This window comes from Serratia sp. CY84636, assembly GCF_052166245.1.
Lineage (GTDB): Bacteria > Pseudomonadota > Gammaproteobacteria > Enterobacterales > Enterobacteriaceae > Serratia > Serratia nevei.
Genome location: NZ_JBJNOX010000001.1, coordinates 725,378 through 783,048, shown reverse-complemented (window position 1 = coordinate 783,048; position 57,671 = coordinate 725,378). Strand labels below are relative to the sequence as shown.

The window sequence follows — 57,671 nt, the reverse complement described above, 5'->3', positions numbered from 1 at the left end:
CTCCGATAGGAAAAACTCTTTATCATCAACGCTAACTTTTGCTGTCCCACTCACGACCACCCAATGTTCAGCGCGGTGAAGATGTCTCTGAACAGAAAGTCCTTCCCCCGGCCGTACAATAATCTTCTTCACCTGGAAGTGCGTGCCGCTGTCAATGTCGCAAATCTTTCCCCAAGGGCGGTAGGCGGTAGAATGCTGGCGAAAATGATGAAGATTACGCTTTTTAAGCTCATCGACGATTTTCTTAACATCCTGCACTTTATCTTTGTGAGCGATTAGCAGCGCATCATTGGTATTAACCACGATAAGGTTTTCCAATCCAATGGTTGCGACCAACGCAGACTCAGACGCAATGTAGTTGTCACTGGAGTCGATCGAGATAACCTCACCCACGTTGACATTGCCCAACCGATCTTTTTCAGAAACTTCCCACAAGGAGGACCAGGAACCGACGTCGCTCCAGCCCGCATCAATAGGGATCACAACGGCATCATGTGTCTTCTCCATCACCGCATAATCGATGGAATCACTTGGGCAATGTTTGAAGATGTCTTGTTCAACCCGGATAAAATTCATGTCGCGTTGACTTTTAGCCACAGACTGCTGAGTTGTGCTGAAGATATCGGGGCTGAACTGCCGCAGTTCCTGTAAGAACTTGGCTGTCTTAAACATGAACATACCGCTGTTCCAGCTATAATCACCGCTGGCAAGGTATTCGACCGCTTTCTCCAAACGCGGCTTCTCAACGAACGAATCAACTTTGAAACACGCATTGGACAGGTGGCCGCCACGTTTGATGTAACCGTATCCTGTTTCCGGATGCTCAGGAATGATGCCAAACGTGACCAGCTGGTTGTTGTCTGCAAACGACACTGCCGTCTGAATCGCTGCGTGGAAATTGTCCACTTTCGTGATCAGATGATCGGCAGCCAGCACCAAAAGCATGCTGTCTTCGTCTTCTTCAGCAGCAAGATGAGCGGCTAACGCCACTGCTGGCGCAGTATTCCGTCCTACGGGCTCTAAAATAATATTGGTCGCTAATTGCCCAATTTCACGTAATTGCTCCGCAACCAAGAAACGGTGTTCCTCGTTGCAAATGACCAGAGGAGAGGCAACTTCGATGCCAGACAGACCGGTCAAACGCTGTAACGTCTGTTGCAGCAGGCTCATACCACTATCATCAATAGACAAAAACTGTTTAGGGAACGATTCTCGCGACATCGGCCACAGACGACTCCCAGTGCCGCCGGCCATAACCACAGGAATTAGTTTGGACATTATCTACCCTTTACTCCGCCATATTTCCTAAACGAAGACGCCACATTTCACTGACATCATCATTCTAAAATTCATACGATCATCAACCAATCGCTACGTTTTTGCTAAAAGTATAAATTCCTCTAACCTACCGCCCTTTAACAGGAATTATGTTCAGAAATAAACCCGGCGAGTAAAAACACAGGAGGAACAACCAGTCGATAACATAACGTATTAACGAAAAAAAGAGCAGCTTGGCGCTGCTCTTTCAGATTAATGCTTATAGTGAAAATCCACTAGCGATTGCGGGCAAAATACTGCGCCACGCGCAGCACATCCTTCTCATCCAACGTGCCGGAGTCGCTCAGCAGGGTAATCCAGGACTTGATGTAGGTGTACTTGGCAGAGGCCAGATCGCGCTGGGCGCTATAGAGCTGCTGTTCGGCGTTGAGCACATCGACGTTGACGCGCTGCCCTGCCAAAACGCTCTGCCGGGTCGCCGTCACCTGCGTGGTCGCCGACTTCACCGCCAGCTCGTAGGCCGCCAGCTTGGCTCGGCTGCTGATGCACAGATTGAACTGTTTGCGCAGATCGTTCAGCGTCGAGCCAACCTGCGTGTCCATCTCAGCCATCGCCTGGCCGTAACGTGCCGCCGCCTGCCGCGTTGAGGCCGCCACACCGCCGCCGGAATAAATCGGCAAACTCACCTGCACCCCGATACTGTCGGTACGGTATTTCTGATTAACCGTGTTGTCGCTGCTGGAATCGTTCTCCGAATGCGAAGCATAGAGTTGCACACTCGGCATAAAGCCGGCGCGGTTTCTCTCTACCTCGTATTTTGCCGCATCGACGCCGTGGCGCGAGGCGGCCAGCACCGGGTTATTCTCCAGGGCGATCTTTTGCCACTCTTCAAACTTCGACGGGATCAGCGGAGCCACCTGGAACTTGCCCGGCCGTAAGACCTGCAGCTCATCCAGTTGATTCAACGGCACGCCGATGATCACCTCCAGCTCGCGCTGTGCGGCATCCAGCGCGTCGCGCGCCTCGATCACCTGTGCCTCTGCCAGGCTGTAGCGCGCCTGCGTTTCGGAAACGTCGGTCAACGTCCCCTCACCCGCGCTCATCAGCCGATCGTTCAACGCCAGCTGCTCTTTATAGGCTGTTTTTTGCGCCTCGGCCAGGGCGATTTGATCTTTGGAATAGGCCACTTCGACGTAGGCGCTGATCACCCTCACCGCCAGATCGAGCAGTTTACCGCGGTAGCGTTCATCCGACATCATCGTCTGCGCCACGCCGCCTTTGTAACGCGCATAGGCCTCATAATCGAACAGCGGCTGCGTCAACGTCACCGAGCTGGAGTAGCTGCGGTACTGCTGACGCCGCGTCGCTTCCGTAATGTTGCCAAAGAAATCGCTTTGCGGGTACTTCTGCGTTTGCCAGTTGCGCGGCGAATTCTGGTAGTTCAGCGATACCTTCGGCAGCAGCCCCGCCCTGCCGATATTTTCGTTCTCATCTCCCGCTTCTTTTTCTTTTATAGCCGCCCGGAAGGTCGGGTCCTTTTCTAATGCCAGCGAATATGCGTCTAAAATCCCTATCGAATAAACCGGCGCAGACATCGCAAACAAAAGGGTGCCGATAACCAGACCGGCAGCCTGTCGTTTTGAATGAATCAAAATTATTCCTCGGTTAATGAAGTATGAGCGCGATCCAAAATAGGTTTAAACAGATAGCTCAGCAGCGAGCGTGACCCCGTTTTCACGAACACTTCCACCGGCATCCCCGGCTTGATGTCCTCGCCACTGAGCATTTTCATGCCCTCCGGCGAGACCGTGACCTGCATCTGGTAGTAAGGTTCGCCATTGGTTTTGTCGACCAGACGATCGGCGGAAACCAGCGTGACCGTTCCCGGAATTTTCGGGGTTTTGTTTTGGTTGAAGGCGGTAAACATCAGATCCACCGGCAACCCGTTGTACACCTTATCGATCAGGTCGACTTTGAGGCGAGAATCCACCACCAATGTCGCCTGGCTGGGTACCACGTCCATCAGGTGGTCACCCGCTCCCACGACGCCCCCCTGAGTGAAGATATTCAATCCGACCACGGTGCCGTCCACCGGTGAGGTGATGGCGGTGTTGCCCAGATCGAAATCGGCCATTTGCAGCTTGTTGCGGAACTCGCTGGCGTCCATTTGGGTTTGCGCCAGCTGCGTTCTGACCTCGCGCTGATAGTCGGCGAAGCGCTGATCGATGCGTTGCTGAGATTCCTGCAGCTGCTTTTGCAGTTGGCCAATCCGCCCGACGGTTTCATCGATGCTGCTGTTCACCTCGGCGAACTGGCGCTGAATTTCCAGATAGCGGTTGCGCGGCAGGTAACCGTCCGCCGCCAGCTGTTTCATGCTGTTCATCTGCTCACGCAGGCTGGAGAGTTGGATCTGTTTGTTGGCGCGTGAGTCCTGCAGGCCTTTCAATTGGAAACGGATCCCGTCCATCGACTGCTTATAACCGTCAATTTCACTTTGCAGCCCTTGGCGACGGGAGGCGAACAGCTGCGTCTGCAGCGCAATGATCTCCGCGACACGTGGCTGATCCTTAACCTGAGCGAAAACAGGGGAAAAAGTGACCTTGCTCAGACCGTCCCGTTCAGCCAGCAAGCGCCCTTCGGTCGCCAGCGTGGTGTAATACTGATCGCGCAGCGAATCGACCTGCGCCTGTGCCTGCACCTGGCTCAACTGCACCAGGACTTCGCCGGCTTTCACCTTGTCGCCGTCTTTCACCACGATATTTTTGATGATGCCGCTGGCCGGTGCCTGCACCGTTTTACGGTTGCCGGAAACGGTTACCGATCCCGGCGACGCGACCCCTTTGTCCAAAGGTGCAAACGCCGCCCAGGCCAAGAAACCGAACACGCCCACACCCAGCGCCAACCACCCGAGACGGGTATAACGGCGCTCATCCAGCGGGATCTGTTCTGAGTACGAGTCATTCGGCTCGCCAATATGCGTAGACATACCAACTCCTTTGACTGCCGGCGACGCAACGGCGCCGCCAGGCCAGTTCACGGCTTAATTAATTTGAGTTTTAGGAACATCGCCTTCATCCGGCTCGGAGTTCACCGCACGCACCGCCTGCGTAGGCACCTGCGCTTTTTGCGCATTCGCCAAGGCCTGCAGCACCTGCTGCGTTGGGCCAAACGCATTGACGTTCCCGTTAACCAGCAGCAACAGCTTGTTGGTCATCGCCAGCAGATTGGTGCGGTGCGTAATCAGGATCACCGTCTTATTCCGCTGTTTAAGGAACGTAATGGCCTGGTTCAACGCCCGCTCGCCGGCATCGTCCAGATTGGAGTTGGGTTCATCCAGCACGATAAGAGAAGGATCGCCATACAGCGCGCGCGCCAAACCGATACGCTGTTTCTGACCGCCGGAAAGCCCGGCGCCCCCGCTGCCAATAACCGAATCATAGCCATTGGGGAAGCGCAGAATCAGCTCATGCACCCCGGCCAACTTGGCGGCCTCGATCACTTTCTCCGAGTCCAGCTCGTTGAAGCGGGCGATGTTCTCCGCGATGCTGCCGGCGAACAGCTCAATATCCTGCGGCAGATAGCCGATGTAAGGCCCCAGCTCGTCCTTGTTCCACTGGTAGATGTCGGCGTTGTCCAGGCGCACGATGCCTTCGCTGACCGGCCAGATGCCGACCAGCAGACGCGCCAACGTCGACTTGCCGGAGGCGCTTGGCCCGATAATCCCCAGCACGTCTCCCGGCTGAATGGCGAAGCTGACGTTATGCAACACCGCGCTCCCCTTCGAGCCGGGCGGCGTCGCGGTCACCCCTTCAACGGAAATCACCCCTTCCGGGCGCGGTAGCGACATGGCGGTACCACGCGGCGGATGCTGCTCCAACAAGCGTACCAGGCGCTGGTAAGCCAGTTTGGCGGAGCTCCAGCTTTTCCAAACGTTAATCACCTGCTCGATAGGCGCCAACGTGCGCCCCATCAAAATGGAACCGGCGATCATCATGCCCGGCGTGATGTGCCCATCGATCGCCAGCCAGCCCCCCAGGCCCAAAACCAGCGACTGAAGCGACAGACGCACAAACTTCGTGATCGACGTGACCCGTGATGCCCGTTCGCTGGCGATGCGTTGGCTGTTCAGGAAGCGCTGATGCAAACTGAACCAGCGCCCCTTCAGGTTGGGTAACATCCCCAACGCTTCAATCACTTCGGCATTGCGCAAGTTGGTGCTGGCCAGATTGCCCGACATGATTGAAAGCCGGCTGGCATCCGCCAACGGTTTCTTCGACACCACTTCGTTGATCACCGCCAGGGCGATCAACAGCAAGGAGCCCACCAGCGCGAACAACCCCAGCCAAGGGTTAAACAGGAAAATCACCAGCAGATAAATAGGGAACCACGGCGCATCGAAGAAGGCGAACAGCGCACTGCCGGTCAGGAATTGACGCACGTTGGTCAGATCGCTCAACATCTGGCCAGCATCGGAAGAGCCGTTCTTTAAATTCGCCTCGTAAGCCGCCGTATAGATACGCGTATTGAGACGCATATCCAGCTGGCTGCCGATGCGGATCACCACCATGCTGCGCACGTATTCCAGCAAGGACATCATGCCGAACATACCCAGCATGATCAGCGTCAGCATTAACAGCGTGATTTCATTGCGAGAAGGAAGCACCCGGTCGTAAACCTGGAGCATGTAAATGGAAGGCACCAGCATTAACAGGTTAATAAACGCAGTGAATATACCAACGGTCCAGAAGACTTTACTGCGCGTCCGTATAACATCCGCAATTTCGTTGCGCGGGATAAATTGATTCACGTTCTGCCCTTACATCATGTGCACTGTCAGTCCAATCCGCATTGACCTCTTCCCTAAAGAAATTCCTAAAAAAGAATTATCCCGAGAAGACTCACCCCAAAGAAATGCCCGAGACTGCAGATACTTTTGTTAACTATAGGTAGAGAAAGTGAAAACCGGCAAGGTAGGGTATAAAAAAAAAGCCGGTCATCACGCCTTAAAAAGGCATGATAAAACAGAATGATACGGGAAAATGAAAAAGCAACGGGAAGATAACGAAATGGAATAACTTAGAGAGGATGATGCTGCTCACAAATTTAAACATGCGGGGGAATAACCTCCCCCGCATTATTTAAAACTCAATAGTTCCACAGGGAATTATTGGCTGTTGTGGTTTTACTCTTAAGCGTAGTGCAGAGTATCCACCAATTGCTGGTGGTTCTGGCCAGTCAGGTAAATGACGGTATCGTTAGCATCCAGCGTGTGGTTATTGTTATTGTCAATAATCACATAGGAGTCAGCATTGTTACCTGTACCACTGAACACCACCGAGGCCACGCCCACCTTCGCCGTCAGCGAGTTAGGATTGCTCAGGCCCAGGATGCCGCCCAACAGACCGACAACGCCGGTAGTCAGACCGCCAACCAGTGAACCTAACAGCGCATCCAACGTATCTGAAGCGCGAGTACCGTAATCCGCCACCGCGGTACCGGTGTTGGACAGGGTCAGGCCGGAAGCCGCATCCACGATTTTGTCTTTCGCAGTGCTGAAGTCGGTGATGGTGACCCCCGCCTGCGAAGTACTGGATTTCAGATCGTAGATATTCGCCCCGGTGCCCCCGGTCAACGTGGTGTTACCCAGTACGTTGAAGCTGTCGGCCGTGGACGTCCCTTCTACCGTCAGTTGGTAACCGTTCAGACCCAGCGTGTTCAGCAGCGGGGTCAGCAATGCGGTGGTAACCGCACTCAGTGGCAACGCGTTCAACAGCTGCACGATAATACCGTCACCGGTACCCGCATGGCTTGAATCCAGGTTCAAACCGCCGGTATTGGTAGAAGCGTTAACGTCACGAACGTTGCTGAAGCCGCTACCCAACGTCAAGTTCAGCGCATGGTCACCGGTCACGTTGACAGTCTGAACCTGCGCATTGGTGCCTGCCAGGGACAGAATGTTGTTGAACGAACCGGTACCGCCGGAAGCCACGTTCACCGTCGTCAGCGCGGTGCCCAACAGCGCACTGCTGCTGCTGTTCAGGCTGATGGCGCCGGCATTCACGTTCGCCGAGCTCACTGCATCAAAGTTGATGTTAAAGTGGTCGGTGGCGTTTTGGACGAAGGTGAAGTTCAGCGTACTGGCTGAGGTCGCATCGCCTTTCACTTCCAGCTGTGCGGCGTTACCGCCGGCAGCGTTGATGACGTTGACGTTAGCCAGGCCGGAGATCACGAACCCTTGCGCCCCCAGGTTGGTCGCCGCTGCGTTCTGGGTGACCGTACCGCCCGTAGTACCTTCTACCGTAGACGTGCCGTTGGTCAGGCCAAAGTCGAAGGTGTTGGTTGGCGTAGTGACGCTGGTGGTGGTCGGTGAACCAATCAGCGGTGTCGTAATCAGCGTACCGACAGACTTACCGATATAACCGGTCAGATCAATCTGCTCAAAGTTCGAGAAGTTGTTGGCGTTGCTGGTCACGGTGCTGGTGCGAACGCCCAGGGCGTTCTGGTTGGTCACGACGGTTTTGGTGATGAAGTTGGCAGAGATGGAATCCGTGCCGGTACCGCCGTCAGCCTTGACGGTATTGGCAACGGTGTTCGCACCGCCGGAGACCGCGTTACCCGCCCAGTGCAGGCTGTCGTTGCCGGCGCCGAGGTTAAACTGTGCGGTCCCGGTCGCGATGTTAGCCGTCGAAGTCACGACCACGTTGTCTGAACCGGAGCTGGCGTTCAGAATGACGTTGCCGTTGTTGACAGTCACCGCCACGCCAGGGTTGACGCCGTTATCAGACAGGTTCACCGTCGCTGCGCTGGTGCCGTTGATGGTCAGGTTAGCCAGATGATCGGCGAACTTCAGGTTGACCGTCGCAGCCGCACCGGCATTAAGAACGGCCGTAGTCAACACTGCCGTCTCCGCATTACTCAGCACATGACTGGTTCCCGTATTCACGGTACCTGTCGCGTTGCCGCCTGCAGCGGTGACAGAAAGATTCGCAACCGTTTTATACAACAGGCTTGAACCGATATCGAATTCAAAGGCATGCTGCTGCGTTACCGTGGTGGCATCCGTCGCCACGGAATTACGCAAGTCGTTAATAATTGCCTGCGTGATCACACCACGGTCAGAACTCAGAGCACTGTAGTTGGCAATCTGAGCCGCCGTGGCGGCAACACCATGCACAGCCGTAAAGACGCTCTGAATGTAAGAGTCGGTGGTCATCCCAGCAACTTTCTTAACGAATTCAGTGGAATTCAGCAGCGATGAGATCAGCGAGCTGTAAGAGGTGCCGGAAGCCAGCGCCTTGCTCCAAGTATCCAGCGCACTGGAGTCAATCAGACGGTCAGGAATGGCCAGGTAGATTGCAGAGGTTTGCTCCTGATACGACAGCGCAGGCAATTGCCCGACTGCGTAAACCGTCGTCCCAGCCTGGAAATGCTGCTGTGCAACCAAATCACCAGCAGCCACGGTACCTTTCAGCGTATTGATGATATTAAGCACGACCTGAGCGCGGCTGGTGCCCCCGCTCAGTTCGGCTAGATAAGTTGCACTTTCCGCTGAGGTTGGCGCACGTTCATAACCGAACTGGAATAGGCGAGCGACGAAGTCTGTATCGCTCAGGCTGGAGATGTAGCTACGATCGTTGATGGTAACTTGCGCAGCCGTCAATGCGCTCAACGATCCGTTATTAATATGCGAACCCCAGTAGTTAATGGCATTTGCATCCTTGGTCGTCCCCAGTACCTGGCAGATAGCCAGATAATCGGCCGCACCGGTTCCTGATGCCGCCGCAGTGATAACCGACGGGAATAGCGCTCCCTTGACCGTATTATCAAATGCACTTGCTTGCGTCACCGTCGTTGCGTCGCTGCCGGTATAGTTCAGCAAATCGCTGACAATAGAGTTGATCATTTGCGGGACAGTCTGCCCCGAACCCAGCAATGTAGAAAGCTGTGCCGGCGTTGGCGCCACCCCGTGAACGTTGGTGTAAATAGTTTGGATGATTTCGCTGGTCGTTTTACCGGAAAATCTGGCCTGACCATCGGCGCCGTTGAGTAAGCTAGTTGCAAAGGCATCCGCAGTCAGAGTATTGGTCATGAACTGCTGACCGTAGTAATCCAAAGCCGAAGCCACCGCGCTCTTACCCAAAATCGCGTATGTGATTGATGCTACTTTATATTGCGCTGCTAGAGAAGCCATACATAAACTCCAAATTATTATATAAATAACATGGGAATACCCCCCGCAAATTCAAAAAGAAAGCGGGAAATGTAATTAAAAGCTTAATTTTCAAACGCTAAACAAAGACTGTTCGCCAACCCCACCCCTACGTCGGTTTCTGGTAAAAATAAGTAAAGTACCCATACACAATTTAATCAAGGTACTAGGATAATTTTTATATGGAAGCGTATCAGCATGTAAAGATAGACCACACAAAAAGAGCCAGTAAGGACGGGCATTACTAAATAAATAATAATTCCATCCACAAGAATAACCTTCACTTCGACAATAAAAAAATAAAACCCTTTGTTTTCATCGTGATAGGTGAAAATAATTACTATCAAAAAAAATAATCACACATGAAATAGTTTTATATCTAAAATCATTGACGATCAAATAAAAAGGTAAAGATCATCGTTCTTAAAAGATAGATATAAAAAAACGATATAAGAATTTTATTAGGTTAGAAAAGAGAACAAGGACATTGGGGGGGTGAAAATGAGAATAGATAGGATTTCAATCGGGAAGGATGGCTTAGAGCGGAAAAAGAAGGGACGTAACGGATGATGACAACCGGACCCGCAGGCCCGGTCAACACAACAGATGTCAGATAGTTCGCTTCAAGAGGGGGAGCTTACTGCAGACAAAAGCACATCCTAAAGAGAGGCAGAAGACAACGATAGTCGCTAAAGGAATAGTGATCAGAGGTAAGTAGGATACCGGTTTCAGCCCCAGTGCGTTTGAAACATCCAAGAGAATCGGGTGAATCAAGTAGACACCAAGTGTCAGACTAGCCACCGTTTTAAGCTGGTGGTCACTGAGGAGGGGTATATTGATAACCTTTAACAGCTGGAAAGCTGAAATCGACATAATAATCACAGTGATCGAAAGATATGTATATGGGTATAGCCCAGGCACATTACCTAAGTTAACCGCGCAGTAATAATACCACAAAGCCGTTACTGCAATCGAAACAACGAATAAACACAACCAGACAATGGAAGGGAATATCCTTTCATCTTTCAAAAGATAGCCCAGGATAAAGTAAGGAATGTAAGGTATAAACCATACAATAAAAACAGAGTTAATAACCATGTCATGTGGGTTGCTGAAATACGAGTTTAAACAGGATATTGCCAGCAATGTCAGACAGAGCAACCATAACGCTTTCCGATCAGATGCAGCAACGACCTGTCTGATAAAGGGTGTTACAAAATAGAGCCCCAGAATCATAAAGAGGAACCACATATGAAAATAGGGTTTTCCCGAAAGCAAAGCAAAAAAAATCTCCTGAATAGATTTAGGATCACCTTTTAACATGTTTCTTGAAAAATCCCAAAGCATGTAGAAAAGTGACCAAAAAACCAGAGGGGAAAGGATTCGGGATGCACGTTTTTTATAAAAGACACCTAAAGGCTCTGCTTTCTCTGGTGCCAGCAAAAGAGCACCTGAAATCATCACAAAGACAGGGACACACCAGCGCACCAGAGAGTCGTAGAGATTAGCATACCACCAATCGTTTGAACCAAGCTCACTCCACGTTATGACACGCGAGGATACATGCAATAAAACAACAGCAAGTATGGCGATGATCCTTGCATTATTGAGCCAACGCATTCTTATGTCTCTCCATTAAAAAACGTTCTAAACGCAAAACTTGCAAGTCAGATACAAATAAGGCCGCATTATGCGGCCATTTTTATTAATATGCAGATTTATTAACGAACCCTTTGAATATTGTCATAAAAATTATCTTTATATCTAACCACAGGGTCCAGTTATGGATGTACTCTAAATCAAACTCAACACGCTTTTCCATTTTTTCCAGCGTATCGGTTTCGCCACGCCAACCGTTTATCTGAGCCCAGCCGGTAATGCCCGGCTTCATTTTGTGCCGAAGCATGTAACCGCTGATCATCTTCCGATATTGCTCATTATGGACAACCGCATGGGGCCTTGGACCAACAATCGACATATCACCCTTCAATACGTTGATAAATTGCGGCAATTCATCAAGGGAGGTACGTCGTAAAAAACCGCCTAAGCTTGTAACGCGCGCATCGCCTTTCTTCGCCTGAACCACTTTATCATCGTTCTCCATCACCACCATAGAGCGAAACTTCCATACTGCAATGCCCTTCCCATCGATGCCGTACCTCTTTTGTTTAAAAATCACGGGACCAGGCGAACTTAATTTTACGAAAATAGAGATCAGGATCAATACGGGGGAAATAAATGCCAAAATAAGAATAGAAAGGATAATATCTTCTAAACGTTTAATGACTTTGTTAACGCCGCTCATTGGCGTATCGAAAAGCGAAACGACTGGAACGCCATTTATTTCTTCACTGCGGGAATGCAAAAGGTTAAAGGTGAAGATATCCGGGATAAGCATGACGGAACAAGTCGAGTCAGACAACTCAGCCACAACTTCCTTGATAAGTTTCTCCTGTGACATAGGCAAAGCGATATATACCCGATCAATTTTGCCCTCCTTTGCATCAGCAATCATTTTTTTCAGATCGCCACATTTATTGATGCTGGAGCCAACAGGCATGACATTATCATCGTAAATCCCCAACACGCGGAACCCCATCCAATGCGCATCTCGCAGTGTTTCTGCCAACCTGATACCAACAGGAACTGCGCCCATGATAGCCACATTTCGGGTATTGAAACCAAGATTTCGAAGATAACCAATTGCCAAGCGAATAATTAATCGTGAGATTATAAACCCTATGCTAACAATAACAAACCAGCGAACATATAGAGTCACATCATTATCAGAAATGTTAATTACCGATAACACCCCCAAGGTGAAGAGAACGCTTAACGTCCAGTTTTGCAAGATAACACGCAATTCTACACCAATGCGGACACCTCGCCATGAACGATAAAAGTCCGTTATTCCACCAATCATCTGGAACATGACGATAGAAGTCAAAACAATAATTAAATCTTGTGACTGAAACGTTTCATGAAAGAAAATCCGCGCAATATAAAGACCAGAAAATATAATAAATATATCTGAAAATCTTTGTATCATTGAAGTGACAGAGGCGTTGGATTGCAATGTCCCCCGACGAAAACTCATCATATTCTTTTGCCTTTCTGCGATCATAAGCCAGCTACCTCTGATAATAGTTAAGCTTATTCATCAAGCCATTAATATTAAAAAAAAGCATAATAGTTTCTGTGCGCATAGACAGTATTAATAGGTGTATCTATCCTCGCCAGCAACATCAGAATCGCTACATCAACTCATTATATAGCCGATTTATTTCTTTCAGCATTATTTTTGAAGTGAATTTATCGCTATAATAATCAATACAACTTTGATGCATTGATTTCCAATCGTTTTTAGTTTTGGAGTTTAGAATCGAGATTATCTCATCAACATTTTCAGTTTCAAACAAAAATCCAGTTCTCCCTTCGTCGACGACCTCGGGTAAAGAACTGCAACGAGAAGCGACTACAGGCAGTCCGAAACTTTGAGCCTCCACCGCAACTAACCCAAAAGACTCCCAACGACTCGGCATTAACAGCAATGTTGAGTTGTTAAAGTGTGGAACAATTAAACGATAATCAAGCCAGCCCAGATAGGAGATATTCTCATGCGGTGGTGGAGATTCATCAGCATGAACAACATCACCAATAGCGGTGATATGCATGCCTGCAGGAAGACGATTGGCAACCTGAAGCAAAACATCAAATCCTTTTTGATAGTCAAACCGCCCAACATAAAGGATTTTTATCTCGTCCTCACACAATGCCTCATGCGTCTCGCTATCACTCGCTTTGGGGGCCGGTATACCGTTATAGACAACCTTGCACTTGCTTTCTTTGATTCCCCACTTTATAGCTTCATTCATCTCATAGCGGCTTGTGCAAACCACTCGGTCAGTAAAAGTAAGCAAGGTACGTTCAATCAATGAATATATCTTCTTCTTCTTTTCTGAGACATTCATAATAAAAGAGAATGCATGTGGGCAATAAACAACTTTAGGCCTATACCAAAAATAGACAAATGGCAAGACACTGCGACAAACAACCCCAGCAAATGAACTGTGTATATGAATGATCTCTGGACGGTGTTGTTTTATGAATCGAATGTAGTTAACGAGCAAGGATAAAAGAGATTTAACATCTCTTCCAGACCGTTTGAAGAAAAGCGCATTCTCATTATCAAACTCGTGCAACTCTTTACGATGAGCGTCAGGAACCAGACAGTATAACTCTCTCTCTTCTGACCTGTCAGATAATAACTGACGCAAAACAGTGGCCACGCCACCCTTTATTGTTTCTGCAACATGCAGTACTTTCAAAATATCCCCTTCCCTATCAATTCATTTTAACATAATCAGTTAATCACTGCCGGTTTATTATTAGAGTAAATAATTGTTGGCGTTGATGACGCCTGTGGCGTAGAACTGTCTATACCTGGGTCGTTTAAAAAATTAACTTTATCACTGCTGTCTTTCGCACTAAAGCTTTGCATTAGCTTTTGAATGCCATTTTTGTTCGCAGCAGGTTTATCTTCTTTCCAATAAATTGTGGCAAATTTGTTTTCACCTTTGTCCTTTAAGGTGACAATATTTGTACCGTCAGTGGATTTCTTAACACTTTGAATAGAATAATTTTTTGTCAGTTGCGTAATTTTTTCTATCGCTGAGACCGACTCTTTAGGTGATTCAGTACGAGTAAAGAAGCCAAAGTTATGCTCTTTGTTATCCGTCGAAGTTCCGTCGTCGATGAGATCGTACCACCAAACGCCTTTTATATAACTCCTGGCTTGTGCCAAGAGAGTATATTTCATCACGTACTGAGCGACCTTATCAGCTCGTAGGCCGTCCTTGCCATTGTAAGTCGGGAAGCCTAACTCTGTAATATATAACGGTACATTTTTACCGGTTTTTTGCGCGACATGTTTTTCATATGCATCAATGAGTTGTAGATTGCCTTCTGCTGTCCTGATTTCACCCGAAGACCCTGAAGGAGTGTATGCATGCAATGAAATACCATCAATATAGTTTAATACGCCAGCATCAATGACCTTGTCAAACCAAGCGACATCTCTGGTAGAAAACGGACTGAACGATCCGGTAATGATAATTGCATCTGGATTGGCCTTTTTGACCGCTTTAGCAGTCGCAATAACCAATTTTGCATACACCTCAGGAGGCGGAGGGACGGCCCCTCTCACCTGAATGCCGGTTTTATACAGCCATTCATTCCAAATTTCGAAGTACTTCACTTTCCCACTAAACCGTTTAGCGGTCCAATAGGCATAGTTTGCAAAACCTTCAATGGCAGCATCGGTATTTGGGTATCCGTATGAATCGTAGTTTTTATTGCTGTAATCCAGAATTAAAACTGAAGATAAACCGTACTTTTCGCTATCATTAAATGCCGTATCGACTTTTTGGAGGTAACTGTTATTGCTGTACGTCCCTTTTTGTAATTCAACAAGCTGCCAAGGGTAATCCTCACGAAAAGAGGTAAATCCAGCATTCTTTATCTTATCCAGGTAGTATCCCGGCTCATTAGGATAAGTTCTCACATGCATGCCGATACCCACTTCAAAGGCACTAACTTGGGCTGACAGCAAGGATGAAATCACAAATAAAGAAGGTAGGACACTACGCCAAACGATGTTCATAGTACAGTTCCTATTCTGCGATGCGGCTAAGGAATTAACCCATTGATAATTTCGTTAACTTTGGTAGCAGAGGAATGCCAAGAAAAACGTTTAACATTAAGATATCCCTTCTCCTTTAATTCGTTTCTCAAGCACTCATCATCGATCAACGCTTTCATATGCAACGCAATATCATCAATGTTATAGGGGTCGAAGTACAAAGCACTGTCCTGCAACACTTCCGGCATCGAAGCCTTATTTGAGGAAATAACTGGGCAGCCACAGGCTTGCGCCTCTAATGGCGGAATACCAAAGCCTTCATAGAACGAGGGAAACACAAAGCCCAATGCTCCCTGATACAGTTTGATCAACGTGGCATCGTCAACACGCCCCATAAATTCTATATTGTCAACTTGTTCATCAGTTAAATTCATTTCAGAAAAACTGCCGTTTGCAGCACCAATTATCTTTAATGAGAAATTCCCATGTCCAGCCAATTGAGAAAAGGCAGCAATAGCACCATGGAAATTTTTATGATAGTTCTTTGATGAAACCAAGAGCAAGTAGCGTTCTTTTGATGAGCCAGGATTTATCGAAGGCGTGAACGATGAGTTAACCGCATTGCTGACAACAATAATATTGTCTGCATTGTAGTTGAATGTTTCACTAATTTCTTTCTTTGAGAATTCACTGACGGTGATCAGCTTTTTGCTCGATTTAAGCATCAGAGGGACGAGAGTATTATAAAAAAGTCTAAAGCTCTTACTATAACTCTGCGGGTAACGCTTATAAATCACATCGTGATGGGTAACTACCTTATTAGTATAAAATATAGGTGCAGTGCTGCACAAATTTATCAGCAACGGCGATCCTTTTTTCTTTAAGTATCGAGGCAAGTCCACTTGTTCCCAAGCATGTCCCGATCTATGACCAATGATCTCAACACCCAATTTTTCCGCAATCTCATTTCGCAAAACGCCTGGAGGAGAAACGAATACCACATCATCTCTGATTGAACGCAAATTTAGGGATATCTCTTCTGCAAAGCGTTGTACACCTGTCATTTCCTGAGTCAAGAACCGGGCGTTTACGTATATCATCATTCACCTTTATAAATTCACTTTATCAATAGAACGCCTTAGAACGCCTACGAAAACATCAACTCAGAATTTGATTGTATTTCTCAAAGATGCTGTCAATTTTTGCAGTATCGAAATCAACATTCTTAATCTCAACAACTTTTTCCAAAGACGGTACGAATTCATTTTCTATATCACATATCATGCCATTGCGAACGTTAATTATTTCAGCGATGCCCCCAGGATAGTTATTGGCCAACACCGGTGTGCCGCACAGCAAAGACTCAATAACAACATTGGGATATCCTTCCCAACGAGAACTGGAAACGAACACGTCGGCCTGTCTCATATAGGGATAAGGATTATCAACACCGGAAACGAAGGTCACTTTCGACTCTAGATTAAGCTGTCGTCTTAAGGCAATCAGTTTATCCTTGTCTTCGCCATCACCGATTATTGTGAGATGGAAACGGTCATCATCGAGCTTAGACATCGCTTCAAGCAGAAGATCGAACCCTTTTTGGTAAGTTAATCGGCCAATGCTAAGAAGGTTCGTTTTGCTTTTATCGTAAAGGTTACTCAGGCTTTCATCTACAGAAAGCTTCACGATGGATCTATAATCCAGTGGGTTATTTATTTTGACGATTTTTTGCTTATCGATACCCAAGTTATTGACCAGGTCGTTAAACATATCATCACTCTGCGCAATGATTGCATCGTAGTTACTGTATGTTGTCTTATAGAGAATGTTCGCAATTCGGCTTTTTTCGAATAGACTAGGAAGGTTAGACTCCCTAGCGATTTTTTTCACCTTACGCCCAAACAGGAATAAAAACGGTGACAGTACTGCATTCGATGTTCCGGAACTGATTAAGATAGTGTCAATCGCATTGGATTTAGTAAACTTACTAATCCCACTTATTATTTTAGGAAATGAAGAGCGCGCCCGGCCCTGAATATTTAAATAATGCACCGTAACGTCGGAACACAAATCCTTCACCAACGTATTTATTTCCGGATCGTTTTTATAAAGCAGAAGAAATGGCTTGAACCTTGCTCTATCGATATTATTTAGCAACGTAAAAATGACGCGATCCGCGCCGGTTCGTCCCAACACTGGCATAACAAAAAGAATATTCTTCACTGAAAACCCCAAGTGATATAAAAACAAATAAATCTTAGCATTAGTCAACTTTTCAGTAACTTGCTTCTAAGTATCCTGATGATTTCCAAACATGAGTCAGACTTGGTTATTAGGCTCGCAAGGACATAAACCACAATGCCAACTACGATTTTGACCATGAGTTCGTAGATGCCACCGTCAATGTGTATAAAATACAGCACGGCCGACATTGCTGCCGTCGCGATAAAAATAGGCGTCATATCTTTCAGCTGCTTCCAGGCCCCATAACCAAATAGCTTACCGGGATAATATGCATGGATGAAGAAAGAGATGACAGCAACGGCGAAATACCCGATGACAACAGCGCGTAGCCCATAAGGAGCGGTCATGAATAGCACACCAAAAGTCAATGGCAGTTTCATGAGATCGACTTTGAGATAGATATCAGAACGCCCAGTCGCATTGAGTATGCTGCAGTTCAGTGCGCTGATTGGCGTAACCATTCTTGCCAAACATAACCACTGAATGACAACAACGGCTGGCAACCATTTTTCAGTCAAGAATACGCGAACAAATGGCTCAGCGATAAAGCTAAATCCAACCATCGTGGGAATAATTATAAATGCGGTCATGTTTAGACTTTTTTTATAAATTCTGACTAAACGCTCCCGATCATCTTGAGTCGATGTCATTACAGGAAACATGACCGCTTGTAGTACACTGTACAGATTAGATGAGAGAAGATCGGGCACTGTCCTCCCCTGTGTGTAATATCCGACATCACGACTATTAAAGTACCGCCCAATCAAAATTGAATAGGAGTTGTCAACGATCGTGACGATGGAACTGGCAAGCAACAACTTTGAGCCAAATCCAAAAAGTTTTCTCAAACTATCCATAGAAAATTGAAGAGTTGGATACCATTTCACCGCAAAATACATCAAGAACAATGTAATTAACGAGTTGGATAACGTTTGGTAAACCAACGCCATTACGCCATAACCGTTGTAGGCAAGATAAAGCGAAAGCGCACCGCTTATTATAACAGAAATGATATTTATCTTTGTTCTTAACTTAAAGTTCAATTCTATTGATAATTTTGTTAAGTGTATAAGATAAAAAGACTTTATGATGATATTTAAGGACAATATTCTTACTACATCAATCAGCTTATCATTATTAAAGAAATGCGCGATACTTGGTGAGCAGACGTAAAGCAAGGCATAAAGAAGTAAGCTGATAAGTATATTAAAGTAAAAAACCGTGGAAAAATCGATGTTTTTCCTGTCCTTTTTTTGTATTAGTGCCTGCGAAAACCCACCATCTGTGATTATATCAGATAACACAATGAAAATAAGAATCATGCCGATGAGACCGAAGTCTTCTGGCGAAATGATTCGTGCCAGTATTATCCCGATGACAAACTTGGCACCTTGGACAAGAAATTTCTCCGCGACGTTCCAGATAATACCCAGTATCGCTTTCTTTTTTAATGAGTCACTAGACATCACGTCTCGCATTTATATATTTAAAAAGTTTATACACTATGACGATATTTACCGTTTAAATTTGCCTTATATACCGTTCCGCTATCTTTCCGATTTCAAAATCGGCCGCTCTGGACTTCAACTCTTGCTCTGAATACACATTTTCACTCAGAACATAGTCCAATTCTTTAGCCAGCATGGTAACATCACCTGGTGTTACCAGACGACCAAACTTGCCATTTTCAAGGATCTCTTTTGGGCCGCCAGGGCAATTAGTACTGACGACCGGCGTACCGCAACTCAAGGCTTCAACCAACACATTACCAAATCCCTCCCACTCCGAGCACAAAGCAAATACGCTGGCTTTTTGATAAAACGGGTAAGGATTTTTTTCGAAGCTAAGAATTTGTACGAAAGGCGATATTTGTAAAGAATCAGCCAGCGACATCAATTTATCTTTAGCTGCGTCTTCACCAGCGCCTAGTATCACCAAGCGTGTATTACTCTGCTCCTTTTGCAGCAAAGAAAATGCCTTGATCAGCATTGGGAAGTTTTTCAACTCATGCAGTCGGCCCACGCTTAATACGACCTTCAAATTCGTATCATTGAACCATTCGTGATCGATTGACTCACTCGCCAGTGCCGCCACATTATCCGGTAATACCGGGTTACCAATGACAACGCTTTTTTTGCTGTTCTTACTGATTATCTTATTATTAACCAGATCACTTTCCGTATCATACGAGTTGGAAATAACTTTATCCGCTCGTAGATAAGCCACTCTCATTAGCCATTTGAAGATATTCCTTTTTAGCGTTGGCATTTTTTGAATGCCATGCATGGTGCTTGCCTCTAAAAATATTATCTTCTTCTTTCTCAACAGCAGATGAGCCAGCCCAGTCCAAATATTTGAGTCCCGCATAACTGAAATAACGACATCATAATCTATTGATTTAAATGTCGCATATATTTTTTTTAAGCCTCTGCTGGCCACCTTCACGCCGGCATCATAAACTTTAATATTGTCAGAGATCTGCGATCGATAAGGACCTTCTGCATTGAAGGCCAGAATCTTAACCTGGTTGTTTTTTGAGTAATACTCAGCCAAATTCAAGGCGATTCTTTCCGCCCCGCCACCAAAGAAGGTCGGCACGACGATACAAATTTTCTTTCCTTGCAATGCTTGCATATTCGATGACTCTTTTGACAATTATCTTCTGCTTTCAGGATATGCTTTTTACTTTATGCTTTTATTACCGGTAGCTCTTACTCGCTGTGTTTGATCATTTTATTCAATAATTCTTTAAATGCTTTCCCTTCAGAAGGGTGACGGACAGCATATTGAACGAAAGCTTTCATATAACCTAACTTATCACCGCAGTCATGCGACTTTCCGCTCATATGGAAAGCTTCAACGTTTTCTTTTTCCATTAGCATTGCGATCGCATCCGTGAGCTGAATTTCGCCGCCTGCACCTGCCGGTGTTTTCCGCAACAGATCCCAAATGGAAGATGACAGCACGTAGCGCCCTACAACGGCTAAATTAGACGGTGCATCTTCACGCGCCGGTTTTTCTACTATCGCATTCATTCGCGCGCTTTCACCGGCCTCGATGACGACGCCGCCACAATCAACCACCCCATACTTTGAAACATCTTGTTCTGGTACAGGTTCGACCATAATTTGACTACATCCCGTTTCAGCAAAACGGCGTTGCATCGATGCCAAATTGTCAGCGGTGAGATCTGCAGATTCTTCGTCGAGCAAAACATCAGGCAAGATCACAACAAAGGGTTCATCGCCCACCATCGGCTCTGCACAAAGGACAGCATGACCCAGTCCTTTTGCCTGGCCCTGCCGCACTTGCATAATAGTGACATCAGGTGGGCAAATGCTCTTTACTTCGGCGAGTAGTTGACGCTTCACACGCGCTTCCAGCATGGCTTCCAGTTCAAAAGAGGTATCGAAATGGTTCTCTATCGCATTCTTTGAAGAGTGAGTGACCAAAATGATATCTTTGATACCTGCCAATACGCATTCATTAACAATGTATTGGATCAATGGTTTATCGACAACAGGCAACATTTCTTTTGGAATGGCCTTAGTCGCAGGGAGCATTCGAGTTCCCAAACCAGCTACCGGAATTACGGCTTTCATTCGTTTATACATTTGTCCTTCCATATAACTCTGTACATGTCGATTCATACATGGGTTATTATTCAACCACCACACCGGGATTACCGCAGCGTATCCGCCAAAAAAAGGCACGCTACCGCCCTTGGCTCTCAGTTACCAACCCGCTGTGCCTGCACCAATGCTCATACTGATGAAAAAATCTCCTCGAGGAGATCATAATCATCTGTTTTTATTGAATATCAACCTTCATGAAGACACGCCTTATAATGAAAAAGTTAATGCGTCTCACCACATATTATCTAAGATTCTTATACTATTAGTTTAGCGACACAAGCCAAAGATGGCGCTCACCGACCTTTTCAGAATAAGACTACTCATCACCATGACCTGCCCGTAGTGTAGCCGTATTGCCAATAGGCAATACGCTGATTTTCAAAAAATTTATTCCCCAACTTTCTCCATCGTAGCCGACTTGCTGGGCCACTGGGGAAATTCCCGCCCTCACTGCCGGCTTTTGTGGTGTTTTTTAAGTCATGTTTGAGCTATCAGCATTGATAGTGAATTCGCCGTGAGATATTTACGGTTTTTTAAAGTTGAATTTTGCCGCCCCAGCGCCCATCATTCCCGTGCGGCATAAGCCGTAGAACTTACAGGTGAAATTGGGCGTATGGAATGGATCGCTGATCCAACAATTTGGGCCGGCCTGGCCACATTGGTCGTGCTGGAAATCGTTCTGGGTATAGACAACCTTGTCTTCATCGCCATTCTGGCGGACAAACTACCAAAACAACAAAGAGATAAGGCTCGTGTCGTCGGTCTGTTGCTGGCGCTGGTCATGCGCCTGGCGCTGCTCGCTTCCATCTCGTGGCTGGCGACGCTGACCAAACCGATGTTCATCGTCGCGGAGCACCCCTTCAGCGGCCGCGATCTGATCATGCTGGTCGGCGGGATATTCCTGCTGTTCAAGGCCACCATGGAGCTGAACGAACGGCTGGAGGGCAAGGATGAAGAACAGCACGGCGCACGCAAAGGCGCGCGTTTCTGGCCGGTGGTGGCGCAGATCGTGGTGCTGGACGCCGTTTTCTCGCTCGACTCGGTGATCACCGCGGTCGGCATGGTCGACCACCTGGCGGTGATGATGATCGCGGTGTGTATCGCCATCGGCCTGATGCTGCTGGCCAGCAAGCCGCTGACGCGCTTCGTCAACGCTCACCCGACTATCGTTATCCTGTGCCTGAGCTTCCTGCTGATGATCGGCTTCAGCCTGGTGGCGGAGGGCTTCGGCTATCATATTCCGAAAGGTTACCTCTACGCGGCGATCGGCTTCTCGGTGATGATCGAAGCATTGAACCAACTGGCACAGTTCAACCGCCGGCGCTTCCTGTCGAAGGTGCGGCCACTGCGCGAGCGCACCGCCGAGGCGGTACTGCGCATGCTGAGTGGTAAACACGAAGAAGCGGAGGTCGACAGCCACTCCGCCAACCTGCTGGCGGACAGCGACAGCGAAAACGGCGAGATCTTCAATCAGCAAGAGCGGCGCATGATCGAACGCGTGCTGGGCATGGCGCAGCGCACGGTCAGCAGCATCATGACTTCGCGTCACGACGTCGAATACCTCGAGCTGAACGATCCGCAGGAGAAACTGACGCAATTGCTGGAGCGTAATCAGCACACGCGCATCGTGGTGGTAGAAAGCAGCGCCAGCGACGAACCGCTGGGCGTTATCCATACTATCGACGTCCTCAAACAGCAGTTGGCGCAGGCGCCGTTGGATCTGCGCGCGCTGATACGCCAACCGCTGATCTTCCCGGAACAGCTCACGCTGTTAAGCGCCCTGGAACAGTTCCGCCAGGCGCAGACGCACTTTGCCTTTGTGGTCGACGAGTTCGGTTCCGTCGAAGGTATCGTCACCCTGACGGACGTGATGGAAACCATCGCCGGCAATCTGCCGGAGGCCGGCGAAGAGGTGGACGCACGCCATGACATTCAGCAAAACGAAGACGGCAGCTGGATTGCCAACGGCTATATGCCGCTGGAAGATCTGGTGCTGTACCTGCCGATGCCGCTGGAAGAAAAACGCGAATACCACACGCTGGCGGGGCTGCTGATGGAACACAGCCAGCGTGTGCCGCAAGAAGGCGAGCAAATCAAGATCGGTGACTATCTGTTCGAACCGCTGGAGGTTAACAGCCACCGCATTCTGAAAGTGAAGATCACCCCGCCTCCCCCACCGGAGGACTACGAGGTTTAGCATTGAGGCCGGGCATCGCCCGGCCTTTCTTTTACTGGGGAACCAACAGCTCGGTCGCCACGATCACCACCACCAACCCGACAATCACCGGCACCGAAGTGCGTTTCACCACCTCGAACGGCGAGATTTTCGCCATGCCGGAAACCGCCACCACCACGCCGGAGACCGGCGACAGCGTGCGGCCAAGGTTAGACGCCTGCAGCATCGGGATTACCAGATAGGCCGGATTCACGCCCATCTGCGCCGCCAGTTTCGGGATCAGTTCGACAAACGCATAAAACGGCGCATTGCCGGAACCGGTAGTCATGGCCGCCAGCATGGTGATCACCACCAGCACCAACATCATGATCAAACCACCGGTGCCGAACGACTGCGCCAGCCCGATCAAACCGCTGATAAAGCCAACGGTGCTCAGCCCCTGCGCGAACACACCCGCGGCCACCAGCAGCATCACCACGCTGGCGAAAGCGTCCGCCATGCCGCGATAGGCCACTTCCAGGCCGCTGAATACCTGTTTGGCGCTGAAGCTGCGCACAAACTCGATCACGGCCGCTAACAGTATGCACCCGACCAGTACGGTAATGATATGCAGCTCCGGCCCCCATTTTCCGTCGAAAATCAGCACGCCGAGGATCGGCGTAAACGGCAAAATCGCATAGAACCCCGGCGCGTGGGTGTTGATTTCGCTGACGTCCATGATGTGATGCTGTTCATTGTTCTTTTTGTCGAGATAGCGCTGCCAGAAAAAGTGCGCCACGGCCATGCAGACGATGGCGGCAATCGAGATCGGCAGCGTGGTTTTGAACGCGAAGTCCACCAGCGGCATCTCCGCCGCCTTGGCCGCCAGCACCACGTCGCCAGAGGTCGGCGCCAGGATAATCGCCGCCGGCGAAGCGCAAATGGCCGCCGCCGCCCCGCGGCTGATGCCAACGTTCACCATCAACGGGAACAGCGTCGCCATCAGCAATACGCCGAGGCCAGTGGCGGAAGAGACCGCCAATGACATCAGGCAAGCGACAAAATAGGCCGCCACCATCAGCAGATAAGGCGAGTTGATCATCTGCAACGGGCGCGAGGCCAGCTTGACGACCACGTCGTTGGCGCCGATATGCGTCATGTAAGCGGCGAAACCGCACAGCATCATGATCATCATGCCCAGATCGCCGCCGCGGCTCATCAACAGAATCTTGACGTATTCGATCATGTCGGTCGCGCGCCAGCCGGTAGACGCGGCGCCGGACGGCAACAGCGTTTTCCCCATCAGGGCGCTGATACCGAGCAGCAGTAACCCGCCCACCATCAAGACGCCGGTGGCGGAATACCCCTTGATGATGTAACGGCCCACGCCCGCCGCCACTACGGCGCCAATAAGAAGCTCTATCATGTTTCCTCAACTCGTCATGTTTTCGCGCTCAGGCGCATAGTCATAGCAGAACAGTCCCTTACTCTGCACAAACTGCGCATGAGTCTTCATGACCTTCATCAAGGTAACGGAGAGAAATTATCGCGGGAAACATCGAGATTGACGCGGGCCACAATGCGACCCGCGTCAGAGGAGATTACAGCTTGTCGAGCAGCTTCTTCAGATCCTGGCCTTCGCGCGAATCCTTGTTCTTTTCAGCCCATTTGTTCAACGCATCCTTGGCCCGATCCTGCAGCGTTTTGCGCAGCACTTGATCGACCTGCAGTTGATAATTCAGCTGTTGCCAAGGCCCATAGACCCGCAGCGGGATCGGCGTTTTTTGCAGTTGCTCAATCAGCTCGCCGCGCCCTTGCCAACCGCCGGTGACGCGCACGTTGAGCACCATGTCGCACTGTTTGCCCGGCATATCGATGCTGCCGGCGCCGGTCAGCGCCAGCAAAGGCGAATCCGCCGTCAGGCCGCTGAGTTTGACCGTGCCCTGACTCAGGCTGGCCTGCGCCGAGACGCTTTTGACTTCGGTATAGCGCTGATAGCTGTCTTGCCCACGTACGCTGTTATCATTACGCGCCACCGCCTGCTGAATCAGCTGCTGAATATTCAGGCCGTGCAGCTGCGCATCCTGCATCGCCAGCTGCGCCGTACCGCGCCAGCGGCGCTCAAATGCCTGTGAAGAGAGGCGATCGCCGGTCAGATCCCCTTTCATGCTGAACTTGCCGGTGAGCATCTGCGGCATATCGAATGCCTTGAGCACCGTGCCAAGCTCAACCTGATTCAGCACCGGTTGCACGCTTATCACCGGTTTATTGCCGCGCGCGTCGAGCATTCCCGGCAAGGAGAAATCTCCGCCGGCCAATTGCCCGGCAAGCTTGTGCAACGTCAGCAGGCCGCGTTGGTTGTCCGCCGTAACGGCCAACTGGGTAACGTTCATACCGCGATAGGTTACCTGTGCCGCCTGCAGGTTCAACTGTGCAGTGAAATCGCGCAGCGCCTCCAGGTTTTGCTGCCGATCGTCAACCTGGCTGGCGATCACCGGCGCGGAAGTCACGGCGGGCTGCTCGGCGGTCGTGGTGCTGGATTGCCAGCCGGAAAGCGCGTCGAGATCGAGGTTTGCCGAATTGAGGTTCACCACATAGCCGGGCACTGCCCCCAGCGTGGCGCTGATATCGCCGGTCAACTGACTGTTATTGGCGCTGACGTTCAGCTGGCTGACGGCAATCTGCGCCGGCGTCTGCTGATAGACCACCTGGGCATTACCCTCTCCCTGAATACCGCCGTTCAGAATATCCGCGCCCGCCAGTTGGTAATTGAACTGGGTCACTTTGGCGCCAATCTGGCGTGGGAACTGCTGCAGATCGACATCGGCCGCCATGCTGAAGGTCAGGTCACGCTGATCGCGGTTGACCCGGCTGGAAAGTTCCAGCTGCGCCTGGCGTTTCTCCGTTTGTTGCAGGGTGAGATTGATATCCCGGACATTGATTTGTTCGTTATCGGCACGCTGCCAAATCAGCAGGCTGTCCACCACCCGAAGGTTATCGATATCGAACTTCCAGGCCGCGTCTGCCGCGTCAGTACCGCTACCGGCGGGTGCGATTGGGGCGTCCACCTGCGAGTGCTCTTCGCTGTCGGGCGTGAGGCGGATAACCGCGTTTTTCAACATCACCTGCTTCACAAACAGCTGATGCGACAGCAGCGGCAACAGTTTGACATCGAGGCGCATGTTTTCCGCACTCACCACTGGCGCTTTGGCACCCGGTGCGGTTAGCGTCATGCGGCCGGCCAAAATGCTGAGCTGCGGCCAGATGTGCCACCGCAGGTCGCCTTCGAGCGTCAGTTGGTAGCCGCTCTTCTGCTCGACCTTTTTGACCATGTAGCCGCGAAAATCATTCGGATTGACCAGCAGTACCAGCGCGGACATCCCCGCCACCACGACCACCAGTAAAATCGCCAATGTCGTCAGTAATCTTCTCATGCCACCCTCTTGTCAGCGCCACACCGACGGTGCATCCCGCGCCGTTAGTCCTTGTCGATTCGACTGGCTACTGCGCCCTGCTGATCGCGATATTTTGCGTCCTGGCGGCTGTTGTATGGCCGGGCCGCCGGGCCGGACAACGGCTCAAAGCTCAGGGCGCCAATCAGCATCCCCGGCCGCAGCGCCAGCGGCAGCTTGCCGGAGTTGTAGAACTCCAGCACGATGCGCCCATGCCAGCCCGGATCGATACGGTGTGCGGTCACGTGCACCATCAGCCCCAGGCGCGCCAAAGAAGAACGGCCGTCGAGCCAACCGACCAGATCGTCCGGCAGCGTCACGGATTCGAACGTCACCGCCAGGGCCAGCTCGCCGGGATGGAGGAAGAACGCCTCGCCTTCCGGCAGGACAATCTCGTCGCTCATCACGCGATCCAGCGCGGCGCTGACTTCGTCTTTCGGCCCGCTAAGATCGATAAAAGGCGCGGTATGGCCACTGAACACGCGGAACTGATTGCCCAAACGGACATCTACTGTGGCCCCGTTGATGCGTTCGAGCGGCGGGCGCGGGGAAATCACCAGTTTCTCGCTATCCAGCCAGGCTTCTATATCGCGGTCGCACAGTCTCATGTCTTTCTTCTCCATCAAAACGCGTCACTAAACAAAAATTGCCACACAACGGGCGAAAGGTCTACGCCGGGGTGCAAATAGTTGGCCACCGGCCGGAAATGCACATTTCCGGCCATTAAGCGGCATTATTCAAAGAATTGGCTGATTTTGGCTTTCAGAATATCGATCGCGATGCGGTTCTTGCCGCCGCGCGGGACGATGATATCGGCGTATTGTTTGGAAGGTTCGATAAACTGCAGGAACATCGGGCGCACGGTCTTCTGGTATTGCGCCATCACCGAATCCATCGAGCGGCCGCGCTCGTTGACGTCGCGCTTCATGCGGCGCATCAGGCAGATATCCAGCGGCGTGTCGACGAAGATCGAGAAGTTCATCTCCTGGCGCAGGCGGATATCCGTCAGCAGCAAGATCCCTTCCAGAATAATCACTTTTTTAGGTTCGAGATGGATGGTTTCTTTCTTGCGCGTGTGTTCGGTGTAGCTGTACAGCGGCAGTTCGATCGCCTTGCCGGCCTTCAGCATCTGCAGATGCTGGAACAGCAGATTGTGATCCATGGCGCTCGGGTGGTCATAGTTGGTTTTGACCCGTTCTTCCATGGTCAGGTGAGTCTGGTCTTTATAGTAACTGTCTTCTGGAATAACGCCGATGTGCTCATCGCCGACCTGCTCGCGGAGTTCGCGGTACAACGTGCTGGCAATAAGGCTTTTTCCGGAGGCAGATGCGCCAGCTATACCAATAATGACGCACTGATGCGGATTGTCAGTCATAAAATTAAAGACCTGATTTCGTAATGTGAAGGGGGGAACTAAAACGCGACAATTATAGGGAGTCGTCGGGGTTTGCGCCACTGTATATTGCGCGACGGCGGGCGAATTCGGGCTATCGCGCCGTATCGGCAACGCGCATTTTAAGAATCTCACGGCTAGGGCAATGCCCGGCAACAGGTTAAACTCCAGCGCTGACTTCTGGACCCCGTAGTCTTTCATCGGAGATTGATGTGCTGGATTGGTATTTTTTGACTTTTTTCGGCGACAGCATGCTGCTGCTGCCCTGCGCGCTGATTCTGTTTTTGTTGCTGCTCACGTCTTCCGCCACCCGCGCGGCAGGCTGGCAGTGGGCGCTGATCTTCGGCTTCACCGGCGGGCTGGTCTGCCTGTCCAAACTGGCCTTTATGGGCTGGGGCATCGGCAGCGAGCGCTATGATTTCACCGGATTCAGCGGCCATTCGGCCCTCGCGGCCAGCATCTGGCCGCCGCTGCTCTGGGCGTTGACCGGCCGATTTTCCCATCCGGTGCGCAGCCTCGCGCTGTTGACCGGGTGGATATTGCCTTTCACCATCGGCGTGTCGCGGCTGGAAATTCGCGTTCACTCAGTATCCGAGGTGATCAGCGGGCTGATTTTAGGCTACCTGGCCAGCGCACTGTTCCTGTGGCTGCAGCAGAGCAAAACGCGCCCGCACCTCTCCTGGCCGCAATTCGTCATCGCGCTGGCCTTGCCGTTGGCACTGATGGGACAGCGTCAGCCGGCCCCCACCCAGGGGTTGCTGGAACATATCGCCAAAACGCTGGCGCAAATCGAACGTCCTTATACCCGCGCGGATTTGCACAACCCTGCCCGCATCCCATAAAAAAACCCGGCGTTTAAGCCGGGCTCGTGCATTGCCATAGGCAGATTACAGCGCGCGGAAAGCAATCTCCGTCGGGATCGCCTCGCCCTGCCAATACATCTGCGCGGCCACGCGGCCGGCGAGCTGGCGATACATCTCGGCGAATTCGCTGTCCGGGCGGCTGATCACCGTCGGCGTACCGCGATCCAGGTCTTCGCGCAGCGAGATATGCAGCGGCATCTGCCCCAGCAGACGGCTGTGGTATTTCTGCACCAGCTTCTCAGCGCCACCGGTGCCGAAGATCGGCTCATGGTGACCGCAGTTGCTGCAGATGTGCACGCTCATGTTCTCCACGATGCCCAGCACCGGCACATGCACTTTCTCGAACATCACGATACCCTTGGCGGCATCCAGCAAAGCGATATCCTGCGGGGTGGTAACCACCAGCGCGCCGGTCACCGGAATGTTCTGCGACAGCGTCAGCTGGATGTCGCCGGTGCCCGGCGGCATGTCCAGCACCAGGTAATCCAGATCCGGCCACAGCGTATCCTGCAGCAGCTGCATCAGCGCCTTGCTGGCCATCGGGCCGCGCCACACCATGGCGTTATCGTCGGTCACCAGGTAACCGATGGAGTTGGTCGCCAGGCCGTGCGCCACGATCGGCGCCATGTGCTGACCGTCCGGCGAGGTCGGCCGCTCATGTTCGGTACCCAGCATGTTGGGGATCGACGGGCCGTAAATGTCGGCGTCCAGAATACCGACCTTGGCCCCTTCGGCGGCCAGCGCCAGCGCCAGGTTGACGGCGGTGCTGGATTTCCCCACCCCGCCTTTGCCGGAGCTGACGGCGACGATGTTGCGCACGCCTTTGATGCCGGCCTGGCCGTTGGCGCGTTTCAGCGTCGTGATGTCGTGTTTCAGCTTCCAGTCGATAGCGGAAGCGCCGGTCACGCGCAACAGCTCGGGGCCGACGCTCGCCTGCAGCGCCTCAAAACCGCTCTGCCAGGCAAACGGCATCGTCAGTTCGATATGCAGTACATCGTCCAGCAACGCGCAGTGATGAATGGCCTTCAATGCGGTCAGGTTGTTTTTCAACGTCGGGTGTTCAAAGGCGGCCAGTACACCGGTCACCAGGGCGCGCAGAACTTCGGGGTTGGTCTGCTCAGGGGATTTTGCGTTCATCCCGGCTCCTTGATTTTGAATGAGTAGCTTCCGGCTAAGCATATCAGAACTGCGCTGCCGCTGGCGCATATAACCTGCAAGAAACCGCCCTAGCAGCGAAGGGCGCGATCGGTTAACATCGAAGGCCCTTTTATTCATTACAGAAAGCAAGTTCTCACTATGGCTCAAGTCGCGAAAAAATTATTGGTGACGTGCGCGCTACCGTACGCAAATGGTTCCATCCATCTCGGCCACATGCTCGAGCACATCCAGGCGGATATCTGGGTGCGTTACCAACGAATGCGCGGCCACGAAGTGCATTTCATCTGCGCGGACGACGCGCACGGCACGCCGATCATGCTGAAAGCGCAGCAACTGGGCGTGAAACCGGAAGAAATGATCGCGGAGATGAGCCAGGAGCACCAACAGGATTTCGCCGGCTTTGGCATCAGCTATGACAACTACCATTCAACCCATAGCGATGAAAACCGTGAGCTGTCCACCCTGATTTACAGCCGCCTGAAAGAAAACGGTTTTATCAAGAACCGCACCATTTCTCAGCTGTACGATCCGGAGAAAGGCATGTTCCTGCCGGACCGTTTCGTGAAAGGCACCTGCCCGAAATGCAAATCGCCGGATCAATACGGCGATAACTGCGAAGTGTGTGGCGCCACCTACAGCCCGACGGAACTGATCGATCCGAAGTCCGTGGTTTCCGGCGCGACGCCGGTGATGCGCGACTCCGAGCACTTCTTCTTCGACCTGCCGGCCTTCAGCGAAATGCTGCAGGCGTGGACGCGCTCCGGCGCGCTGCAAGAGCAAGTGGCGAACAAGATGCAGGAGTGGTTCGAATCCGGCCTGCAGCAGTGGGACATCTCCCGCGATGCGCCTTACTTCGGCTTCGAGATCCCGGATGCGCCGGGTAAATACTTCTACGTCTGGCTGGACGCGCCGATCGGCTACATGGGCTCCTTCAAGAACCTGTGCGACAAGCGCGGCGATCTGGACTTCGACGAGTTCTGGCGCAAAGACTCCACCACCGAGCTGTATCACTTTATCGGCAAGGACATCGTCTACTTCCACAGCCTGTTCTGGCCGGCGATGCTGGAAGGCAGCAACTTCCGCAAACCGACCAACCTGTTCGTGCACGGCTACGTGACGGTGAACGGCGCCAAAATGTCCAAGTCGCGCGGCACCTTCATCAAGGCCGGCACCTACCTGCAGCATCTGGACGCCGACTGCCTGCGCTATTACTACGCCGCCAAGCTCTCTTCACGCATTGATGATATCGATCTCAATCTGGAAGACTTCGTGCAGCGCGTAAACGCCGACATCGTCAACAAGGTGGTGAACCTGGCGTCACGTAACGCCGGCTTTATCAACAAACGCTTCGGCGGCAAGCTGGCCGACAGCCTGGCCGATCCGGCGCTGTACCAGACCTTCGTCGACGCGGCGCAGAGCATCGCCGAAGCTTACGCCGGCCGCGAGTTCAGCCGCGCGATCCGCGAAATCATGGCGCTGGCCGATCTGGCCAACCGCTACGTGGATGAGCAGGCACCTTGGGTGGTGGCGAAGGAAGAAGGCCGCGACGCCGATCTGCAGGCCATCTGCTCGATGGGCATCAACCTGTTCCGCGTGCTGATGACTTACCTGAAGCCGGTGCTGCCTTCGCTGACCGAACGCGCCGAAGCGTTCCTCAACGCCGAGCTGAGCTGGGACGCAATCCCACAGCCGCTGCTGGGCCACCAGGTGAACGCATTCAAAGCGCTGTTCAACCGCATCGATCTGGACAAGGTCAGCGAAATGGTCAACGCCTCGAAAGAAGACATGGCCGCCGCCAAGCCGGTGACCGGTCCATTGGCCGATGATCCTATTCAGGAAACCATCACCTTTGACGACTTCGCCAAGGTGGACATGCGTATCGCCCTGATCAAGAGCGCCGACTTTGTCGAAGGCTCCGACAAACTGCTGAAGCTGCAGTTGGATCTGGGCGGCGAATCGCGCCAGATCTTCTCCGGCATTCGCTCCGCTTACCCGGATCCGAAAGCGCTGGAAGGCCGCCTGACCATCATGGTCGCCAACCTGGCGCCGCGCAAAATGCGCTTCGGCGTTTCGGAAGGCATGGTGATGGCGGCGGGCCCCGGCGGGAAAGAGATCTTCCTGCTGAGCCCGGACAGCGGCGCACAGCCTGGTATGCAGGTCAAGTAACCGCACCGGCGCGTTACATCAAGGGTCGAGCTTGCTCGGCCCTTTTTTAATGCCTCAGACCCGACGTTATAAGTAGTAAGAAAAAGCCATAACCGCTCTGATTCCCCCGCCTGCCACATCTCGCTATGATGCTCCGCAACAACAAATAGACGTCCAGACAGAAAGACTGCTATAACAGACCTTCACTGGGACCGTTTACCCGCTTTTTTGGAGCCTATAATAATGAAAAATCTCAAGACTTCGCTGCTCGCCCTCAGCCTGCTGGCTGCCCTGCCGCTGCAGGCGGCGGAAAACGCCGCCGTGCCGGCCGCCATCGCTCAGCATCAGGGGCCGGTGCGCATCGCGGTGATCCGTAACCTCGGATCCGACGACAACACCACGCAATTTTTGGCGGGCGCCATTCAGGAAGGACGCAAGCTGGGCTTCAAGGTGGACACCTTCCTCAGCAACGGCGACGACGCGCGTTTCCAGGACTTCGTCAACCAGGCTATCAGCCAGAAATATGACGGCATCATCCTCTCGCAGGGACGAGCCCCCTATTCCACCGAGTTGGTCAAACGTATCGCGGTGGCCGGCATCGCCGTCGCGGCTTTCGATACCGACGTCAGCGGCAGCGTTCCCGGCGTCACCGTCTCGCAGCAGGACGACGCTTCGCTGGCCAACGCCTCCTTCGGCCAGCTGGTGAAGGATTTCAACGGCCAGGCCAACATCATCAAACTCTGGGTGGCCGGCTTCCCACCGATGGAACGCCGCCAGGCCGCCTATCAGCAGCTGCTGAAACAGCATCCGGGCATTCACGAGCTGGAATCGATCGGCGCGGTCTCCTCCGACGTACAGGGCGATACAGCCAATAAAGTGGGCGCGGTGCTGGCGAAATACCCGAAAGGCAAGATCGACGCCATCTGGGGCACCTGGGACGCCTTCACCCAGGGCGCTTACAAGGCATTGAAAGAGAACGGCCGCACCGAGATCAAGCTGTACAGCATCGATATCTCCAACCAGGACTTACAACTGATGCGCGAAGCCGGCAGCCCGTGGCAGGTCAGCGTGGCGGTGGATCCGAAACTTATCGGTGCAGTCAACCTGCGCCTGGTGGCCAACAAGATCGCCGGGGAAAGCACGCCGGACAGCTATCAGTTCAAAGCGACGGTCATTCCGCAAGCGCTGTTGCTGGCGCAGCCGGGGCCGGTCAACGTCGCCGGGCTGGCGAAGATCATCCCCGGCTGGGGCAGCAGCAGCGACTTCGTGCAGCCGTGGTTCGCCACGCTGCAGGCCGAACACGGTAAATAATGCTGTTTTTGACGAGGCTGCCGACGCAGCCTCTGTTTTTAAACTAATTTTAGGCTTTCCCCTTCCGTCCTCGCCAAAATACGCTATGTTATCTGCATTGCCCAATAACTGTATGCATACACAGGCTTCGAATGAAGGGATTCCCCTCGCTGATTAACATGCTGCTGGCCAGTTCGCTGGTGTTGACCATCGGCCGCGGCGTGACGCTGCCGTTCATTACCATCTATCTCACCGAGCATTTCCATCTGCTGCCGAAGAGCGTGGGCGTGATCCTGGGCGTCAGCCTGACCCTCGGCATCCTTGCCAGCCTGTACGGCGGCTATCTGGTGGACAAATTCAGCAAGAACCGCCTGATCCTGCTGTCGATTTTATTGTTTGCGCTGAGCTTCTTCGCCCTTCCCTGGATCCCGCGCCCCGGCGGCGTGATCGTGGTGCTGGCGATCCTGCATACCTGTTATTCTGTGCTGAGCATCACCATTAAGGCCTGCTTCGCCGACTGGCTGCCGGTCGAGCAGCGCATCAAGGCTTTTTCAATCAACTACACGCTGGTCAACGTCGGCTGGGCGATCGGTTCTGCGCTCGGCGTTCTGGTGGCCGGGCTTAGCCCGCTGCTGCCGTTTTACCTGTCGGGCGGGTTGGCGCTGGCGACGGTGGCGACGCTAAGCCTGCGCTTGCGCGGTCGGGAACAGCGCGCAACGCCAGCCGCCGCCCCCGCGGCGCTCCCCAACTTCCGCCAGACGGTGACTATCCTGCGCAGCGATCGGCGGCTGATCTACTTCACTCTCGGCAGTACCCTGGGCGCCGTCGTGTTCGGTCAGTTCACCGGCTATCTGTCGCAATACCTGATCACCGTCTCCAGCGCCGAGTTCGCCTACAAAATCATCGGGCTGGTGATGATCGTCAACGCCAGCATCGTCATCGCCCTGCAATACCTGCTCAGCCGCGGCATGCGTCAGGAAAACATGCTGCGCTGGCTGGCGCTGGGCACGCTGTTTTTCATCGTCGGGCTGCTCGGTTTTATGGTGGCCGGCCAGGCGGTCTGGCTGTGGCTGGCGGCGATGGCGGTGTTTACCCTCGGCGAAATCATCGTTATCCCGGTGGAATACATGTTCATCGACTTTATCGCGCCGCCGCACCTGAAAGGCAGCTACTATGGGGTACAAAATCTCAGCGCGCTGGGCGGCGCCATCAACCCGGTGCTGTGCGGGTTGCTGCTCAGCTATGCTGCGCCGCCGTTGATGTTCGTGATGCTGATCGTCGCCGCACTGCTCAGCCTGTATTTTTTCTTTTGCGGTTATCGAACATCGCCGGATGATTGCACGGGGTATGCAAAACGCTAGCCCCCTCTTCTACTACGTTGGACTGAAAAAGCTCAATGACGGGAAAAGAATGTGATAAGCCATGTTGGAACGATGGTAGTCTTAATCCTAAAAAGGCAGCGGCAAGCTGCTCATGCTTGTAACATGGCCCTATTCATATGAAAATCTGCCACGGCAAAATCGGAATATACCCTTCTATAGCAAAGCAAGTTAAAATCAAAGTGTTAATCGTTATTTTGCCCTAAAATGCCGCAATTAAGCCCATTGCTGGCAACACAATATGAAGCACACAGCGTTTTGGTAGCTGCAAACCAAGGGCGGTAGCGTGCTTAAGCCGTTTCTCTGCTCGTCAGCAGCCTCATTATGGATCGATTCAAACGGTGCCGGGGCTGCTCTGCGGAGGGGAACTGTAGTGATATCATCCATACTATGCCCGGTCTCACCTATATATTTAGTCAACGAGTAGCTTTCTGGTCAGCGCCTCTGCGCAATAGCCCAGAGATAACCTGCACTGTAAGCTTTTAAAAATCATGTTTGATAAACCGGCTCAAACATGGCGGGCTCGAACCGGATTCATTAAAGACAGGAGTGGAGATGAGCAAGTTGAAGGCGATTATCCCGGTGGCAGGGCTGGGAATGCGAATGTTACCGGCGACCAAAGCCATCCCTAAAGAAATGCTGCCCATTGTCGATAAACCTGTCATTCAGTTCATTGTTAATGAATGCGCCCAGGCAGGTATCGAAGAAATTATCCTCGTTACCCACTCATCAAAGAATGCGATAGAGAATCATTTTGATACGTCGTTCGAGCTGGAGGCGATGCTCGAATCACGAGTAAAACGCCAGCTATTGGATGAGGTTCAATCTATCTGCCCGAAAGGCGTCAAGTTGATGCATGTTCGCCAAGGTCAGCCCAAGGGGCTGGGACATGCGGTGCTCTGCGCTAAACCGATTGTCGGCAATTCGCCGTTTGTAGTGTTATTGCCAGATGTGATTATCGATGACGTTTTGGCCGATCCACGCCAGGATAACCTGGCAAAAATGATAACCAGATTTAATGACACTGGGGTCAGCCAGGTATTGATTAAGCAAGGCGATGCCGAAATGTTGCATAATTATTCTGCTGTAGAATGCGATAAGCAATGCCTGAAGCCCGGTGAAGGTGCCGCCATCTTGTCCCTGATCGAGAAACCGGAAAAAGAAGCTATCTCACAGGCCAATTATGCCGCTGTCGGTCGATACGTGCTCTCTTCCGACATCTGGCCTATTCTAGAGAAAACGGAACCTGGCGCCTGGGGGCGGATACAACTGACGGATGCAATTGCCAATCTGCTTGATAAGTATCCTGTCGAAGCCCTCTGTTTAAAAGGTGAGTCTTACAACTGCGGTGAGAAAATCGGCTATATGCAGGCCTTTTTAACTTATGCTATGCGTCACCCCAACCAGGGAGAAGAGTTCAGCCATTGGCTGAAACAATGGCCTTCTGCCGCTGGGTGATTAGTGTAAAATTCATACCAGAAGCGATCAGACGGCACCACAGTACGCAGTTGACGTCAAACCTGACGCTGTATAGAGAACTGAATGCTACTAAATAGAACAAATAATCCTTTTCTGTTTTACTTCGGCTGGGAACGCATTTCTCTGTAAAACCGGAAGTCCTACCAGATTATTTGTAATGATATTTACATTGAAAGTGATGATAACTAGATGGCTAACCGACAACTTAAATTAATTTCCATACTCGTTTCGCTTAGTGTGCTCAGCGGCTGTACCGTTATTCCGGGTACACATCTTTCCACCTCAGGAAAAAATGTTGTAAAACAAGATGATGCTGATTACAAAATCGATGACCTGGTCAATGTTTACCCACTGACGCCCAAGCTAATCGAGAAAATGCGGCCGATTCCCGTCGTCGCTCAACCTAACTCCTCTCTCGATAACGCTCTACGCAGTTACGAATATAAAATTGGTGTTGGCGATGTCCTCAACGTAACAGTTTGGGATCACCCAGAGCTGACAACGCCTGCAGGCCAGTACCGCAGTGCCAGCGATACCGGGAACTGGGTGCATTCAGACGGCACGATATTCTATCCTTATATCGGCAAGGTCAGGGTTGTCGGCAAAACCGTGACGCAAATCCGCACTGAAATAGCTAACCGCCTGGCGCAATATATCGAGAGCCCGCAAGTGGATGTCAGCATCGCTGCCTTCCGTTCGCAAAAAGCCTACGTGACCGGCGAAGTCGCTAAATCAGGCCAGCAGCCTATCACTAACGTGCCGCTAACGATTCTCGACGCGATCAATAACGCAGAAGGCCTGACCGAGAATGCCGACTGGCGTAACGTTATTCTCACCCACAATGGCAAAGAAGAACGTATCTCTCTGCAACAGCTCATGCAGAATGGCGATTTGATGCAAAACCGGCTGCTGTATCCGGGTGATATTCTCTACATCCCGCGTAACGACGATCTGAAAGTCTTCGTGATGGGTGAAGTGAAAAATCAATCGACCCTGAAGATGGATCGCAGCGGTATGACCCTGACCGAAGCCTTAGGCAACGGCAACGGCCTGGAGCAAAATATCGCTGACGCTACCGGCATCTTTGTTATCCGCCCTCTTCGCGGAACGCAAGGGAAAAAGCTGGCGGATATCTATCAGCTGAACTTGTCGGATGCAACCGCCTTTGTGATGGGCGCCGAGTTCCGTCTACAGCCTTATGACGTGGTCTATGTGACAGCAGCGCCTATCGCAAGATGGAACCGTCTGATTGGCCAGCTCTACCCAACCATAGAAAGCTTCAACAATCTGAGCGAAGGTTCGTTGCGTATTCGTAACTGGCCGTAGAGGTAGCTATGTTTGATTCGATTCTCGTCGTATGTGTGGGGAATATTTGCCGTTCGCCGACTGGCGAACGGATGTTAAAACGTCTTCTGCCCCATAAAAAAATCGCCTCTGCGGGTCTGGGGGCCATGGTCGGCCATCCAGCAGACCCTTCAGCTATGGCTGTTGCCGAACAAAACGGCCTATCGCTGGAGCACCATTCAGGTACCCAACTGACTAAAGAACTCTGCCGCGAATATTCCCTTATCTTGGTCATGGAGAGGAAACACATCGACGGCGTCTGCCGATTGGCGCCTGAAGTCAGGGGAAAAACCATGCTTTTTGCTCACTGGCTTGCGCAAAAGGACATCCCCGATCCCTATGGGAAAAGCGCCGAGGCGTTTGATTTCGTCTATCGCCAACTGGACGAATCGGCAAAGAAATGGGCAACTGTTTTAAATAAATAACCAGAGATGACAATGACAGACAATATTCGTAGCCGAAGCACAGACAATAGAAGTGAAGAGATCGACCTCGGTCGTTTGTTCGGTACATTGATAGATAATCGCTGGCTTATTATTGCAATCACGGCATTATTTTCTGTAGCCAGTATCATTTATGTACTATTTTCAACGCCCGTATATCAGGCAGATGCATTGGTCCAGGTGGAACAGAATGCTGGCAATTCAATTCTGAACAACTTGTCTGAAATGCTTCCTAACAGCCAGCCGATGTCCAGCACTGAAATCGAGTTGATCAAATCTCGACTGGTAACAGGCAAAACGGTTGACGATCTCGATCTGGAAACGGTGATAGAGCAAAAATACTTTCCGGTCTTTGGCCGAGGCTGGGCTCGTCTGACCAATGAAGAGCCGGCACAGATCGCCTTGTCTCGTTTCACTGTGCCAGAATATATGCTGGATAAACCTCTGGAACTCACCGTTGTCAACGACAAAGAGTATGTGCTGGATTTCGATGGCACCGAGGTTCTCAAAGGCCAGATCGGGCAGTTTGCGCAAGCCCACGGCGTCACGCTGCTGGTCAGCTCCTATCTCGGTAAACCTGGCACCGTATTCACGCTAACGCGCGTACCACAGCTTTCCGCTATCAACGCTCTGCTGAAATCACTGGTTGTTGAAGATAAAGGCAAGGATACCGGCGTCTTGGCCTTGAGCTTTACAGGGGAAAATGCGTCTTCGGTACGAAAAATTCTCGACAGCATCACCAGGAATTACCTGCTGCAAAACGTCGAGCGTAAATCTGAAGAAGCGGGTAAGAGCCTGCAGTTCCTTGAAAAACAGCTTCCCGATGTTCGCAGTTCACTCGATGCGGCGGAAAGTAAGCTCAATCAGTTCCGCCAAGCCAATGACTCTGTAGATTTGTCTTTGGAAGCCAAGTCGGTTCTCGATACCATTGTTTCCGTTGAATCCCAGCTGAATGAATTGACTTTCAAAGAAGCGGAGATTTCCAAGCTCTACACGAAGGAACACCCTGCCTATCGCGCACTATTGGAAAAACGCAAGACACTGCAAAACGAGAAAGAGAAACTGAACAAACGCGTTTCAGGCATGCCTAAAACGCAGCAAGAGATTCTGAAATTAACCCGTGATGTTCAGGCTGGGCAAGAAATTTACATGCAGTTGCTGAACAAACAGCAGGAACTCGGCATCACCAAAGCGAGCACCGTAGGTAATGTCCGCATTGTCGACTCGGCTGTGACCCAATTACGCCCTGTTGCGCCGAAGAAAACGCTGATTGTCTTGTTGGTGACGATCGTCGGTTTTATTGTCTCTTCAGCACTCGTTCTCTTGAAAAATATGCTGCATCGCGGCGTAGAAAACTCAGAAGAACTGGAAGAGCGCGGGATCAATGTGTATGCCAGTATTCCTCTGTCTGAGTGGCAACAAAAGTCAGACCGTGAAACGTTACTGCGGGGCGGCAAAAAGAAAAACACGCGTTCAGATTCACTGCTGGCAATAGGCAACCCTGCCGACCTGGCCATTGAAGCGATTCGCAGCCTGCGAACCAGCCTTCACTTCGCCATGCTCGAATCAAAAAACAATATCTTAATGATTTCCGGGGCAAGTCCTAATATTGGTAAAACATTTGTCAGCATAAACCTGGCAGCCGTTATTGCCCAATCAGGACAACGTATACTGGTCATCGACGCCGACATGCGTAAAGGCTACTCACACGCCCTGCTTAACGTCAATTGGAATAATGGTCTCTCTGATATCCTGTCCGGGCAGACTACCGCTGAGCAAGCCGTGCGAAAAACCAGCGTTGATAATATGGACTTTATTCCACGTGGCCAGATCCCGCCGAACCCATCTGAGTTGTTGATGAATGATCGCTGCAGTGCGTTATTAAAATGGGCTAGTGAACATTATGATATCGTGCTGATCGATACGCCTCCGGTGCTTGCTGTGACTGACTCTTCGATTATCGGGCGCATGGCGGGTACTGTTCTGATGGTAGCGCGCTTCGGCGTCAACACCGCTAAAGAAATTGAAGTCAGTATCAACCGTTTCCAACAGAATGGGATCGATACTCGCGGCGTCATTCTCAACGCCATTGAAAAGCGCGCCAGTAGCTACTACGGCGGCTATGGATACTATAACTACAGTTACAAAAACAATAGCTAATAGTCTATTATGCACCCGCGAATTTTATATTCCGGGTGCAATTTGTATTTATCCCGCACAGAGCAAAAAAATAATTATTAATAGAGCCCCCTTTCACTTCGGAGTGTTGATGAAAAGATATACTGTTTTGGATAGTTTTAGGGGAATATGTGCGCTTTGTGTGGCTTTACATCATCTGAATGTCACTGGCAGCATTACTGAATGGGCTATCTTTAGAAATTCCACCTATATGGTTGAATTCTTCTTTATCCTTAGCGGTTTTGTATTAACTCACAGTTATTTTAGCCGAGACTTCAACAAAATCACTCTGGCTAATTTCGTCATCAGCCGCAGTTTTAGACTTTTCCCACTGCATATTATTATGCTGCTCGTATTCCTGCTTTTCGAGTTTGGGAAACTCGCTGCTCAAAATTATGGATTTTACTTTAATAAGCCGGCATTTACGGAACTGAGTGCACCAACGGAATTCATTCCTAATCTGTTGCTGCTGCAATCCTGGATTCCTTCCGCCGAGAGTCTCTCCTTTAACTACCCTTCATGGAGCATCAGTGTAGAGTATTACCTTTATCTTGTTTTTGGTGGCGTCCTCTTCTTCAGCAATGACAGGAAAAGTATCGCAATCGCGCTATTCGCACTGCTGTCAGTATGGGGTTTTTACTCTTTGCTGAGTCATAATCTATTGCTTAAAGATGATGCATTCCGCGGTATCTCTTGTTTCTTTTTTGGCTCGCTCATTTACTTTATTCACTCAAGAATAGCCAATATAAATATCAACAAGTATGTGGCGTCTCTACTGGAAATGGCCATTATCCTTGCCTGTTTCTTCTGTATGACTTTACCTATCGAAAACAAGGGTGTTACCGTCAGTATACTGTATGGCTTAGCTATTATTATTTTCTCTGGTGAATTCGGTATCTTCTCGTCATTGTTAAAATCGACGTTCTTCCAAAACTTGGGTAAACATTCATTTTCCATTTATATGACCCATGCAGCAATAATTTTCCTGATGGTCAGTGGCGCGATGATACTATCAAAACTATTGGGCGTTGAACTAAGCTACTCTCAAGCTAATCCGTACGGAAATCCAATAAGATATATAAACCTAGGCAATGCTACGATTAACAACATCCTTGTTTTTTGTTCTCTTGCCGTCATTCTATTCGTATCGAAGCTGTCATACGATAGCATTGAAAAAAGATCCATAAGATATGGAAAGAAATACCAAATAAATCACACAGTGCAAAATGATACTAACCGGCAGTCTACTCAGTAATTTTCACTGAATTGAAACAGAATATTAGATATTCATGCGCAGAGCTTTGCAATGAAAATAATGCGAACGTATCTTCCAAATAGATTTTTACTGCTTTTTTTATTTATCTCTTTCTTTTCGGGTGTCGTGAGTCTGGCATCCGTAGTATTGAATATGGCCATATTGAAGCTTTGGAAAGAAGCCTTCATGGCCTTAATGTTGGTTGTTGCCATTTGCTACTCAGGTGGCCGAATCAGTGCAAAATCAATCATACCGACAATAATACTTTTAGCTATTCTCATCTTTGCGATTCTCACTATCGCGACAAATTTCAACAGTAAAAATTTTATTATTTTTTATCAGTTGAAGTTTGATGTACTGCCAATGCTTTTTTTAATCGCAGTATTGATCATTTTATCTAAACAATCGCTGCAGGATCTCGAAGCCCTCTGCATAAGCGTTGCCAAGATGATGTTTTTCTTGGGCGGGCTCAATGCCGTTGCGATTATCCTTCAGCAACTTTTCCCAGATTCCTTCATGGGGCTACTTGGCTTAAGCGCCGGGGAATGGGGAAGTGACAGCGGCGTTCGATTAAACTCGACCGAAGGCAATATCCGGGCCATCGGGTTCCAGCTTGCTTTCACCATGTCCGGTGTGCTCATGTTTTTCTGCCTGGTTGTGTCATTCGAAGCACGGAAGCTATTCGCAGGTAAACGCTGGCCATTGTTCTTCTCGCCATTATTTATGGTTGCCATCATCTGCACAACATATAAGACAGCCATTTTGGCTGCATTGGTGTATTTGCTGACTAAAGTGATTGAGTTTCTATTCAGAAGAACGTCGGGCATTATCGTGTTCTGCATGGGGCTCGTCATATTCTCAATGTTCTGTTACTCAACGCATAGCTATGATGTCTATGAAATAGTTAGAAAATATAACGAAAATGCGGCGTACAACTCAATTTACCTGCGCGTCTGGGAACATTTAAAGATCCTATCAGACCTGGACTCAACGGGAAAAATTCTTTTCGGTGCAGGCTTGGGTCTGAATGGTACCTTCGGTCTCGATAAGTCACTCTATGGAATACAAGCAATACCTATTGATAGCGCCTATATCTATATGGTCAGCAACTATGGGTTTGTTGGCTTCTTTACTTATCTTGCTCTGATGGTCTACTTGCAATTCAAGTTGTACAAGATCAAGCATTTTGACATTTTCGGCGCCAGATATTTTGTGTTCTTTACGCTCACTATCGAACTGTTCTATAACCTTGGACTCGGAAACTTCCCGAACAACATTCTGCTGATACTGTTCGTCGCCATTCCATTTGTGCTTCATAGGAAGTCTTTAGACGAGCAACGCGCGCTTAATTCTGCAGGTGTGGAACACCAACCCTCTTGAGATCGCCTTTATCTTTATATTGTTACAAACCAGCAACACTCTGCTTATGAACAATGCATGCAGAGGGTTGCTGGTTTACTCTCCTCTTACCCCCCTCCTTGCTGCATTCCTCCCTGTCATGATTTTTTGTGATCTATAGCACACTGCCCAACTTAATTGTATGATGAATGCATCAGTTAAACGGGAAAAGACAATGGCCAACGTGCTCACACTGTGCTGGAAATACCTGAGAGCCCTGCTCCTCATCTACCTTTGTCTGTTCGTCGGCAATGCGCTGGCGGCGCTGCTGCCGTTCGCCATTCCCGGCAGCATCCTCGGCATGCTGCTGCTGTTCGCCCTGCTCTCTACCCAGATCCTGCCGGCCAAATGGGTCAAACCCGGCTGCCATTTGCTGATCCGCTACATGGTGCTGCTGTTCGTGCCGATCGGCGTCGGGGTGATGAAATACTACGACCAGATCGTCGCGCATCTGGGCCCGCTGGTTATCTCTTGCCTCATCAGCACGCTGATGGTGCTGGTGGTGGTCGGCTATACCTCACACTATTTTCACCGCGAGCGCCGCATCGCCGGTAAGCCCGATGACACGGAGGGCAACCCATGATCCATGAAATCTGGTGGTCGCTGCCGCTGACGCTGGCGGTCTATTTCGCCGCGCGCTGGCTGGCGCGCAAGCTGAACATGCCGCTGCTCAACCCGCTGCTGGTTTCCATGGCGGTGATCATCCCGCTGCTGCTGCTCACCGGCATCCCCTATGAGCGCTACTTTCAGGGCAGCAAAATCCTCAACGATCTGCTGCAGCCGGCGGTCGTCGCGCTGGCCTTCCCGCTGTATGAACAGCTGCACCAGATCCGCGCGCGCTGGAAGTCGATTATCGCGGTGTGCTTCATCGGCAGCCTGACCGCCATGATCAGCGGTGGCGCCATCGCCCTGTGGCTGGGTGCCACGCCGGAAATCGCCGCCTCTATCCTGCCGAAATCGGTCACTACGCCGATCGCGATGGCCGTCGCGGACTCGCTCGGCGGCATTCCGGCGATCAGCGCGGTCTGCGTCATTTTCGTCGGTATCCTTGGCGCCGTGTTCGGCCATACACTGTTCAACCTGTTGAAAATCACCACCCACTCGGCGCGCGGTCTGGCGATGGGTACCGCATCCCACGCGCTGGGCACCGCACGCTGCGCGGAGATGGACTACCAGGAAGGCGCTTTCGGCTCGCTGGCGCTGGTGATCTGCGGCATCATCACCTCGCTGCTGGCGCCGTTCCTGTTCCCTGTGCTGCTGCACCTGTTCGGTTGAACAGGGTGAAACTTGCGATACATCTCGCATTTATGTATCTCATTGCATTAATTTCATCAATTAAGAGACATTAATCACACTTTAATGTCTCTGGCCTGCCTAGAATGTTATCCCGTTAACCTGTAGAGAGACTTTCTATGCATCCGCGTTTTCACACCGCGTTCAGCGCACTGCCCGCGACACTGCAATCCGCCCTGCGGCCCTATCTGGACGCGCCTGACTTTCCGGCGATGTTCACGGCCGAGCAAGCGGCGGCGATCCGCACAGGCTGCGGGTTGGACGATGACGCGCTGGCATTCGCGCTGCTGCCGCTGGCGGCGGCCTGCTCGTTAACCCCGATATCGCACTTCCACGTCGGCGCCATCGCGCGCGGGCAAAGTGGCAACCTCTATTTCGGCGCCAATATGGAATTCAGCGGCGCACCGCTGCAGCAAACCGTGCATGCAGAACAATGTGCGGTTACCCATGCCTGGCTGCGCGGCGAGCCTGCGCTGGCCTCGGTCACCGTCAACTACACGCCGTGCGGCCACTGCCGTCAGTTTATGAATGAACTGAACAGCGGCGGCGAGCTGCAGATCCGTCTGCCGGGCCGCGCGCCGGCCACGCTGGCGGACTATCTGCCGGACGCCTTCGGCCCGAAAGATCTGGATATCGCTTCGCTGCTGATGGACAAGGTCGATCACGGCCATCGGTTGGCGCTGGACGATGCGCTGACGCAGGCGGCGCTGGCTGCGGCCAATCAGAGCCACGCACCGTACAGCAACGCCCACAGCGGCGTGGCGCTGGAAACACAGGACGGTAACCTCTACGCCGGCCGCTATGCAGAAAACGCCGCCTTCAACCCGAGCCTGCCGCCGCTGCAGGCCGCGCTGATCCTGCTGAACCTCTCCGGCGGCGATTGCCTGAACATCCGCCGCGCCGTGCTGGTCGAACCGCAAGAGGCAATCCTCAGCCAGTGGGACGCCACCCGCGCCACGCTGGCGGCACTGGGCTGCCAAAACGTCAGCCGCGCCGCGTTCTAAGCGCACCACGGCGGAGCCATCCGGTTCCGCCGCTAACAGCCCCGCCCGCCAAATACAATGCCCCAACGCCGCCAGAGAGACTTTCTTTAGTTAAAAAATCATTTGATTGTCGATAATTACGCCAACCTGGTTCATCATCTGGCAACAAATGCTGTACATCTTCTCTTTATCTCTTAGGATCGTCGGCAATAAAGTTATCTGATACGTGAAGAGTAAAACTGATGGAACTAGAATACGAAAGCAAACGCCCGCTCTACATCCCCTACGCCGGCCCGATTCTGCTGGAATTTCCGCTGCTGAACAAAGGCAGCGCTTTCACCGAGGAAGAACGTAGCCACTTCAACCTGCACGGCCTGCTGCCGGAAGCGGTGGAAACCATCGAAGAACAGGTGGAACGCGCCTACCGTCAGTACCAGGATTTCAAGAACGACAACGACAAGCACATCTACCTGCGCAACATCCAGGACACCAACGAAACCCTGTTCTACCGCCTGCTGGACTCGCACCTGAGCGAGATGATGCCGATCATCTACACCCCGACCGTCGGCGAGGCCTGCGAACACTTCTCCGATATCTATCGCCGCGCGCGCGGGCTGTTCATCTCCTACCCGAACCGCGATCGCATCGATGACATGCTGCAAAACGCCACCAAGCAGAACGTCAAGGTGATCGTGGTCACCGACGGCGAGCGTATCCTCGGCCTGGGCGACCAGGGCATCGGCGGCATGGGCATCCCCATCGGCAAGCTGTCGCTGTACACCGCCTGCGGCGGCATCAGCCCGGCCTACACGCTGCCGGTGGTGCTGGACGTCGGCACCAACAACCCGCAGCGCCTCAACGATCCGCTGTACATGGGCTGGCGCCATCCGCGCATCTCCGGCGAGGAGTACCACGCCTTCGTCGAAGAGTTTATTCAGGCGGTCAAACGCCGCTGGCCGAACGTGCTGCTGCAGTTCGAAGACTTCGCGCAGAACAACGCCACCCCGCTGTTGAACCGCTATCGCGACGAGATCTGCTGCTTCAACGATGACATCCAGGGCACCGCCGCGGTCACCCTCGGTAGCCTGATCGCCGCCAGCCGCGCCGCCGGCAGCCAGCTGCGCGATCAGACCGTCACCTTCCTCGGCGCCGGTTCCGCCGGCTGCGGCATCGCCGAGCAAATCATCGCGCAGATGAAGTCCGAAGGCTTGAGCGAAGACGAAGCGCGCGCCCGCGTATTCATGGTCGACCGCTTCGGCCTGCTGACCGACAAACTGCCGAACCTGCTCGATTTCCAGAGCAAACTGGTACAGAAGAGCGACAACCTGGCCGGTTGGGAAACCGCCAGCGACGCCATCTCGCTGCTGGACGTGGTGCGCAACGCCAAGCCGACCATTCTGATCGGGGTGTCCGGCCAGCCGGGGCTGTTTACCGAAGAGCTGATCCGCGAAATGCACAAGCACTGCGAACGCCCTATCGTGATGCCGCTGTCCAACCCGACCTCGCGCGTGGAAGCCCGTCCGGAAGACATCATCAACTGGACCGACGGCGCCGCCCTGGTGGCGACCGGTAGCCCGTTCGCGCCGGTGAGCTATAAAGAGCAGCTGTACCCGATCGCCCAGTGCAACAACTCCTATATCTTCCCGGGGATTGGCCTCGGCGTGCTGGCCTCCGGCGCCACCCGCGTCACCGACGCCATGCTGATGGCCGCCAGCCGCGCGCTGGCGGACTGTTCGCCGCTGGCCACCGACGGCCACGGCGCACTGCTGCCGAATATCGACGATATTCAGGGCGTGTCGAAGTGCATCGCCATGGAAGTGGGTAAAGCGGCGCAGCTGCAGGGCGTGGCGATCGTCACCTCCGAAGACGCGCTGTCGAAAGCCATCGAGCACAACTTCTGGCGGCCACAGTACCGCAGCTACAAGCGCACCTCGTTCTAACTGGCGCGCTAAATTGACCCAGCCCGGCTCCGCCGGGCTTTTTTGTGCGACAAAACCGCCTAAAAATGCGGCGTTGCGCGTGCTTCAGGCGGTTCGCGTCTTGCGTCGTTCGGTCAGGTAAAGTAGCCTTGATCCATCTTTTTCAGCCCGGCGCGCGTAAGGCAACAACATGTGGAAACGCCTGATCATCAGCCTGTTCATCATCATTGCGGTGTTGATGGGTTCGGCTATTGCGCTGGATCGCTGGATCAGCTGGAAAACCGCGCCTTACGTCTACGACGAACTGCAGGAATTGCCACACCGCCAGGTCGGCGTGGTGCTCGGCACCGCCAAGTATTACCGTACCGGGGTGATCAATCAGTACTACCGTTACCGCATTCAGGGGGCGATCAACGCCTATAACAGCGGCAAGGTGAAATACCTGCTGCTGAGCGGCGACAACGCCCAGCAAAGCTATAACGAGCCGATGACCATGCGTCGCGATCTGATCGCCGCCGGCGTGGCGCCGAGCGATATCGTGCTGGACTACGCCGGTTTCCGTACCCTGGACTCCATCGTGCGCACCCGCAAGGTGTTCGACACCAACGATTTCATCATCATCACCCAGCGTTTCCACTGCGAGCGCGCGCTGTTCATCGCCCTGCACATGGGCATTCAGGCGCAGTGCTACGCGGTGCCGTCGCCGAAAGACATGATGACGGTCCGCGCCCGCGAGATCTTCGCTCGCCTGGGCGCGCTGACCGATCTGTACATCCTCAAGCGCGAACCGCGCTTCCTTGGCCCGCTGATCCCGATCTCCGCCATGCACACCGTGCCGGAAGACGCCCAGGGCTATCCCGCAGTTTCACCGGAACAGTTGGTGGAACTGGAGCACAAGCTGAAAGAAGAGAAGCAGAAAGCCAAACAGCCCTGACGCGGCAAACGCCCAAAAGAAAGGCTGGCAATAGGCCGGCCTTGTGGTCTGCGAGGTGGCAAATCTACTTCTTCTTGGCGTATTTCAACGAGTCCAGCGCCACGGCGAAGATGATGATGCTGCCCTTGATGATGTACTGCCAGTACGGGTTGATACCGATATAAGTCAGGCCGTAGTTGATGACGGTAAAGATGATCACCCCGGTCACCACGCCCCACACCGTACCCACCCCGCCGGCGAAGGAGACGCCCCCCACCACGCAGGCGGCGATGGCGTCCAGCTCATACATAAAGCCGAGGTTATTGGTGGCGCTGCCGATGCGACCCGCTTCCAGCAGGCCGCCGAAGGCGTAGAACACGCCGGACAGCGCATAGATCATGATCAGGTTCAACGGCACGTTGACCCCGGACACCTTGGCCGCTTCCGGGTTGCCGCCGATGGCGAAGATGTTCTTGCCGAAGCGGGTCTTGGTCCACAGGATCCAGACGAATATGATGGCGATCAGCGCATAAAAGGTAATGTACGACAGCTTAAAGTCACCGAAGCGCAAGAACCCCTGGGCAAAGGTGGAAAACTTCGGATCGAAGCCCGCGACCGGCGAAGCGCCGACCGAATCGTAATACAGCGAGTTGATGCCGTAGACGATGATCATGGTGCCCAGCGTAGTGATGAACGGCGTCACGTTGAGATAGGCGATAATCAGGCCGTTAACCAGGCCAATCACCGCGCCGACCGCACACACCAGCAGGATGACCAGGGGAATCGACCAGGTTTCCATGTGCGGGAACACCTTGTTGACGTTATCCATCGACTGCAGCAGCGTGGCCGCCACCACCGCCGCCAGCCCCACCTGCCGCCCGGCGGACAGGTCGGTGCCCTGGGTCACGATCAGCCCCGCCACGCCCAGCGCGATGATGATGCGCACCGAAGACTGCGTCAGGATGTTACTCAGGTTCATCAGGCTGAGGAAAGTCGGATCCTGAATGATGATGATGGCCAACAGCACCAGCAACACCACGTAAATGCCGCCTTCCTTGAAATAGGTAAATAAGGTTTTTTTATTTAGCGCGTTCATAATTCCGATCCTTAAAGGTGCAGGGAGGCGAGACGTAAGATTTCATTTTGCGAGGTCTGTTTGGTATTAACGATGCCCGCAACCTGACCATTGCTCATCACCAAAATACGGTCGGTGATCCCCAAAAGCTCCGGCATTTCGGACGAGACGATAATGATCCCCTTGCCCTTCTTCGCCAGTTCGGTCATCAGCTGATAAATCTCGAACTTGGCGCCAACGTCGATGCCGCGCGTCGGTTCATCCAGCATCAGGATCTCCGGCTGCGTCAGCAGCCAGCGGCCGATGATCACCTTCTGCTGATTGCCGCCGGACAGCGAGCCGATATGGGTGTGATGCCCCGGCGTTTTCACCCGCATGGCGTCGATCACCCACTGGGTGTCGCTCTTCATCCGCGCGTTATCCAGCAGGCCAAGCTTGTTTTTATAGTTGCGGATATTGGAGATCAGCGAGTTGAAGCCCACGTCGAGGTAAGCATAAATCCCGGTGGAACGGCGTTCTTCGGTCACCAGCGCAAAACCGTGGTTGATCGCTTCGTTGGCGCTGTGGTTGTCGATCGCCTTGCCGTGCAGCTTGATGGTGCCCGCCACCTTTTCGCGAATGCCGAACAGCGTCTCGACGATATCGGTGCGCTTGGCGCCCACCAGCCCGGCGATGCCGAGGATCTCGCCCTGATGCAGATCGAAGGACACATCGCGAATCGAGGGCTGGCGCAGCGACGTCAGGTTCTTCACCTCAAGGATCACCTCACCCGGCGTGTTCTGCCTGTCGGGGAAGCGCTGGCTGAGCGAACGGCCGACCATCATAGCGATGATCTTGTCCATATCCAGCCCTTCCAGCGGCTGGGTAGCGATCCACTGGCCGTCGCGCAGCACCGTTATCTCATCGCAAAGCTGAAAGATCTCTTCCATCTTGTGCGAGATATAGACGATGCCGCAGCCGCGCTCTTTCAGCTTGCGGATGATGGTGAACAGGTGATTGACCTCTTTTTCCGTCAGCGAAGAGGTCGGTTCATCCATGATGACGATTTTGGCGTCGTAGGAGAACGCCTTGGCGATCTCGATCATCTGCATCTGCGACACCGACAGGTTGCCCACCTTTTCGCGCGGGTTGATGTCGATATCCAGTTCGTCGAAGATCGCCTGGGTGTCTTTGAGCATTTTTTCCTGATCGACGAACAGGCCTTTGGTCGGGTAGCGCCCCAGCCACATGTTGTCCATCACGGTGCGCTGCAGCACCAGGTTCAGCTCCTGGTGCACCATGGAAACGCCGTGCTCCAGCGCTTCTTTCGAACTCTTGAAATCGATCTCCCGGCCCTGAAACACAATGCTGCCGCTGTCTTTTTTGTAAATGCCGAACAGGCATTTCAGCAGCGTCGATTTCCCCGCGCCGTTCTCCCCCATCAGGGCGTGAATCGAGTGCGGGCGGACGCGTAAATTGACATTGTCCAAGGCTTTGACGCCGGGAAATGACTTACAGATATCCGTCATTTCCAGCAGAAATTCGCGTGAGCTATCGGCCATAAATACACCTGGCTTAACGATCTTGCAGTCGTAAACATCCCCGCCGGCGGTATTCCTGGTGTTGGCGCCGCCGGCGGGGTCTTAGCGGGATCTCAATTCTTATTTAACAAACTGAGACAGGTTGTCTTTATCTACGCCGACGTAAGGAATACGCACGACTTTATTTTCGATTTTATATTGGGTGCCTTCGGTGGCCGGTTTGCCCGCCGCCAGGTTCTTCGCCAGCTCGAAGGTGGCTTTCGCCTGGTTGTCGGCGTCGTTCAGCACCGTGCCCGCCATCGCGCCGGATTTCACCAGCGCCAGCGCTTCAGGCAAGGCATCGACGCCAAACACCGGGATACTGGTCTTGTTGTGCGCTTTCAGCGCTTCCACCGCGCCCATTGCCATGGCGTCGTTGTTGGCGATCACCACTTCGATCTTGTTGGCGTTCGGGCCGGAGAGCCAGGCGTCCATCTTGTCTTTCGCCTGCGCGGTATCCCACATCGCGGTATCCATCTGCAACTGCTGGGTCTTGATACCCTTTTCATTCAGCGTTTTCACCACGTAGGTGGTGCGCGCTTCGGCATCCGGGTGGCCCGGCTCGCCCTTCAGCAGCACGTACTGGATCTGGCCGTCTTTGTTCAGATCCCAGGCCGGGTTGGCTTTCCAGTGTTTGGCGATCAGCTCGCCCTGGATCACGCCGGACTCTTTGGAATCGGTGCCGACGTAATACGCCTTGTCGTAGCTGTCCAACGCCTTGCGGGAAGGTTCTTTGTTATAGAACACCACCGGGATATCGTTTGCGCGCGCCTTATCGATAACCACCGGCGCCGCGGCCGGGTCGACCAGGTTGATCGCCAGCGCTTTCACGCCCTTGGCCAGCAGCACGTCGATCTGATCGTTCTGCTTGGACTGGTCGTTCTGCGAGTCATTCATCAGCAGGGTAACGTCCGGGGAGGCTTTAGCGTCTTTCTCAATAGCCTTGCGCACCACCGACATGAAGTTGTCGTCGTACTTGTAAATCGTGACGCCAATACGGGTGTCAGCATGGGCTGCGGCGCCAAACATCATGGCTGCGGCCATGGCGGCCAGGGTGAAAACCTTCTTATTCATTGTCAGTCTCCGGTTCTGTGTAGGGTATTACTCGTCTTTGAGCCAATGGTCACCGGCAGTGCGCACACCCCAGGCCAGGCGATTTCCACTCAACACCTGTCGTCCGTGGATCTTGTTATTTCCGAGAAATGCTGTGTCAGCGCGAGGTAAAGGTTGCAGCGGCAAGGGCCTTTGCGCCGGAAAACGCCTAGAGCATAGACGGCGCGATGTTAATATTCTGTGAATTTTCTCACAGATTGAAAACGGTTACACAAGATTAAATCGTCAGAGAGTGACCGTCGCCTCACTTTGCCAGGGGGCGACAGAATGGCGCCGTACCAGCGTCGGCATGAACAGATGAGCGGCCTGCGGCTCCACCAGGCCTGCTGCGCCCTGCAACGCCAGCTCGGTCGCCAGCGTGGCCATCGAGACGATCGGATAGCGCACCGTGGTGAGCTTGGGGCTGGTGTAACGCGCGATGGGGATGTCGTCGAAGCCGATCAGCGAGAAATGCTGCGGCACTGTGATACCGTTTTCTTTCAGCACCGCCATGGCGCCGGCGGCCATGGCGTCGTTGTAGGCGAACACCGCGCTCAGCTGCAGGTTACGCCCCAGCAGCTCCACCATCGCCGCCTCGCCGCCCTGCAGATCCGGCGAACCGTAGGCGCGCCAGTTGTCGGGCGTGGCCAGCCCGGCGGCGGCCATCGCCTGCGCATAACCCTGCTGGCGCAGCGGCCCGTCTTCGATCGGGTGATTGGAGCCCAGATAACCGATGCGCCGATGGCCCTGCGACAGCAAAAGACGCATCGCCATTTCCGCGCCGCAGACGTTATCCAGCCCGACGCAGCGCGGCTCATAGCCGGGGATAATCCGGTTGATCAGCACCATGCCCGGCACCTGCTCCAGAAAGCCGATCAGCTCGGCGTCGCTCAGGGCTTTGGCATGGACAATCAGGGCATTACAGCGCTGGCGGATCAGCACTTCGATCGCGTGACGCTCTTTGTCCGCCTGATGATAGCTGTTGCCGATCAGCAGGTATTTGTGGTGTTTCTGCGCCACCGTGTCTACCGCTTTCACCAGCGCGCCGAAGAACGGGTCGGAGACGTCCATCACCACCACGCCCAGGGTATCGCTGCTTTGGGTCGCCAGCGCCTGCGCGTTGGCGTTGGGGCGATAGCCCAGCTCCGCCACCGCCTGCAGCACCTGCTCGCGCGTCTCCTTGCTGGTCAGCGCGCTGTGGTTCAGCACGCGGGAGACGGTCGCCACGGAGACCCCGGCGCGTTTCGCCACGTCGCGAATGGTGATCGGATGAACTGGAGGCATGCGGGATCCTGAAATCGGGGTAGTGGCCGGTGGCGCTATCCTACCCCGATTGGCCCGCTGCTCGCGTGAATTACGTCACAGGAAAGAAAACGTTTACATACATTTTTTTAACCTGCCGGCTGGCGCTCACTTCAGCGCTTTGGGTTCCGCTTCGCCGGCGGCCAGCTGCGTCAGCTTGCGCCACAGCCACTCCATCGGCCCCTGAGCGAAGTAACGCAGCCACAGTGCGGAAAACGCCAGGTTGGCCAGCCAGACCAGCGGCACGAACGCCAACAGCTGCAGCCGGTCGAACTGCTCATAGAGGCCGAAGCGATAAAACAGCGTGGTGCAGATCAGCGTTTGCAGCAGGTAGTTGCTCAGCGCCATGCGCCCCACCAGGGTCAGCCAGTGGGCGATGCGCATGCGCGACAGCGCGGGCCAGAAACCATAGCACAGCGCCAGATAGCCCATCGCCTGCAGCGGGGCGCCCAGCTCGCGCGGCACCTGCAGCAGGAAACCGCTCCAGCGATAGTCCCAGTGGACTTGCCATTGCAGCGCCACCGCCGGCAGCTGGATCAGCACCGAAAGCGGCAGCAGCCACGCCGCCTGCCGCAGGTAATAACCGGAGGAATAACTGCCGCGCAGCCAGCCGCTGCGCATCAGCCCGGCGCCGAACAGCATCAGCCCCGCCAGCTCCCAGCCATACTGCGCGCCGATGGCCAGCAGGCTGGACGAGAGCAGATCGGCGCGGCTGCGCCAGGCTTCGAAACCGCCCTGCAGCTTCCAGAACTTCTCGTACTGCAGCTCCGCCACGCCCGGCTGCCAGAAACTGCCCGGCTCACCGTGCGAGACGAAGCCGAGCAGCAGCAGCACCGCCACACCGATCAGGTAGAGCACCACGCCGGTTTTCAGCAGCTGGAAGGTTTCTTTGGCTTCGCGGATCATGCGCCAGCACACCAGGCCGATCAGCCCGTAGGCCAGCAGAATATCGCCGTCCCATAGGAAGATGGCGTGCGCGAGGCCGAACAGCACCAGCCACGACAGCCGCGCGCGGATCCAGCTTTTGCCACGCCGCAGCAGCATTTGCAGCCCGGCGCCGAACAACAGCGCGAACATCGCCAGGAACTTGGCCTGGGCGAAGAGATCGAGCAGCGCCCAGGTCCAGGCGTCGCGCGACGACGGCATGCCCAGATAGGCCGGGTTGAGATAGGCGGCCTTCGGCAAGCCGAAGGCGCTGATGTTCAGCAATAAAATGCCGAGAATGGCGATGCCGCGCACGCAGTCCAGCGTGGCGATGCGCGGCAGAGGGTGACTGTTCATTTTTTATCGCTGTCTTCCGCTCATGAAAAAGGCGCCCGCAGGCGCCTGTTGTCGTCGTGCGGGTCGCCCCGCAACGCCATCACCCCTGGTGATGGCGCACCGCGCGCAGGAACTCCTGACGGGTGTTCTGGCTGGACTTGAACAGCCCCCCCAGCGAGGTGGTAGTCGTGGCGCTGGTCGCGTCGCGAATGCCGCGTGCCTTGACACAATAATGGACCGCATCGATCGATACCGCCACGTTATTGGTGCCGAGCAGAGTCTGCAGCGCCACCAGGATCTGCTGGGTCAGGCGCTCTTGCACCTGCGGACGCTGGGAGAAGAACTGCACGATACGGTTGATCTTCGACAGGCCGATCACCGAGTCTTTCGGGATATAGGCCACGGTGGCCTTGCCGTCGATGGTCACGAAGTGGTGCTCGCAGGTGCTGGTCAGCGTGATATCGCGCACCGTCACCATCTCATCCACCTTCATTTTGTTCTCGATGACGGTGATTTTCGGGAAGTTGGCGTAGTCCAGCCCGGAGAAGATCTCGTCGACATACATTTTGGCGATGCGATGCGGCGTCTCCGCCAGGCTGTCGTCGGACAGATCGAGATTCAGCAGTTGCATGATTTCGGTCATGTGCTCTTTGATGCGGCGCTTGCGCGTTTCGCGATCCAGCACTTCCCCGCGCAGCGGCGTCTCCAGACCACGCTCTTCCAGCGCCGCATGCACCAGCGCGGCTTCTTTACTTAATGATGTCATGTACTTGTTCTCCTGCGGACGGAACCCGCCGGCGGCCTGATAGGGCGTGCGGCCGGCGAATTGCTTGCTCTCGTGACGGCAGAGTTTTCGTGATGGATAACGTGAACCCGGTCAAGATTTTGCCCCCACTGTAGATGAGAGCGCGGCGATTATCCAGTGATAGTGCTTCATCCGCAGGTGAAATATTCGCATTTAGCACAATCAGGCCGGCTGCGGGATCCCGCGTTTTTTGTATGGATTTTAATCAGCGCATCGCCGTTTTTTGCGCCAGCCGCCGCGCCGGGGTATTCACCACCAGCGCACCGGCCACCAACAGCGCCGCCACCGCCACGTACAACGCCGGCTCCAGCCGATGGGTCATGGCGGTCGACAGCGCCGACAGCATCGGCCCGACCAGTTGGCCGATCGCATAACCGGTGGTCAGCAATCCGGCCATGTAGCGCGCATGGCGCGGCGCCAGTTCACGGCCGTGCTGAAGGGCGAGCTGCACCACGCAGAGGAAACCGCCGCCGGTCAGCAACGCCCCCAACGCCAGGCCGGCCACGCCCGGCACCACTTCGGCGCTCAGCACGCCCAGCGCCTGTATCCACAGCGTGATCGCCAGCCGGGTCTGGGTGGTCAGCCGATGACGGGTCAAAATGCCGATCACAATCCCCAGCACCGCCGCGCCGCCGAAAACCGGCCAGACGAACTGCGCGAACAGGCTACCGGGAAAGCGCGCGGCCGCCATCTGCGACAAGAATGTCGCCGGCAGGATGTAGCCAAAGCCGGCCAGGCTGTAGCTCCACACCAGGCGTTTGAGCGCCGGCGTCAGCAGCAGCGACTCCGGGGCCACATCCGGGCGATGCAGCTCGCCGCTGTGCGGCAGAAAGGCGCTAATCCCCCCGACCAACACCAGCGCCAGCCCGCCATACACCAGCCAGGCCTGCGCCGCCGTCAGCCCCAGCGTGTTGATGCCCACCGCCAGCATGCCGCTGAGGAAGATACCGGCGCCCGGCCCGGCGAACACCGCCGCGCTCAGCGCCGGCCGGCCGTAGTGCGCCAACCGCTCGTTGGTCCAGGCCGCCACCAGCACCATCGCCCAGCCGCTGGCCCAGCCGATGACGAAACGCAGCGCACCGTGCGTCCATTCATCCTGCGCCAGCGCCGACAGCACCGTCAGCGCCACCGCGCCCCACACGCCAAGCCAAAGGCGCCGTTCGACGTGGCGCGTGGCGCGCATCGCGTCGTAGGCGCCGCACAGGTAGCCCAAATAGTTGATCGCCGCCACCAGCCCGGCGCCGGTGAGGCTGAACTGGTGCTCCGCGATCATCAGCGGCACCTGGGGAGTGAAAGCGAAGCGGCCAATGCCCATCGCGACGATCAGCGCGGCAAAACCGCTCAAGGCAATACGTAAAGCCATACCGGTATCCAAAAGGTTAAAAGAAAGTTGCCAGTATCATGCCGCAGTATTAAACTCACAAAAACTGAATAATAGTTATCAAGTTCATCACGAAACGAGAATATTATGGATCTGACCCAGCTTCGCATGTTCTGCTGCGTGGCGGAAACCGGCTCGGTCGCCCGTGCCGCCGAGCAGCTGCACCGCGTGCCGTCGAATTTGACCACCCGGCTGCGCCAGCTCGAGCAAGAGCTGGGCGCCGATCTGTTTATCCGCGAAAAACAGCGCCTGCGCCTGTCGCCGATGGGCCATAACTTTCTGTGCTACGCCAACCGCATCCTGGCGCTGAGCGATGAGGCGATGAGCATCACCCACGCCGGCGAACCGGCGGGCAACTTCGCCCTCGGCTCGATGGAAAGCACCGCTGCTACCCGCCTGCCCTCGCTGCTGGCGGCTTACCACCAGCGCTTCTCGCAGGTTTCGCTGTCGCTGACCACCGGCACCTCCGGCGAAATCGCCGATCGGGTGCGCGCCGGCACGCTGGCGGCGGCGCTGGTCGACGGCCCGGTACCTTATGACGAGTTGAACGGCTGCATCGCCTATCCTGAACATATGGTGGTGATCTCCTGTCTCGATCACGCGCCGATCCACCGCGCCAAAGACGCTAACGGCGAAACGCTGTTCGCCTTTCGCGCCAGCTGCTCCTATCGCCTGCGGCTGGAGGCCTGGTTCAAGCGCGAAGGCGCGCGGCCGGGGCAAATTATGGAGATCCAGTCCTATCACGCCATGCTGGCCTGCGTCGCCAGCGGCGCCGGGCTGGCGATGATCCCGCATTCGGTGCTCAGCCTGCTGCCGGGCCATGAGCGGGTCCGGGTTCACACCCTGCCGCCTGAAGTCGCCGACACCGCCACCTGGCTGCTGTGGCGCCGCGACGCGTTCGGACCGAACGTGCGCGCGCTGAAAGAATTGATTATTGAACAGACGGAAATCGCCGCTGTTGATGAAAGCACCCCCAACGATTTATCAGACGTTATCGATATCGCCTGATTTAAAAGAAAACCACTGAGGAGACTATGATGGAGATGATCAAAACCCGCGCCGCCGTTGCCTGGGGCCCGAACCAGCCGCTGAAGATCGAAGAAGTCGAGCTGATGCCACCGCAAAAAGGCGAAGTGCTGGTGCGGATCGT

Annotated in this window: 44 protein-coding genes (2 of these 44 running past the window's edge); 18 read left to right on the top strand and 26 right to left on the bottom strand. The window is 53.2% G+C overall.

Annotated features, from left to right (window positions below):
• The 14 genes from ACJ8QI_RS03915 to galU form a co-directional block, all read right to left on the bottom strand.
• Positions 1–1,278 carry the 5' portion of a mannose-1-phosphate guanylyltransferase/mannose-6-phosphate isomerase gene (locus ACJ8QI_RS03915; RefSeq protein ID WP_100396910.1) on the bottom strand. 147 nt of this gene lie to the left of the window's left edge, so 1,278 of the gene's 1,425 nt are visible here — the first part of the coding sequence; its start codon is at positions 1,276–1,278; the stop codon falls past the left edge of the window.
• Positions 1,279–1,553: 275 nt separating this feature from the next.
• Positions 1,554–2,930 (bottom strand): TolC family outer membrane protein, encoded by a 1,377-nt coding sequence (locus ACJ8QI_RS03910; RefSeq protein ID WP_089185733.1) that lies wholly within the window; start codon positions 2,928–2,930, stop codon positions 1,554–1,556.
• A 2-nt stretch (positions 2,931–2,932) separates the two neighbouring features.
• Positions 2,933–4,264 carry an HlyD family type I secretion periplasmic adaptor subunit gene (locus ACJ8QI_RS03905; RefSeq protein WP_038881050.1) on the bottom strand — a complete coding sequence of 444 codons (1,332 nt, stop codon included), beginning with the start codon at positions 4,262–4,264 and terminating at the stop codon, positions 2,933–2,935.
• A 54-nt stretch (positions 4,265–4,318) separates the two neighbouring features.
• The gene (locus ACJ8QI_RS03900; RefSeq protein WP_047728091.1) at positions 4,319–6,085 is read right to left on the bottom strand and encodes a type I secretion system permease/ATPase; all 1,767 of its coding nucleotides are present in this window, start codon (positions 6,083–6,085) and stop codon (positions 4,319–4,321) included.
• 381 nt (positions 6,086–6,466) lie between these two features.
• Positions 6,467–9,469: a beta strand repeat-containing protein gene (locus tag ACJ8QI_RS03895; RefSeq protein WP_102984977.1), complete on the bottom strand. Its 3,003-nt coding sequence runs from the start codon at positions 9,467–9,469 to the stop codon at positions 6,467–6,469.
• A 627-nt stretch (positions 9,470–10,096) separates the two neighbouring features.
• Complete coding sequence (locus ACJ8QI_RS03890; protein ID WP_343179308.1) at positions 10,097–11,107, bottom strand: acyltransferase; 1,011 nt, start codon at positions 11,105–11,107, stop codon at positions 10,097–10,099.
• A gap of 85 nt (positions 11,108–11,192) precedes the next feature.
• Positions 11,193–12,611 (bottom strand): undecaprenyl-phosphate glucose phosphotransferase, encoded by a 1,419-nt coding sequence (gene wcaJ, locus ACJ8QI_RS03885; protein ID WP_442532095.1) that lies wholly within the window; start codon positions 12,609–12,611, stop codon positions 11,193–11,195.
• A 130-nt stretch (positions 12,612–12,741) separates the two neighbouring features.
• Positions 12,742–13,815, bottom strand: coding sequence for a glycosyltransferase (locus ACJ8QI_RS03880; RefSeq protein WP_442532094.1), 1,074 nt, complete (start codon positions 13,813–13,815; stop codon positions 12,742–12,744).
• Between the two features lie 35 nt (positions 13,816–13,850).
• Positions 13,851–15,149: a cellulase family glycosylhydrolase gene (locus ACJ8QI_RS03875; protein WP_102984980.1), complete on the bottom strand. Its 1,299-nt coding sequence runs from the start codon at positions 15,147–15,149 to the stop codon at positions 13,851–13,853.
• A gap of 26 nt (positions 15,150–15,175) precedes the next feature.
• Positions 15,176–16,228: a glycosyltransferase family 4 protein gene (locus ACJ8QI_RS03870; protein ID WP_102985051.1), complete on the bottom strand. Its 1,053-nt coding sequence runs from the start codon at positions 16,226–16,228 to the stop codon at positions 15,176–15,178.
• A gap of 58 nt (positions 16,229–16,286) precedes the next feature.
• Entirely contained in the window at positions 16,287–17,351 is a 1,065-nt protein-coding gene (locus ACJ8QI_RS03865; protein WP_227818424.1) for a glycosyltransferase, read from the bottom strand.
• A 44-nt stretch (positions 17,352–17,395) separates the two neighbouring features.
• Entirely contained in the window at positions 17,396–18,838 is a 1,443-nt protein-coding gene (locus tag ACJ8QI_RS03860) for a lipopolysaccharide biosynthesis protein (protein WP_149558772.1), read from the bottom strand.
• Positions 18,839–18,893: 55 nt separating this feature from the next.
• Complete coding sequence (locus ACJ8QI_RS03855) at positions 18,894–20,006, bottom strand: glycosyltransferase (RefSeq protein ID WP_102984982.1); 1,113 nt, start codon at positions 20,004–20,006, stop codon at positions 18,894–18,896.
• Between the two features lie 77 nt (positions 20,007–20,083).
• The gene (gene galU / locus ACJ8QI_RS03850; protein WP_130018798.1) at positions 20,084–20,986 is read right to left on the bottom strand and encodes a UTP--glucose-1-phosphate uridylyltransferase GalU; all 903 of its coding nucleotides are present in this window, start codon (positions 20,984–20,986) and stop codon (positions 20,084–20,086) included.
• 634 nt (positions 20,987–21,620) lie between these two features.
• Here galU and ACJ8QI_RS03845 point away from each other — a divergent pair.
• On the top strand, positions 21,621–23,204 hold the full coding sequence (locus ACJ8QI_RS03845) for a TerC family protein (protein WP_060440356.1): 1,584 nt from the start codon (positions 21,621–21,623) through the stop codon (positions 23,202–23,204).
• 31 nt (positions 23,205–23,235) lie between these two features.
• On the opposite strand, the gene dcuC is transcribed toward ACJ8QI_RS03845, so the two are convergent.
• From dcuC to udk, 4 genes are all read right to left on the bottom strand, one after another.
• The gene (gene dcuC, locus ACJ8QI_RS03840; protein WP_049199037.1) at positions 23,236–24,588 is read right to left on the bottom strand and encodes an anaerobic C4-dicarboxylate transporter DcuC; all 1,353 of its coding nucleotides are present in this window, start codon (positions 24,586–24,588) and stop codon (positions 23,236–23,238) included.
• Between the two features lie 175 nt (positions 24,589–24,763).
• On the bottom strand, positions 24,764–26,596 hold the full coding sequence (gene asmA / locus ACJ8QI_RS03835) for an outer membrane assembly protein AsmA (RefSeq protein ID WP_442532093.1): 1,833 nt from the start codon (positions 26,594–26,596) through the stop codon (positions 24,764–24,766).
• A gap of 44 nt (positions 26,597–26,640) precedes the next feature.
• Positions 26,641–27,222 carry a dCTP deaminase gene (dcd, locus tag ACJ8QI_RS03830; RefSeq protein ID WP_019454407.1) on the bottom strand — a complete coding sequence of 194 codons (582 nt, stop codon included), beginning with the start codon at positions 27,220–27,222 and terminating at the stop codon, positions 26,641–26,643.
• Between the two features lie 125 nt (positions 27,223–27,347).
• Positions 27,348–27,989, bottom strand: coding sequence for a uridine kinase (gene udk / locus ACJ8QI_RS03825; protein WP_141969946.1), 642 nt, complete (start codon positions 27,987–27,989; stop codon positions 27,348–27,350).
• A gap of 230 nt (positions 27,990–28,219) precedes the next feature.
• Between udk and ACJ8QI_RS03820 the strand changes: the two genes are divergently transcribed.
• Positions 28,220–28,849 carry a phosphatase PAP2 family protein gene (locus ACJ8QI_RS03820; RefSeq protein ID WP_060440359.1) on the top strand — a complete coding sequence of 210 codons (630 nt, stop codon included), beginning with the start codon at positions 28,220–28,222 and terminating at the stop codon, positions 28,847–28,849.
• Between the two features lie 45 nt (positions 28,850–28,894).
• Here ACJ8QI_RS03820 and apbC read toward each other — a convergent pair whose 3' ends face one another.
• On the bottom strand, positions 28,895–30,007 hold the full coding sequence (gene apbC, locus ACJ8QI_RS03815) for an iron-sulfur cluster carrier protein ApbC (RefSeq protein ID WP_038880999.1): 1,113 nt from the start codon (positions 30,005–30,007) through the stop codon (positions 28,895–28,897).
• A 159-nt stretch (positions 30,008–30,166) separates the two neighbouring features.
• Here apbC and metG point away from each other — a divergent pair, with 159 nt between their 5' ends.
• From metG to sanA, 14 genes are all read left to right on the top strand, one after another.
• Complete coding sequence (metG, locus tag ACJ8QI_RS03810) at positions 30,167–32,194, top strand: methionine--tRNA ligase (RefSeq protein ID WP_033637732.1); 2,028 nt, start codon at positions 30,167–30,169, stop codon at positions 32,192–32,194.
• Positions 32,195–32,416: 222 nt separating this feature from the next.
• The gene (locus ACJ8QI_RS03805; protein ID WP_084826553.1) at positions 32,417–33,484 is read left to right on the top strand and encodes a sugar ABC transporter substrate-binding protein; all 1,068 of its coding nucleotides are present in this window, start codon (positions 32,417–32,419) and stop codon (positions 33,482–33,484) included.
• Between the two features lie 131 nt (positions 33,485–33,615).
• Complete coding sequence (locus ACJ8QI_RS03800) at positions 33,616–34,824, top strand: MFS transporter (protein ID WP_442532092.1); 1,209 nt, start codon at positions 33,616–33,618, stop codon at positions 34,822–34,824.
• Between the two features lie 573 nt (positions 34,825–35,397).
• Entirely contained in the window at positions 35,398–36,300 is a 903-nt protein-coding gene (locus tag ACJ8QI_RS03795; RefSeq protein ID WP_102984987.1) for a UTP--glucose-1-phosphate uridylyltransferase, read from the top strand.
• Positions 36,301–36,510: 210 nt separating this feature from the next.
• A complete protein-coding gene (locus ACJ8QI_RS03790) occupies positions 36,511–37,647 on the top strand; it encodes a polysaccharide export protein (RefSeq protein ID WP_102984988.1) in 1,137 nt (378 codons plus the stop codon).
• Between the two features lie 8 nt (positions 37,648–37,655).
• Entirely contained in the window at positions 37,656–38,090 is a 435-nt protein-coding gene (locus ACJ8QI_RS03785; protein WP_102984989.1) for an arsenate reductase/protein-tyrosine-phosphatase family protein, read from the top strand.
• Positions 38,091–38,102: 12 nt separating this feature from the next.
• On the top strand, positions 38,103–40,268 hold the full coding sequence (gene wzc / locus ACJ8QI_RS03780) for a tyrosine-protein kinase Wzc (protein ID WP_149558777.1): 2,166 nt from the start codon (positions 38,103–38,105) through the stop codon (positions 40,266–40,268).
• Positions 40,269–40,377: 109 nt separating this feature from the next.
• Entirely contained in the window at positions 40,378–41,541 is a 1,164-nt protein-coding gene (locus ACJ8QI_RS03775) for an acyltransferase family protein (RefSeq protein ID WP_159317836.1), read from the top strand.
• Positions 41,542–41,601: 60 nt separating this feature from the next.
• Positions 41,602–42,921 (top strand): hypothetical protein, encoded by a 1,320-nt coding sequence (locus ACJ8QI_RS03770; protein ID WP_102984991.1) that lies wholly within the window; start codon positions 41,602–41,604, stop codon positions 42,919–42,921.
• 193 nt (positions 42,922–43,114) lie between these two features.
• On the top strand, positions 43,115–43,522 hold the full coding sequence (locus ACJ8QI_RS03765; protein WP_038880991.1) for a CidA/LrgA family protein: 408 nt from the start codon (positions 43,115–43,117) through the stop codon (positions 43,520–43,522).
• A complete protein-coding gene (locus ACJ8QI_RS03760) occupies positions 43,519–44,214 on the top strand; it encodes a CidB/LrgB family autolysis modulator (RefSeq protein WP_019454415.1) in 696 nt (231 codons plus the stop codon). The genes ACJ8QI_RS03765 and ACJ8QI_RS03760 overlap by 4 nt, the downstream gene beginning before the upstream one ends.
• 137 nt (positions 44,215–44,351) lie before the next feature.
• Positions 44,352–45,236 (top strand): cytidine deaminase, encoded by an 885-nt coding sequence (cdd, locus tag ACJ8QI_RS03755; RefSeq protein ID WP_060421403.1) that lies wholly within the window; start codon positions 44,352–44,354, stop codon positions 45,234–45,236.
• Positions 45,237–45,457: 221 nt separating this feature from the next.
• Positions 45,458–47,155, top strand: a complete 1,698-nt coding sequence (locus ACJ8QI_RS03750) for an NAD-dependent malic enzyme (RefSeq protein ID WP_004938945.1) — start codon at positions 45,458–45,460, stop codon at positions 47,153–47,155.
• A 169-nt stretch (positions 47,156–47,324) separates the two neighbouring features.
• On the top strand, positions 47,325–48,068 hold the full coding sequence (gene sanA / locus ACJ8QI_RS03745) for an outer membrane permeability protein SanA (protein ID WP_004938948.1): 744 nt from the start codon (positions 47,325–47,327) through the stop codon (positions 48,066–48,068).
• A 64-nt stretch (positions 48,069–48,132) separates the two neighbouring features.
• Here sanA and mglC read toward each other — a convergent pair whose 3' ends face one another.
• The 7 genes from mglC to ACJ8QI_RS03710 form a co-directional block, all read right to left on the bottom strand.
• Positions 48,133–49,143 carry a galactose/methyl galactoside ABC transporter permease MglC gene (gene mglC, locus ACJ8QI_RS03740; RefSeq protein WP_004938953.1) on the bottom strand — a complete coding sequence of 337 codons (1,011 nt, stop codon included), beginning with the start codon at positions 49,141–49,143 and terminating at the stop codon, positions 48,133–48,135.
• A gap of 11 nt (positions 49,144–49,154) precedes the next feature.
• Positions 49,155–50,663 carry a galactose/methyl galactoside ABC transporter ATP-binding protein MglA gene (gene mglA, locus ACJ8QI_RS03735; protein WP_033637724.1) on the bottom strand — a complete coding sequence of 503 codons (1,509 nt, stop codon included), beginning with the start codon at positions 50,661–50,663 and terminating at the stop codon, positions 49,155–49,157.
• A 99-nt stretch (positions 50,664–50,762) separates the two neighbouring features.
• On the bottom strand, positions 50,763–51,755 hold the full coding sequence (gene mglB / locus ACJ8QI_RS03730) for a galactose/glucose ABC transporter substrate-binding protein MglB (RefSeq protein ID WP_038880978.1): 993 nt from the start codon (positions 51,753–51,755) through the stop codon (positions 50,763–50,765).
• 264 nt (positions 51,756–52,019) lie between these two features.
• Positions 52,020–53,057, bottom strand: a complete 1,038-nt coding sequence (gene galS, locus ACJ8QI_RS03725) for an HTH-type transcriptional regulator GalS (protein WP_225528991.1) — start codon at positions 53,055–53,057, stop codon at positions 52,020–52,022.
• A gap of 126 nt (positions 53,058–53,183) precedes the next feature.
• Complete coding sequence (yeiB, locus tag ACJ8QI_RS03720; protein ID WP_318653005.1) at positions 53,184–54,356, bottom strand: DUF418 domain-containing protein YeiB; 1,173 nt, start codon at positions 54,354–54,356, stop codon at positions 53,184–53,186.
• A 79-nt stretch (positions 54,357–54,435) separates the two neighbouring features.
• Positions 54,436–55,101, bottom strand: coding sequence for a GTP cyclohydrolase I FolE (gene folE, locus ACJ8QI_RS03715; RefSeq protein ID WP_004938969.1), 666 nt, complete (start codon positions 55,099–55,101; stop codon positions 54,436–54,438).
• A gap of 244 nt (positions 55,102–55,345) precedes the next feature.
• Positions 55,346–56,503: a YbfB/YjiJ family MFS transporter gene (locus tag ACJ8QI_RS03710; RefSeq protein ID WP_442532091.1), complete on the bottom strand. Its 1,158-nt coding sequence runs from the start codon at positions 56,501–56,503 to the stop codon at positions 55,346–55,348.
• A gap of 105 nt (positions 56,504–56,608) precedes the next feature.
• Here ACJ8QI_RS03710 and ptrR point away from each other — a divergent pair, with 105 nt between their 5' ends.
• Together ptrR and ACJ8QI_RS03700 are read left to right on the top strand one after the other, a co-directional pair.
• On the top strand, positions 56,609–57,529 hold the full coding sequence (gene ptrR, locus ACJ8QI_RS03705; RefSeq protein WP_442532090.1) for a putrescine utilization regulator PtrR: 921 nt from the start codon (positions 56,609–56,611) through the stop codon (positions 57,527–57,529).
• 29 nt (positions 57,530–57,558) lie between these two features.
• Positions 57,559–57,671: the 5' end (the start) of an S-(hydroxymethyl)glutathione dehydrogenase/class III alcohol dehydrogenase gene (locus ACJ8QI_RS03700; protein ID WP_033637718.1), read on the top strand. 1,012 nt of this gene lie beyond the right edge of the window; the window shows 113 of its 1,125 coding nt (coding positions 1–113); it begins with the start codon at positions 57,559–57,561; its stop codon lies beyond the right edge, outside the window.

Bases quoted from the DNA above. Each gene is read 5' to 3' on its own strand.
- ACJ8QI_RS03905 (WP_038881050.1), bottom strand. From the start codon at position 4,264: ATGTCTACGCATATTGGCGAGCCGAATGACTCGTACTCAGAACAGATC.
- ACJ8QI_RS03895 (WP_102984977.1), bottom strand. From the start codon at position 9,469: ATGGCTTCTCTAGCAGCGCAATATAAAGTAGCATCAATCACATACGCG.
- ACJ8QI_RS03890 (WP_343179308.1), bottom strand. From the start codon at position 11,107: ATGCGTTGGCTCAATAATGCAAGGATCATCGCCATACTTGCTGTTGTT.
- wcaJ (WP_442532095.1), bottom strand. From the start codon at position 12,611: ATGATCGCAGAAAGGCAAAAGAATATGATGAGTTTTCGTCGGGGGACA.
- ACJ8QI_RS03875 (WP_102984980.1), bottom strand. From the start codon at position 15,149: ATGAACATCGTTTGGCGTAGTGTCCTACCTTCTTTATTTGTGATTTCA.
- ACJ8QI_RS03870 (WP_102985051.1), bottom strand. From the start codon at position 16,228: ATGATATACGTAAACGCCCGGTTCTTGACTCAGGAAATGACAGGTGTA.
- ACJ8QI_RS03860 (WP_149558772.1), bottom strand. From the start codon at position 18,838: ATGTCTAGTGACTCATTAAAAAAGAAAGCGATACTGGGTATTATCTGG.
- ACJ8QI_RS03855 (WP_102984982.1), bottom strand. From the start codon at position 20,006: ATGCAAGCATTGCAAGGAAAGAAAATTTGTATCGTCGTGCCGACCTTC.
- galU (WP_130018798.1), bottom strand. From the start codon at position 20,986: ATGTATAAACGAATGAAAGCCGTAATTCCGGTAGCTGGTTTGGGAACT.
- ACJ8QI_RS03845 (WP_060440356.1), top strand. From the start codon at position 21,621: ATGGAATGGATCGCTGATCCAACAATTTGGGCCGGCCTGGCCACATTG.
- dcuC (WP_049199037.1), bottom strand. From the start codon at position 24,588: ATGATAGAGCTTCTTATTGGCGCCGTAGTGGCGGCGGGCGTGGGCCGT.
- asmA (WP_442532093.1), bottom strand. From the start codon at position 26,596: ATGAGAAGATTACTGACGACATTGGCGATTTTACTGGTGGTCGTGGTG.
- dcd (WP_019454407.1), bottom strand. From the start codon at position 27,222: ATGAGACTGTGCGACCGCGATATAGAAGCCTGGCTGGATAGCGAGAAA.
- udk (WP_141969946.1), bottom strand. From the start codon at position 27,989: ATGACTGACAATCCGCATCAGTGCGTCATTATTGGTATAGCTGGCGCA.
- apbC (WP_038880999.1), bottom strand. From the start codon at position 30,007: ATGAACGCAAAATCCCCTGAGCAGACCAACCCCGAAGTTCTGCGCGCC.
- metG (WP_033637732.1), top strand. From the start codon at position 30,167: ATGGCTCAAGTCGCGAAAAAATTATTGGTGACGTGCGCGCTACCGTAC.
- ACJ8QI_RS03805 (WP_084826553.1), top strand. From the start codon at position 32,417: ATGAAAAATCTCAAGACTTCGCTGCTCGCCCTCAGCCTGCTGGCTGCC.
- ACJ8QI_RS03800 (WP_442532092.1), top strand. From the start codon at position 33,616: ATGAAGGGATTCCCCTCGCTGATTAACATGCTGCTGGCCAGTTCGCTG.
- ACJ8QI_RS03795 (WP_102984987.1), top strand. From the start codon at position 35,398: ATGAGCAAGTTGAAGGCGATTATCCCGGTGGCAGGGCTGGGAATGCGA.
- ACJ8QI_RS03790 (WP_102984988.1), top strand. From the start codon at position 36,511: ATGGCTAACCGACAACTTAAATTAATTTCCATACTCGTTTCGCTTAGT.
- ACJ8QI_RS03785 (WP_102984989.1), top strand. From the start codon at position 37,656: ATGTTTGATTCGATTCTCGTCGTATGTGTGGGGAATATTTGCCGTTCG.
- wzc (WP_149558777.1), top strand. From the start codon at position 38,103: ATGACAGACAATATTCGTAGCCGAAGCACAGACAATAGAAGTGAAGAG.
- ACJ8QI_RS03775 (WP_159317836.1), top strand. From the start codon at position 40,378: ATGAAAAGATATACTGTTTTGGATAGTTTTAGGGGAATATGTGCGCTT.
- ACJ8QI_RS03770 (WP_102984991.1), top strand. From the start codon at position 41,602: ATGCGAACGTATCTTCCAAATAGATTTTTACTGCTTTTTTTATTTATC.
- ACJ8QI_RS03765 (WP_038880991.1), top strand. From the start codon at position 43,115: ATGGCCAACGTGCTCACACTGTGCTGGAAATACCTGAGAGCCCTGCTC.
- ACJ8QI_RS03760 (WP_019454415.1), top strand. From the start codon at position 43,519: ATGATCCATGAAATCTGGTGGTCGCTGCCGCTGACGCTGGCGGTCTAT.
- cdd (WP_060421403.1), top strand. From the start codon at position 44,352: ATGCATCCGCGTTTTCACACCGCGTTCAGCGCACTGCCCGCGACACTG.
- ACJ8QI_RS03750 (WP_004938945.1), top strand. From the start codon at position 45,458: ATGGAACTAGAATACGAAAGCAAACGCCCGCTCTACATCCCCTACGCC.
- sanA (WP_004938948.1), top strand. From the start codon at position 47,325: ATGTGGAAACGCCTGATCATCAGCCTGTTCATCATCATTGCGGTGTTG.
- mglC (WP_004938953.1), bottom strand. From the start codon at position 49,143: ATGAACGCGCTAAATAAAAAAACCTTATTTACCTATTTCAAGGAAGGC.
- mglA (WP_033637724.1), bottom strand. From the start codon at position 50,663: ATGGCCGATAGCTCACGCGAATTTCTGCTGGAAATGACGGATATCTGT.
- mglB (WP_038880978.1), bottom strand. From the start codon at position 51,755: ATGAATAAGAAGGTTTTCACCCTGGCCGCCATGGCCGCAGCCATGATG.
- galS (WP_225528991.1), bottom strand. From the start codon at position 53,057: ATGCCTCCAGTTCATCCGATCACCATTCGCGACGTGGCGAAACGCGCC.
- yeiB (WP_318653005.1), bottom strand. From the start codon at position 54,356: ATGAACAGTCACCCTCTGCCGCGCATCGCCACGCTGGACTGCGTGCGC.
- folE (WP_004938969.1), bottom strand. From the start codon at position 55,101: ATGACATCATTAAGTAAAGAAGCCGCGCTGGTGCATGCGGCGCTGGAA.
- ACJ8QI_RS03710 (WP_442532091.1), bottom strand. From the start codon at position 56,503: ATGGCTTTACGTATTGCCTTGAGCGGTTTTGCCGCGCTGATCGTCGCG.
- ptrR (WP_442532090.1), top strand. From the start codon at position 56,609: ATGGATCTGACCCAGCTTCGCATGTTCTGCTGCGTGGCGGAAACCGGC.